Source organism: Streptomyces sp. NPDC048639 (genome assembly GCF_043199075.1).
Classification (GTDB): Bacteria; Actinomycetota; Actinomycetes; order Streptomycetales; family Streptomycetaceae; genus Streptomyces.
Window position 1 is genome coordinate 324,149 of sequence record NZ_JBICVP010000003.1, and the last position, 54,679, is coordinate 378,827.

General features: G+C 71.5%; 57 protein-coding genes (1 of these 57 only partly in view). 26 read left to right on the top strand and 31 right to left on the bottom strand.

Annotation, left to right across the window (positions count from 1 at the left end; all coding sequences use genetic code 11):
- Positions 1–130: 130 nt before the first annotated feature.
- The 4 genes from ACGFNH_RS09705 to ACGFNH_RS09720 form a co-directional block, all read right to left on the bottom strand.
- Complete coding sequence (locus tag ACGFNH_RS09705) at positions 131–1,438, bottom strand: hypothetical protein (RefSeq protein ID WP_393652505.1); 1,308 nt, start codon at positions 1,436–1,438, stop codon at positions 131–133.
- Positions 1,428–1,943 (bottom strand): DUF6114 domain-containing protein, encoded by a 516-nt coding sequence (locus ACGFNH_RS09710; RefSeq protein ID WP_393652506.1) that lies wholly within the window; start codon positions 1,941–1,943, stop codon positions 1,428–1,430. Before ACGFNH_RS09710 ends, ACGFNH_RS09705 begins: the two co-directional genes overlap by 11 nt.
- 91 nt (positions 1,944–2,034) lie before the next feature.
- On the bottom strand, positions 2,035–2,652 hold the full coding sequence (locus ACGFNH_RS09715; protein WP_393652507.1) for a DUF6230 family protein: 618 nt from the start codon (positions 2,650–2,652) through the stop codon (positions 2,035–2,037).
- A gap of 719 nt (positions 2,653–3,371) precedes the next feature.
- On the bottom strand, positions 3,372–4,346 hold the full coding sequence (locus tag ACGFNH_RS09720; RefSeq protein WP_393652508.1) for a tetratricopeptide repeat protein: 975 nt from the start codon (positions 4,344–4,346) through the stop codon (positions 3,372–3,374).
- 206 nt (positions 4,347–4,552) lie between these two features.
- Here ACGFNH_RS09720 and ACGFNH_RS09725 point away from each other — a divergent pair, with 206 nt between their 5' ends.
- The gene (locus ACGFNH_RS09725) at positions 4,553–5,203 is read left to right on the top strand and encodes a TetR/AcrR family transcriptional regulator (protein ID WP_393652509.1); all 651 of its coding nucleotides are present in this window, start codon (positions 4,553–4,555) and stop codon (positions 5,201–5,203) included.
- An 85-nt stretch (positions 5,204–5,288) separates the two neighbouring features.
- On the opposite strand, the gene ACGFNH_RS09730 is transcribed toward ACGFNH_RS09725, so the two are convergent.
- Positions 5,289–6,296, bottom strand: a complete 1,008-nt coding sequence (locus ACGFNH_RS09730) for an SDR family NAD(P)-dependent oxidoreductase (RefSeq protein WP_393652510.1) — start codon at positions 6,294–6,296, stop codon at positions 5,289–5,291.
- Complete coding sequence (locus ACGFNH_RS09735) at positions 6,293–7,498, bottom strand: glycosyltransferase (RefSeq protein ID WP_393652511.1); 1,206 nt, start codon at positions 7,496–7,498, stop codon at positions 6,293–6,295. Before ACGFNH_RS09735 ends, ACGFNH_RS09730 begins: the two co-directional genes overlap by 4 nt.
- Before the next feature lie 277 nt (positions 7,499–7,775).
- Between ACGFNH_RS09735 and ACGFNH_RS09740 the strand changes: the two genes are divergently transcribed.
- Positions 7,776–8,468 carry a response regulator transcription factor gene (locus tag ACGFNH_RS09740; RefSeq protein ID WP_393652915.1) on the top strand — a complete coding sequence of 231 codons (693 nt, stop codon included), beginning with the start codon at positions 7,776–7,778 and terminating at the stop codon, positions 8,466–8,468.
- Entirely contained in the window at positions 8,465–9,865 is a 1,401-nt protein-coding gene (locus ACGFNH_RS09745; RefSeq protein ID WP_393652512.1) for a sensor histidine kinase, read from the top strand. The genes ACGFNH_RS09740 and ACGFNH_RS09745 overlap by 4 nt, the downstream gene beginning before the upstream one ends.
- 135 nt (positions 9,866–10,000) lie before the next feature.
- Here ACGFNH_RS09745 and ACGFNH_RS09750 read toward each other — a convergent pair whose 3' ends face one another.
- The 3 genes from ACGFNH_RS09750 to ACGFNH_RS09760 form a co-directional block, all read right to left on the bottom strand.
- Entirely contained in the window at positions 10,001–11,701 is a 1,701-nt protein-coding gene (locus tag ACGFNH_RS09750; RefSeq protein WP_393652513.1) for a methylmalonyl-CoA mutase, read from the bottom strand.
- Between the two features lie 73 nt (positions 11,702–11,774).
- Positions 11,775–12,107: a DUF3817 domain-containing protein gene (locus ACGFNH_RS09755; RefSeq protein ID WP_393652514.1), complete on the bottom strand. Its 333-nt coding sequence runs from the start codon at positions 12,105–12,107 to the stop codon at positions 11,775–11,777.
- A gap of 112 nt (positions 12,108–12,219) precedes the next feature.
- The gene (locus ACGFNH_RS09760; RefSeq protein WP_393652515.1) at positions 12,220–12,729 is read right to left on the bottom strand and encodes a MarR family winged helix-turn-helix transcriptional regulator; all 510 of its coding nucleotides are present in this window, start codon (positions 12,727–12,729) and stop codon (positions 12,220–12,222) included.
- Between the two features lie 165 nt (positions 12,730–12,894).
- Between ACGFNH_RS09760 and ACGFNH_RS09765 the strand changes: the two genes are divergently transcribed.
- Entirely contained in the window at positions 12,895–13,935 is a 1,041-nt protein-coding gene (locus ACGFNH_RS09765; protein ID WP_393652516.1) for an ArsR/SmtB family transcription factor, read from the top strand.
- Between the two features lie 29 nt (positions 13,936–13,964).
- Here ACGFNH_RS09765 and ACGFNH_RS09770 read toward each other — a convergent pair whose 3' ends face one another.
- The gene (locus ACGFNH_RS09770) at positions 13,965–14,192 is read right to left on the bottom strand and encodes a hypothetical protein (protein WP_393652517.1); all 228 of its coding nucleotides are present in this window, start codon (positions 14,190–14,192) and stop codon (positions 13,965–13,967) included.
- A complete protein-coding gene (locus tag ACGFNH_RS09775; protein WP_393652518.1) occupies positions 14,189–14,626 on the bottom strand; it encodes a hypothetical protein in 438 nt (145 codons plus the stop codon). The genes ACGFNH_RS09770 and ACGFNH_RS09775 overlap by 4 nt, the downstream gene beginning before the upstream one ends.
- A 144-nt stretch (positions 14,627–14,770) precedes the next feature.
- Between ACGFNH_RS09775 and ACGFNH_RS09780 the strand changes: the two genes are divergently transcribed.
- The 3 genes from ACGFNH_RS09780 to ACGFNH_RS09790 are packed head-to-tail and all read left to right on the top strand — an operon-like array spanning position 14,771 to position 16,102.
- On the top strand, positions 14,771–15,487 hold the full coding sequence (locus ACGFNH_RS09780) for an XRE family transcriptional regulator (RefSeq protein WP_393652916.1): 717 nt from the start codon (positions 14,771–14,773) through the stop codon (positions 15,485–15,487).
- Positions 15,487–15,957, top strand: a complete 471-nt coding sequence (locus ACGFNH_RS09785; protein WP_393652519.1) for an NUDIX domain-containing protein — start codon at positions 15,487–15,489, stop codon at positions 15,955–15,957. Before ACGFNH_RS09780 ends, ACGFNH_RS09785 begins: the two co-directional genes overlap by 1 nt.
- 22 nt (positions 15,958–15,979) lie before the next feature.
- On the top strand, positions 15,980–16,102 hold the full coding sequence (locus ACGFNH_RS09790; protein WP_393652520.1) for a hypothetical protein: 123 nt from the start codon (positions 15,980–15,982) through the stop codon (positions 16,100–16,102).
- 73 nt (positions 16,103–16,175) lie between these two features.
- Here ACGFNH_RS09790 and ACGFNH_RS09795 read toward each other — a convergent pair whose 3' ends face one another.
- Together ACGFNH_RS09795 and ACGFNH_RS09800 are read right to left on the bottom strand one after the other, a co-directional pair.
- Positions 16,176–16,484, bottom strand: a complete 309-nt coding sequence (locus ACGFNH_RS09795; RefSeq protein WP_393652521.1) for an MTH1187 family thiamine-binding protein — start codon at positions 16,482–16,484, stop codon at positions 16,176–16,178.
- Positions 16,481–16,825: a DUF3817 domain-containing protein gene (locus ACGFNH_RS09800; RefSeq protein ID WP_393652522.1), complete on the bottom strand. Its 345-nt coding sequence runs from the start codon at positions 16,823–16,825 to the stop codon at positions 16,481–16,483. The genes ACGFNH_RS09795 and ACGFNH_RS09800 overlap by 4 nt, the downstream gene beginning before the upstream one ends.
- Before the next feature lie 93 nt (positions 16,826–16,918).
- Between ACGFNH_RS09800 and ACGFNH_RS09805 the strand changes: the two genes are divergently transcribed.
- From ACGFNH_RS09805 to ACGFNH_RS09820, 4 genes are all read left to right on the top strand, one after another.
- A complete protein-coding gene (locus ACGFNH_RS09805) occupies positions 16,919–17,557 on the top strand; it encodes an AIM24 family protein (RefSeq protein WP_393652523.1) in 639 nt (212 codons plus the stop codon).
- Positions 17,557–18,207 carry an AIM24 family protein gene (locus ACGFNH_RS09810; protein WP_393652524.1) on the top strand — a complete coding sequence of 217 codons (651 nt, stop codon included), beginning with the start codon at positions 17,557–17,559 and terminating at the stop codon, positions 18,205–18,207. Before ACGFNH_RS09805 ends, ACGFNH_RS09810 begins: the two co-directional genes overlap by 1 nt.
- Positions 18,204–18,977: an AIM24 family protein gene (locus ACGFNH_RS09815; protein ID WP_393652525.1), complete on the top strand. Its 774-nt coding sequence runs from the start codon at positions 18,204–18,206 to the stop codon at positions 18,975–18,977. Before ACGFNH_RS09810 ends, ACGFNH_RS09815 begins: the two co-directional genes overlap by 4 nt.
- Positions 18,978–19,098: 121 nt before the next feature.
- Positions 19,099–19,575, top strand: a complete 477-nt coding sequence (locus ACGFNH_RS09820) for a MarR family winged helix-turn-helix transcriptional regulator (RefSeq protein ID WP_393652526.1) — start codon at positions 19,099–19,101, stop codon at positions 19,573–19,575.
- Between the two features lie 132 nt (positions 19,576–19,707).
- Here ACGFNH_RS09820 and ACGFNH_RS09825 read toward each other — a convergent pair whose 3' ends face one another.
- Positions 19,708–21,339 carry a sensor histidine kinase gene (locus tag ACGFNH_RS09825; RefSeq protein ID WP_393652527.1) on the bottom strand — a complete coding sequence of 544 codons (1,632 nt, stop codon included), beginning with the start codon at positions 21,337–21,339 and terminating at the stop codon, positions 19,708–19,710.
- Positions 21,332–21,997, bottom strand: coding sequence for a response regulator transcription factor (locus ACGFNH_RS09830; protein ID WP_393652528.1), 666 nt, complete (start codon positions 21,995–21,997; stop codon positions 21,332–21,334). Before ACGFNH_RS09830 ends, ACGFNH_RS09825 begins: the two co-directional genes overlap by 8 nt.
- Positions 21,998–22,125: 128 nt before the next feature.
- Between ACGFNH_RS09830 and ACGFNH_RS09835 the strand changes: the two genes are divergently transcribed.
- The gene (locus tag ACGFNH_RS09835; protein ID WP_393652529.1) at positions 22,126–22,746 is read left to right on the top strand and encodes a PepSY domain-containing protein; all 621 of its coding nucleotides are present in this window, start codon (positions 22,126–22,128) and stop codon (positions 22,744–22,746) included.
- Positions 22,747–22,870: 124 nt separating this feature from the next.
- On the opposite strand, the gene meaB is transcribed toward ACGFNH_RS09835, so the two are convergent.
- Both meaB and ACGFNH_RS09845 read right to left on the bottom strand, forming a co-directional pair.
- Positions 22,871–23,830 (bottom strand): methylmalonyl Co-A mutase-associated GTPase MeaB, encoded by a 960-nt coding sequence (gene meaB / locus ACGFNH_RS09840; protein WP_393652530.1) that lies wholly within the window; start codon positions 23,828–23,830, stop codon positions 22,871–22,873.
- A gap of 53 nt (positions 23,831–23,883) precedes the next feature.
- Positions 23,884–25,095: an acetyl-CoA C-acetyltransferase gene (locus ACGFNH_RS09845; RefSeq protein WP_393652531.1), complete on the bottom strand. Its 1,212-nt coding sequence runs from the start codon at positions 25,093–25,095 to the stop codon at positions 23,884–23,886.
- Positions 25,096–25,234: 139 nt separating this feature from the next.
- Here ACGFNH_RS09845 and mce point away from each other — a divergent pair, with 139 nt between their 5' ends.
- The 8 genes from mce to ACGFNH_RS09885 all read left to right on the top strand — a co-directional run bounded on the left by mce (position 25,235) and on the right by ACGFNH_RS09885 (position 36,057).
- Complete coding sequence (gene mce / locus ACGFNH_RS09850; protein ID WP_393652532.1) at positions 25,235–25,675, top strand: methylmalonyl-CoA epimerase; 441 nt, start codon at positions 25,235–25,237, stop codon at positions 25,673–25,675.
- 216 nt (positions 25,676–25,891) lie between these two features.
- Positions 25,892–29,563 carry a polarized growth protein Scy gene (scy, locus tag ACGFNH_RS09855; RefSeq protein WP_393652917.1) on the top strand — a complete coding sequence of 1,224 codons (3,672 nt, stop codon included), beginning with the start codon at positions 25,892–25,894 and terminating at the stop codon, positions 29,561–29,563.
- 115 nt (positions 29,564–29,678) lie between these two features.
- The gene (locus ACGFNH_RS09860; RefSeq protein ID WP_393652533.1) at positions 29,679–30,614 is read left to right on the top strand and encodes a cellulose-binding protein; all 936 of its coding nucleotides are present in this window, start codon (positions 29,679–29,681) and stop codon (positions 30,612–30,614) included.
- Between the two features lie 176 nt (positions 30,615–30,790).
- Positions 30,791–31,837: an ABC transporter ATP-binding protein gene (locus ACGFNH_RS09865; RefSeq protein WP_393652534.1), complete on the top strand. Its 1,047-nt coding sequence runs from the start codon at positions 30,791–30,793 to the stop codon at positions 31,835–31,837.
- Between the two features lie 3 nt (positions 31,838–31,840).
- Positions 31,841–32,611: an ABC transporter permease gene (locus ACGFNH_RS09870; RefSeq protein WP_393652535.1), complete on the top strand. Its 771-nt coding sequence runs from the start codon at positions 31,841–31,843 to the stop codon at positions 32,609–32,611.
- A 132-nt stretch (positions 32,612–32,743) separates the two neighbouring features.
- Positions 32,744–33,616 carry a hypothetical protein gene (locus ACGFNH_RS09875; protein ID WP_393652536.1) on the top strand — a complete coding sequence of 291 codons (873 nt, stop codon included), beginning with the start codon at positions 32,744–32,746 and terminating at the stop codon, positions 33,614–33,616.
- Between the two features lie 111 nt (positions 33,617–33,727).
- On the top strand, positions 33,728–35,020 hold the full coding sequence (locus ACGFNH_RS09880) for an ABC transporter ATP-binding protein (protein ID WP_393652537.1): 1,293 nt from the start codon (positions 33,728–33,730) through the stop codon (positions 35,018–35,020).
- Entirely contained in the window at positions 35,017–36,057 is a 1,041-nt protein-coding gene (locus ACGFNH_RS09885; protein WP_393652538.1) for an ABC transporter permease, read from the top strand. The genes ACGFNH_RS09880 and ACGFNH_RS09885 overlap by 4 nt, the downstream gene beginning before the upstream one ends.
- Before the next feature lie 12 nt (positions 36,058–36,069).
- Here ACGFNH_RS09885 and ACGFNH_RS09890 read toward each other — a convergent pair whose 3' ends face one another.
- Positions 36,070–36,390 carry an ATP/GTP-binding protein gene (locus tag ACGFNH_RS09890; RefSeq protein WP_393652539.1) on the bottom strand — a complete coding sequence of 107 codons (321 nt, stop codon included), beginning with the start codon at positions 36,388–36,390 and terminating at the stop codon, positions 36,070–36,072.
- A gap of 283 nt (positions 36,391–36,673) precedes the next feature.
- Here ACGFNH_RS09890 and ACGFNH_RS09895 point away from each other — a divergent pair, with 283 nt between their 5' ends.
- Positions 36,674–37,702, top strand: a complete 1,029-nt coding sequence (locus ACGFNH_RS09895) for an LLM class flavin-dependent oxidoreductase (protein ID WP_393652540.1) — start codon at positions 36,674–36,676, stop codon at positions 37,700–37,702.
- A gap of 36 nt (positions 37,703–37,738) precedes the next feature.
- Here ACGFNH_RS09895 and ACGFNH_RS09900 read toward each other — a convergent pair whose 3' ends face one another.
- Positions 37,739–38,131, bottom strand: coding sequence for an SCO5389 family protein (locus ACGFNH_RS09900; protein WP_393652541.1), 393 nt, complete (start codon positions 38,129–38,131; stop codon positions 37,739–37,741).
- Between the two features lie 213 nt (positions 38,132–38,344).
- On the opposite strand from ACGFNH_RS09900, the gene nucS reads away from it, so the two are divergent.
- Complete coding sequence (gene nucS / locus ACGFNH_RS09905; protein ID WP_393652542.1) at positions 38,345–39,007, top strand: endonuclease NucS; 663 nt, start codon at positions 38,345–38,347, stop codon at positions 39,005–39,007.
- Positions 39,008–39,154: 147 nt separating this feature from the next.
- Here the strand turns inward: nucS and ACGFNH_RS09910 are convergent, their stop codons facing one another.
- The 3 genes from ACGFNH_RS09910 to ACGFNH_RS09920 form a co-directional block, all read right to left on the bottom strand.
- Positions 39,155–41,785, bottom strand: coding sequence for an ATP-binding protein (locus ACGFNH_RS09910; protein ID WP_393652543.1), 2,631 nt, complete (start codon positions 41,783–41,785; stop codon positions 39,155–39,157).
- A gap of 154 nt (positions 41,786–41,939) precedes the next feature.
- Positions 41,940–42,263, bottom strand: coding sequence for an STAS domain-containing protein (locus tag ACGFNH_RS09915; protein ID WP_365254982.1), 324 nt, complete (start codon positions 42,261–42,263; stop codon positions 41,940–41,942).
- Between the two features lie 139 nt (positions 42,264–42,402).
- Positions 42,403–43,251: a 3-hydroxyacyl-CoA dehydrogenase family protein gene (locus ACGFNH_RS09920; protein ID WP_393652544.1), complete on the bottom strand. Its 849-nt coding sequence runs from the start codon at positions 43,249–43,251 to the stop codon at positions 42,403–42,405.
- 468 nt (positions 43,252–43,719) lie between these two features.
- On the opposite strand from ACGFNH_RS09920, the gene ACGFNH_RS09925 reads away from it, so the two are divergent.
- Entirely contained in the window at positions 43,720–44,292 is a 573-nt protein-coding gene (locus ACGFNH_RS09925; RefSeq protein ID WP_393652545.1) for a cob(I)yrinic acid a,c-diamide adenosyltransferase, read from the top strand.
- A 96-nt stretch (positions 44,293–44,388) separates the two neighbouring features.
- Here ACGFNH_RS09925 and ACGFNH_RS09930 read toward each other — a convergent pair whose 3' ends face one another.
- Positions 44,389–44,967 (bottom strand): hypothetical protein, encoded by a 579-nt coding sequence (locus tag ACGFNH_RS09930; RefSeq protein ID WP_393652546.1) that lies wholly within the window; start codon positions 44,965–44,967, stop codon positions 44,389–44,391.
- 247 nt (positions 44,968–45,214) lie between these two features.
- Here ACGFNH_RS09930 and ACGFNH_RS09935 point away from each other — a divergent pair, with 247 nt between their 5' ends.
- The 3 genes from ACGFNH_RS09935 (at position 45,215) to ACGFNH_RS09945 (ending at position 47,795) form a co-directional block, all read left to right on the top strand.
- A complete protein-coding gene (locus tag ACGFNH_RS09935; protein WP_393652547.1) occupies positions 45,215–46,564 on the top strand; it encodes a sensor histidine kinase in 1,350 nt (449 codons plus the stop codon).
- A 5-nt stretch (positions 46,565–46,569) separates the two neighbouring features.
- Complete coding sequence (locus ACGFNH_RS09940) at positions 46,570–47,289, top strand: response regulator (protein ID WP_393652548.1); 720 nt, start codon at positions 46,570–46,572, stop codon at positions 47,287–47,289.
- Between the two features lie 158 nt (positions 47,290–47,447).
- Positions 47,448–47,795 carry a hypothetical protein gene (locus ACGFNH_RS09945; RefSeq protein WP_393652549.1) on the top strand — a complete coding sequence of 116 codons (348 nt, stop codon included), beginning with the start codon at positions 47,448–47,450 and terminating at the stop codon, positions 47,793–47,795.
- A gap of 237 nt (positions 47,796–48,032) precedes the next feature.
- Here ACGFNH_RS09945 and ACGFNH_RS09950 read toward each other — a convergent pair whose 3' ends face one another.
- The 8 genes from ACGFNH_RS09950 to ACGFNH_RS09985 all read right to left on the bottom strand — a co-directional run.
- On the bottom strand, positions 48,033–48,506 hold the full coding sequence (locus ACGFNH_RS09950; RefSeq protein ID WP_393652550.1) for a DUF2550 domain-containing protein: 474 nt from the start codon (positions 48,504–48,506) through the stop codon (positions 48,033–48,035).
- A 152-nt stretch (positions 48,507–48,658) separates the two neighbouring features.
- Positions 48,659–49,039, bottom strand: a complete 381-nt coding sequence (locus ACGFNH_RS09955) for a F0F1 ATP synthase subunit epsilon (protein WP_393652551.1) — start codon at positions 49,037–49,039, stop codon at positions 48,659–48,661.
- A 124-nt stretch (positions 49,040–49,163) separates the two neighbouring features.
- Positions 49,164–50,618, bottom strand: a complete 1,455-nt coding sequence (gene atpD / locus ACGFNH_RS09960; protein WP_393652552.1) for a F0F1 ATP synthase subunit beta — start codon at positions 50,616–50,618, stop codon at positions 49,164–49,166.
- A 5-nt stretch (positions 50,619–50,623) separates the two neighbouring features.
- Entirely contained in the window at positions 50,624–51,544 is a 921-nt protein-coding gene (locus ACGFNH_RS09965) for a F0F1 ATP synthase subunit gamma (RefSeq protein WP_393652553.1), read from the bottom strand.
- A gap of 2 nt (positions 51,545–51,546) precedes the next feature.
- A complete protein-coding gene (gene atpA / locus ACGFNH_RS09970; protein WP_393652554.1) occupies positions 51,547–53,118 on the bottom strand; it encodes a F0F1 ATP synthase subunit alpha in 1,572 nt (523 codons plus the stop codon).
- A 117-nt stretch (positions 53,119–53,235) separates the two neighbouring features.
- Positions 53,236–54,051, bottom strand: a complete 816-nt coding sequence (locus ACGFNH_RS09975; protein WP_393652555.1) for a F0F1 ATP synthase subunit delta — start codon at positions 54,049–54,051, stop codon at positions 53,236–53,238.
- Entirely contained in the window at positions 54,048–54,590 is a 543-nt protein-coding gene (locus ACGFNH_RS09980) for a F0F1 ATP synthase subunit B (RefSeq protein ID WP_393652556.1), read from the bottom strand. Before ACGFNH_RS09980 ends, ACGFNH_RS09975 begins: the two co-directional genes overlap by 4 nt.
- 42 nt (positions 54,591–54,632) lie before the next feature.
- Positions 54,633–54,679 carry the end of a F0F1 ATP synthase subunit C gene (locus tag ACGFNH_RS09985; RefSeq protein WP_393652557.1) on the bottom strand. 202 nt of this gene lie beyond the right edge of the window, so the window shows 47 of its 249 coding nt (coding positions 203–249); its start codon lies beyond the right edge, outside the window — the gene reads right to left on this strand; it ends in the stop codon at positions 54,633–54,635.

Below are 54,679 nucleotides of genomic sequence, written 5' to 3' on the forward strand. Positions count from 1 at the left end.
CCCGCCGCGGGGGGGGGGGGGGGGGGGCGCCCCCCCCCCCCCCCCCCCCCCCCCCCCCCCCCCCCCCCCGGGGGGCGCGCCCCCCCGCCCCCCCCCCCCCCCCCCCCCTTCTGTGTGCGTGTGTCCGGACCTACTCGGTGCTGAACTGCTGTATGCCCGGGACGGTGAGCGTGCCGCCGAACTGGCCGGCCTGGCGCACCTTGGCGTCGGTGAAGATCGCGAAGGGCACGTTGATCGGCGGCGGGCTGTCGGGGCTGAAGGTGACGGGGATCAGCCCGAACAGCTTGCCGCTCAGCTCCTCGGTGTACATGGTCACCGTGCCGCCGCGAAGCTCCGATGTGCTGCCTTCGGCGGCCTTCACATGGGCGGTGGTGCCCTGCGCGCCGGACACCGTCTGATGCAGGTCCTTGATGTCCGTTTCCTTGGCGGTGAACTTCAGGACCTTCTTGACGTTGCCGCTGTAGGTCTTGACCTCGACGATGCCCTTGAAGTCCAGGCCGCGCAGCGTGAGCTTGGAGGTCTCCAGGCGCCACGCCTCGTCCGGGAGCAGCGGGATGCCCTCCTCCAGGTCGGCGGCGGCCAGCGCCTTGGGGTCCTTCTCCGGGCAGGGGAACGGCTTCTTGCCGTCCTTGCCGGTCGCACCCTCGGTCGCGTCCTTGACGCCGTCGGAGGCCTTGTCCACGGACTTCTTGGCCTCGTCGCCGACCTCCTCGACCTTCGCACCGACCTTGTCCGCCGCATCCTTGATGGCGTCCTTGGTCTTGTCGACGGTCTCCGCGGGCTTGTCCGCGGTCTTGGAGGGCTTGGGTTCACTCGTCTCGGAACTCGGCGTCGCGGAGGGCGTGGAGCTGCTCTCGGCCGGAGCCGGCTCCTCTTCCTCTTCTTCCTCGTCGTCGCCGTCGAAGAGGTCCTTGAGCTTCTCACCGACACCCAGCGGGTCCAGTGGGTTCTTGGACTCCGTCGGGCTCGGCTCGGGCGAGGGGGTCTCCTCGGCCGGGGTGGACTCGGACGGCGTCGGCTCCGGCTTCTCCGACTTACCGGCGTCGTCCGCCTTGTCCCCGGAGGGACTCGGCTTCGCCGAGGACTTCTCGCTCGGCTCGGCCGACTTCGAGGCATCCGGCGACTCGGACGGAGAGGGCGACTTCTCGGCCTTCTCCTTCTCCTTCTCCGACGGCTCGTCGGAGCGCGTGACGCAGGGCCCGGGGGCGAAGGGATTCCCGGGAACCTCGTCCGCCTGGGCGAGCTTCGGGGTCAGGCCCATGCCCACGAACACCGCTGTGGGCATTGCGGCCAGGGCTATCGCCTTGCCTGCCGGAATCTGCAACTTGGTGAGCAGCGACTTCCGGGGTGCCGCGTGACGCGGCCCCGTTCTGACGGGGCGAGCCACGGGGGAGTCGCCGCTTCCGGCCGCGACCGGCCGGGCCTCGTCAGCCTGCACGGTGCCTCCCGCCATTCACTTCGACAACCCTTCCGGCTTCGTACGAGTCCCCGGCGTCCGTGGGCGCCGTGTCCGGCTGATCACCGGTCCGCACGGCCGGCCTGCCGCCGGCGCCGGCCGGCGCCCAGGCGATGGACAGAGCACCACCGGTCAGCGCGAACAGGAAGCCGACCAGAAAACCGCCGAGGTTGGACACGGGGATGGAGACCAGGGCCAGCAAAATCGTCGCAACACCCGCGAACACCCGGACGATGGGGTGGAACCACATGGTCAGGCCGAGTGTCACCAGCAGTACGCCGATGATCAGCGAGCCCGCGCCCGCCGTCGTCGCCATGCGGATGGTGAGCTGACCGACCTTGAGGTTGGCGTACGGCAGGTACGCGATCGGCGCGCCGCCGAGAATCGTCAGCAGGCCCGCCCAGAACGGCCGCCCGCCGCGCCATCCGCGGAAGCGAAGCCGCCAGTATCGAATTCGGTCACGCAGCCCTGGTGACTCGGCGCTCATGGAAAACAGCTCCTGGGGACGGCGTTGTTACAACAGAGTTCAGGGGTTGGGCGGGCGGGAAACCGGGGCTTCCCACCCGCCCGGCGAGTGCTTAGTAGCACTCCTTGACGCCCTTGTGGAGCTTCATGCTGAGCCCGCTCAGCTTGAAGGTTCCGGCGCTGGTGGCCCATGCGGTCTGCTTGACGTCGGTCAGGGTGGCGCTGTCGGCCTCCTGAGCGAAGCCGGCAGGGCTCGCGTGGTCACCCTTGTTGATGCCGGGGCCCTTGGTGCTGGAACCGGCGGCGACACCGATGTTGATGTTCTTGAACGTGGCGTTGGCGTCGAGCTGCGCCACGTCGATGTACAGGTTCTCGGCCTCGACCGGGGCCTCGCCACCTGCGTTGAGCTGCAGTGTCACAGTGCCGACAAGCGGGATGTCCGGCGTGACGACGGACTGGCACATTTTGTTGATCTTCGCGCTCTTGAACGCGGAGACCGCGACGGGGACGTTCTTCCCGCCGACCTGTGTGTCGTAGGCCCCGTACTGGACGAAACCCTTACCCTCGAGCCGCTCCGCGCTGACCTTGAACTGCTGGCCGGACACGCTGAACGATGCCGCGAGCGCACCCTGCGAGAGGGCGACGCCGATCGCGGCGGTCGCCGCGACGCTGGGCACCATGACAACGGCGAACCGCTTCCATCTGGTCCCGCCACGTGCCAGGGACTCCATGACTTTCCTCCTTCTCGGACGTACATCTCCGGCGGGGCCGGTGGGCCGGCCCTACCTGGGATGGGAGAAGTGCTACGTCCTCGGGAAGGAGAGCGCCGTCGTACTCGGAGGCGCGAACCGCACCCGAATCACCGGCGATCACCCCCGAGCGACAACCACTGGCCACGCTGTCGCGCAACCTCTCTGGACAGGCCCTGCCGAGGGTTCGGCAGAGACCCCCCTGTCCAAGGCCGGCGCCACTGCCGCCGGCCTGCTCGGTGGGGACCCAGGACGCCCGCAGCACCGAACGGATTCCGGGCTGCGGGTTTGGACCGAGCGTGGCCGATCGTGGTGCATCAACCGGGTCCGGCACAAGGCCCGCGTTACTGGGGAGTAACGGACGGATAACCGATCCGTGGCCGACGTATCTCGGCCGGGTACGCAGGGTCGCCGGTTCAATGCCCGATTGTGGAGGAGTAATTGGCACATACGCGGACAAGGGCCCGCGGTTCATTTACTGCCAGTAACAGCGGCCGCGATTACCAAGTTTTGGTAAAGCGCGGCCGCCGTGGTCACTTCAGGCCCCGGATGACGGTATGTCAGGCGTCCCCGGGGTGGGTAAAGGTGGCGGCTCGGCGGCCGTCACCCTGTACAACGCGGACAGAAGGCCCGTCCGTCGGTCACGGCAGGAGATTCTTCCCCCACCCCGCCGCCCTCCACTCCTGACCGGGGCGAAACGGTCAGAAGAGAACGCGTGCCAGCGCGTTGCGCGCGGCGGTCACCCGGGGGTCGTCACTGCCGATCACCTCGAACAGCTCCAACAGCCGGACGCGGGCGGCCTCCCGGTCGTCCCCCGCCGTGCGCTTGACGGCGTCGATGAGCCGTCCGAAGGCGTCCTCGACATGACCGCCGACCAGATCCAGGTCCGCGGCCGCGAGCTGTGCGGCCGCATCGCCCGGCCGGTCCGCGGCGGCCTTGCGCACCGCCTGCGCGTCGGCCCCCTCCACACGCCGGAGCAACTCGGCCTGGGCCAGGCCGAGCTTCGCCTCCGCGTTGCCCGGGTCGTCGGCGAGCACATTGCTGTACGCCTGGATCGCCCCGCCGAGATCACCGGCGTCCAGCGCCTGGTGTGCGGCGCCGAGCGCGCTGTCGTACGGGCCGGCGGGCACGCTCGGGGCCTCGTCGGCCTCCTCGGCACCTTCCTCGCCCGGCTCGACCGGGGCGCCCACGATCCCGAAGCGCTGCTCCGCCGCCTCGATCAACTGGTCCAGCACCTGGCGGATCTGCCCCTCCGGGGCGGCCCCCTGGAACAGCGGCAGCGCCTGACCCGCGATCACGGCGAAGACCGCGGGAATGCCCTGCACGCCGAACTGCTGGAAGAGCATCTGGTTGCTGTCGACGTCGATCTTGGCGAGCACGAAGCGGCCCGCGTACTCGGTCGCGAGGTTCTCCAGCACCGGGCTGAGCTGCTTGCAGGGCTCGCACCACTCGGCCCAGAAGTCGATGACGACGGGAACCTCGGCGGAGCGCTGGAGGACGTCGCGCTCGAAGCCCGCCTCGTCGACATCGAAGACGAGACGATCGGGGGTCGTCCGCGGCCCGCCGCCGCGGGCCGCCTCGGCCCGGGCCTGCTCCGCCTTCTGCTTGGCTTCCCCGGCGGCCTTCACCGCGCCGAGGTCGACGACTCCGCTCATGGACATGTTCCGTGGCTGCATGAGTACATCCTCCCCCTTCCGCGCAGAGATCGGAAAAGCGCCTGTTTCCGTCAAGGACACGGCGTCCTGATCGGCGCCGGGTCCCCACCCTCGCGCCTGTGGTTGTCGCATGTTCACCGTGTTTCGCTACGGGCCGTAGCGTATCTGATGGAACCCCGGGCGGAGCAACCCCGCCCCCCGGCATACCGCGCGGTAGGGTCGCCCGCATGTGCAGCATCTCCGGCCGTACGAGCCGCTCCGGCCGTACGGGACGTCCGCGCAGCGCCGAGGCTGACCAGGCCATCCTTGACGCCACCCGCGCCGCGCTCGTCGAACTCGGCTGGGGAAAGCTGACGATGGGCGATGTCGCCGCGCGGGCCGGAGTGGCGAAGACCACGCTCTACCGCCGCTGGGCGAACAAGAGCGAGCTCGTGGTCGACGCGGTCGCGATCCTCTTCGACGAGCTCGAACTCCCCGACCGGGGCGGCCTCCAGGGCGACATCAAGAGTGTGGTGCTGCAGTTCGCGGCGCTGCTGCAGCGGCCGGAGACCAAGACCGCGCTGATGGCGGTCGTCGCCGAGTCGACCCGCGACGAGGTGCTGCGGGCCCGTATCCGGTCGGCGATCGTGGACCGACAGAAGCGGCTGGTGCTGCTCGGCCGCGAACGTGCGCAGGCCCGGGGCGAGCTGCCGCCCGACGCACCGGGCGCGGAGGGTGCGACGGCCGCGGCACGCGCCGTGGACCTGATCTTCGACATGACGGCGGGCGCGGTGGTGCACCGCTCGCTGGTGAGCGGCGAGCGCGTGGACGAGGCCTGGGTCCGGGACTTCACGGCCGTCCTGCTCGGCGGGCTGGGGGCGGTGGGCCGGCCGGACTGACCCGGCCGGCGGAGCCGCCCCTCCGCGCCCCCTGCCGGCCGGCCTGCCGCGGCACGGCCCCCGGCAGCGCTCGTGGCGCGTGGGCCTACACGTCGTAGCGGTCGGCCGTGAAGCGGTGCAGGTGGTCCGCGACCCACCGGGAGGTACGGCGCAGGCCCTCTTCCAAGGTGACCTCCGGCTGCCAGCCCGCCCACTCCCGGGCGCGGGAGTTGTCGGACAGCAGCCGCTCCACCTCACTGCCCGCCGGGCGCAGCCGCGCCGGATCCACCACGACGCGCGCGGCCGAGCCCGTCGCGGCGATCAGCGCCTCCGCGAGCTCGCCGATGGCGATCTCCCGGCCGCTGCCGAGGTTGACCACATCGCCCAGCGCGCGGTCGCACTCCGCCAGCGCGAGGAAACCGGCGGCCGTGTCCGTGACAAAGGTGAAGTCGCGGGTGGGCGCGAGCGACCCGAGCCGTATCTCGCGGGCGCCGGCGTGGAGTTGGGCCAGGATCGTGGGGATCACCGCGCGTCCGGACTGACGCGGACCGTAGGTGTTGAACGGCCGCACGACCGTGACCGGCAGGTCGAAGGCGTGCGCGTACGACAGGGCCATCATGTCCGCACCGATCTTCGAGGCGGAGTACGGCGACTGGGGCTGCAGCGGGTGGTCCTCGGCGATGGGGGCGGTGCGCGCGGTGCCGTAGACCTCGCTCGTGGAGGTGTGGACCAGCCTGCGCACGCCGTACCGGTGACAGGCCGCGGCGATGTTCTGCGTGCCGGTGACATTGGTCTGCACGTAGGACTCGGGAGACTCGTAGCTGTACGGGATCCCGATGAGCGCGGCGAGGTGGAAGACGGTGTCGCAGCCCGCCACCGCGTCCATCACGCGCCCCGCGTCCCGTACGTCCCCGGCGAGCAACTCCACGGGGCTCTCCGGACCGAGGTAGCGGGCGAGGTGCCCAGCGGCGGCGTACGGCTTGTAGTGGACGAGCGCGCGGACCCGCGCGCCGCGCTCGACGAGCAGATCGACGAGGGTGGAGCCGATGAAGCCCTCGGCTCCGGTCACGAGGACGGTGCGGTCGGCCCAGGACGGCGAGGTCGGATCGGTCATGACGCGTACTGCTCCTTCGTACGGGGGTGGGGGTCGGTCGGCGCGGAACGCCCGGCGAGCCGCAGCACCTTGGCGGCCAGGAGGTCGGCGGCCCGTGCGTGGGTCCCCGGGTCGGCGGCGCCGCTCATGGCGGCGAGCCGCGCCGGGTCGTTCAACAGCGGTTCGGTGAGCTCCGCCAGCCTTTCCGCAGTCGTCTCGCCGTCCTGCAGCAGCAGGGCGGCACCGGCCTCGGAGAGCACGCGGGCGTTGTGCGTCTGGTGGTCGCCCGGGGCGTGCGGATAGGGCACGAGCACGGCCGGGAGGCCGGTGGCCGCCAGTTCGGCGACCGTCGCCGAGCCGGCACGGCACACGACGAGGTCCGCCGCCGCGTAGGCGAGGTCCATGCGGTCGAGGTAGGCCACGGCCTGCGCGACTCGCTCGCCGCCCTCGGCGGCGAGCCGGGTCCGTACACCTGCGAGGGCGTCCGGGCCGGTCTTCACCAGCAGCCGTACGTCCGTCCTGGCCCGCCAGCGCCTGGCGAGGCCCACGGCCGCTTCGTTGAGGCGCGCCGCACCGAGGCTGCCGCCGTTCACCACCAGCAGCCGCACCCCGTCGGGCACGCCGAACGCGCGGCGGGCGTCGGCGCGCATCCCGTGCCGGTCCAGGGTGGCGACGGGACCGACCAGCGGCATGCCGACGGTGTCGGCGTCCGCGCCGGACGGCAGGTGCGCGCGGGTGCGGTCGAAGGCGAGCGCGATGTGCGGGGTGAGGCGGGCGGCGAAGCGGTTGGCCCTCCCCGGCACGGCGTTGGACTCGTGGATGAGGCTCGGCAGCCCGGCGAGCCGCGCGCCGACGATGACGGGAGCACTGGGATACCCGCCCATGCCGACCGCGACCTGCGCGCCCCGGCGCCGCAGGATGCTCCGGACCTGGGCTCCGGAGCGCATCAGCGCGGCGGGCAGCAGATAGCGGCGGGCACCGAGCGCGGGATCGAACGGGATCATGTCGACGGTGTGCAGCGGGAAGCCCGCCGCGGGGATGAGCCGGGTCTCCAGGCCCCGCTCCGTCCCCACGAAGCTGATGTCCGCGTACGGGTCCGCACGGCGCAGGGCCTCGGCGAGCGCGAGGCCGGGATAGATGTGGCCCCCGGTTCCACCGGCCCCGATGACCACGGACAGCGGCCGTGTCGGGGCGCCCGGCGGGGGCTGGTTCGGTTTCGGCATGGACGTCAGGCTGCGGGGCGGGCCTAAGACGGATCTAAGAGCAGGGTTTGGCAGCCTTGGGTGCTATGAACACCGCACCGCCGACCGGTCACCGAGGCCTCCCGCCCCCGCCCACCGCCCCGGGCCGCGCGCCCCGCCACACTCTGCGGGACGCGGCCGGGTCCGGCGCCGGGCGGACGGCCGCGGCACCGCGCAGGCAGCCGGACGGGCCCGCGACGCCGGGCGGACCGCACCGCGGAGCACCGGCCGCGGCCGTCCGGGAGCGGAGGTGAGCGGGGTGGCCGACGGGGCGAGGATCCTCGTCGTCGACGACGACCCCGAGGTACTAGCCGCCGTCGAGGACGGGCTCACGATCGAGGGGTTCACCGTCCGCGGCGCCGCCGACGGCCTGGACGCGCTCAGTGCCGTGGCCGCGTGGCAGCCCGATGCCGTCGTCCTCGATGTGCTCATGCCCGTGCTCGACGGGCTCGCGGTGTGCCGCCGGCTGCGCGGGCTCGGTGACCGTATGCCCGTACTCGTCCTGACCGCGCTCGACGCCGTGAGCGAGCGCGTCGACGGCCTCGACGCCGGAGCCGACGACTATCTGGTCAAGCCCTTCGCGCTCGACGAACTGACCGCGCGCGTACGGGCGCTGCTGCGGCGCGCAGCCCCGGACGCCGCCGGGGACTCCCCTCCCAGCTCCTTCGCCGACCTCGTCGTGGACCCCGCGACCCGCACCGGCGTACGCGGCGGGCGGCGGCTGGAGTTCAGCCGGACCGAGTTCGCGCTGCTGGAGCTGCTGCTCGCGCACCCCGGGCAGGTGCTGCCGCGGGAACTGATCCTCGAACGGGTGTGGGGCGCGACGTTCGGCCCGGACACCAACTCCCTGGCGGTGTACGTGGGTTACCTCCGACGGAAGCTGGAGGCGGGCGGCGAGCCGCGGCTTGTCCACACCGTGCACGGCGTCGGCTACCGGCTGGACCTCGTATGAGCGCCCGCCGTTCGCTGGGCGCCCGCTGGCGCCGCCGCCGTCCGCTGCGCACCCGGCTCGCGCTGGTCGCGTCGGCGGCGGTGGCCGTGGTCGTGGTGGGGGTGTGCACGGCGGCGTTCGTCGTCCTGCGCTACGAACTCAACCGTCAGCTCGACCTCAGCCTGAGCCAGGCGGTGCGGGGCGTCGGCGGGGACGTGCAGGACGAGGGCCCGCAGGTGGTCTCCGGCGAGTGCCGGCTGCTCGGCTCCCCCGCCTGCACCCAGATCGTCCCGGCCGACCCCGCGGACGATCCGGACCGCCCGTACCTGCTGCCCGTCACCCGGGGCACCCGGGACGTGGCCGCGGGCCGCCGCCCCGCCGCTTACAAGGACATCTCCTTCCAGGGGCACCGGATGCGACTGCTCACCGAAAGCGTGAGGGAGGGCCAGGCCGTGCAGGCCGCGCTGCGCGCCGACACCGTGGACGACGGCGTACGGCAGGCCGGCCAGTTGCTGGGTGTGGTGGGCGCCGCGGGGGTGCTGGTCGCCGCGGGCCTGGGCTACTGGGTCTCGCGCACCGGCCTCGCCCCGGTCGCCCGGCTGACCGCGACCGCCGAGCGGATCGCGGCGACGCGGGACGCCCGGCACCGCATCGAACTGCCGCCGGGGCCGCCGGGGCGCGAGGACGAGGTGACCCGGCTGGCGAGCAGTTTCAACACCATGCTGGGCGAACTCGAGCAGTCGGTCGCCGCGCAGCGGCAGCTCGTCGCCGACGCCTCGCACGAGCTGCGAACGCCGCTCACCGCCCTGCGCACCAACGCCGAACTGCTCGCCCGCGGCGACCGGTTGACCGCGGCGCAGCGCGAGCGCGCGGCGGGCGCGCTGGGACGGCAGATCCGCGAGGTGGGGCAGCTGGTCGGCGACCTCATCGAACTGGCGCGGGACGAGGAGCCGCAGCCGCTGCTGGAGGACGTGATGCTCGCGGGCCTGCTGGAGTACGGGGTGGCGGCGGCGCGGGAGCACTGGCCGGCGGTCGCATTCACGGTCGAGGTCTCCCCCGAGGCATCGCGCCTGACGGTGCCGGGCGTCCCGTCCCGGCTGAGCCGGATGCTGGGCAACCTCCTGGACAACGCGGCGAAGTTCAGCCCGCAGGGCGGCCCGGTCGAGACGGCGCTGACGGTGGAGGGCGGCGCGCCGCACCTGGTCGTACGGGATCACGGTCCCGGTATCGCGGCGGCGGATCTCCCGTACGTCTTCGACCGCTTCTACCGCGCGGACGCGGCCCGGGCCCTGCCGGGCTCGGGGCTCGGGCTCGCGATGGTCCGCCGTATCGCGCAGGCCCACGGCGCGGAGCCGGAGGCGGGGCGGGCGCCGGGCGGCGGCGCGGTCTTCACGATCCGTTTCCCGCGCCCGGGTTGAGCCGCTCACGCGCAAACTGCCGAGTGGCCTTCCGCGGCCCTCCCGGCCCGCCGGACCCGGGCGCACAGCCGGCCCCGGCGGCCGGAAGGGCCGCCGGGGCCGGCTTGTGCACCGAGACGGGTAAGAGGGGAGGCGTCAGAAGCCGGCCGGCTCCGTGTACGTGCCCCACTCGTCGCGCAGCACGCCGCAGATCTCGCCGAGGGTGGCCTCGGCCCGTACGGCGTCCAGCATCGGTTCGATCATGTTGCCGCCGTCGCGTGCCGCCGCGACCATCGCGTCCAGGGCGGTGCGTACGCGCTCCTCCTCGCGTGCGGCCTTGCGGCCGGAGAGGGCACGCACCTGCTCGCGCTCGACCTCGTGGCTGACGCGCAGGATCTCCAGGTCGCCGGTGACCGAGCCGGTGTGGCAGTTGACGCCCACGACCCGCTTGTCGCCCTTCTCCAGGGACTGCTGGTACTGGAAGGCCGACTCGGCGATCTCGCCGGTGAACCAGCCGTCCTCGATGCCGCGCAGGATGCCCGAGGTGATCGGCCCGATCGGGTGCTTGCCGTCCGGGTGGGCCCGCAGGCCCCGCTCCTTGATGCGGTCGAAGATCTTCTCCGCGTCGGCCTCGATGCGGTCGGTCAGCGCCTCGATGTACCAGGAACCGCCCAGGGGGTCCGCGACGTTGGCGACGCCGGTCTCCTCCATCAGCACCTGCTGCGTGCGCAGCGCGATCTCCGCGGCCTGCTCGCTCGGCAGGGCGAGGGTCTCGTCGAGGGCGTTGGTGTGCAGGGAGTTGGTGCCGCCGAGCACGGCGGCCAGCGCCTCGACCGCGGTCCGTACGACGTTGTTGTACGGCTGCTGGGCGGTCAGCGAGACACCCGCGGTCTGGGTGTGGAAGCGCAGCCACTGCGCCTTCTCCGACGTCGCGCCGTAGACCTCGCGCATCCAGCGCGCCCAGATGCGGCGCGCCGCGCGGAACTTGGCGATCTCCTCGAAGAAGTCGAGGTGCGCGTCGAAGAAGAAGGAGAGGCCGGGCGCGAAGGTGTTCACGTCCAGGCCGCGGGAGAGGCCCAGCTCGACATAGCCGAAGCCGTCGGCGAGCGTGTACGCCAGCTCCTGCGCGGCCGTCGAGCCCGCCTCCCGGATGTGGTAGCCGGAGACCGACAGAGGCTTGTACGCGGGGATGGAGCGCGTGCAGTGCTCCATCAGGTCGCCGATCAGACGCAGATGGGGCTCGGGCTGGAACAGCCACTCCTTCTGCGCGATGTACTCCTTGAAGATGTCGGTCTGCAGGGTGCCGTTGAGGATGCCCGGGTCGATGCCCTGGCGCTCGGCGGCCACCAGGTACATGCAGAAGACCGGCACGGCGGGCCCGCTGATGGTCATCGACGTCGTGACGTCGCCGAGCGGGATGTCCTTGAAGAGGACCTCCATGTCGGCGGCCGAGTCGATGGCGACACCGCAGTGACCGACCTCGCCCAGCGAGCGCGGGTCGTCGGAGTCGCGGCCCATGAGCGTCGGCATGTCGAAGGCCACGCTGAGCCCGCCGCCGCCGTTGGCGAGGATCATCTTGTAGCGCTCGTTCGTCTGCTCGGCGTTTCCGAAGCCGGCGAACTGGCGGATGGTCCAGGTACGGCCGCGGTACCCGGTGGCGTGCAGGCCCCGGGTGTACGGGTACTCCCCGGGCCAGCCGATCCGCTCGAAGCCGGGCACGGTGCTCCCCGGCGGCGGGCCGTAGACGGGCTCCACGGGGTCTCCGGAGAGCGTGGTGAAGTCCGCGTCCCGCTTGCGGGAGGCGTCGTACCGGGCCTGCCAGCGGCGGCGGCCCTCTTCGATGGCGTCGGCTTCCATACCCTCGAATTTACTAGGACGTCCTAGTAATTGTCGACGGGAACCCGCCCCGCAGCACGTACGAGGCGGCGGCCTACGCCTTGGCCGGCCGCGCCTGCACGTCGCTGACCAGCGGCTTCACCCGAGCGACGACCTTGGGCTCGACGAAGAAGGCGGCGAAAGGAATCGTCCCGGACAGCAGCACCCAGAGCAGCTTGTCGAAGCCCCACTTCGCCTTGGAGCCCAGGTCGAAGGTCACGACCAGGTAGACGATGTAGAGCAGGCCGTGGATCTGCGAGACGACGAAGGTGACGTCCTCGCCGGTCTTGAAGCCGTACTTGAAGACCATGCAGGTGCACAGCACCAGCAGCATGACGGCGGTGACGTAGGCCATCACCCGGTATCGGGTCAGCACGCTCTTCTTCATGGCACACGAGCGTAACCGCAGGTGCCGGGCGGCCTTCCGGCGGGCCCCGCGCCCGCGCCCGGCCGCGGGGGCCTGCCGCGCCTCCGGCCGCCGCCGCGCCGGCGGCCGTGCGTCACTGGCCCTCGAAGTCCTCGGCCGCGATCCGCAGGGGCCGCAGCAGCGCGAAGATCTCCGCGCACTCCTCGGAGTCGTACGTCCCGAGGCCGAAGTCCATGGCCATCAGGTCGCGCGTCGCCTCGTCCACGACCCTGCGGCCCTTCCCGGTGATGGCGGCCAGCGTCCCGCGTCCGTCGTTGGGGTTGGGCCGCTTGCCGACCAGGCCCGACTTCACCAGGCGGTCCACGGTGTTGGTCACCGAGGTCGGATGCACCATGAGCCGCTCGCCGATCTTCGACATGGGCAGTTCGCCGGCCTTGCTGAAGGTGAGCAGCACCAGCGCCTCGTACCGGGCGAAGGTCAGACCGTACGGTTTGACGACCGCGTCGACCTTCGCGAGCAGGATCTGGTGGGCGCGCATGATCGAGGTGATCGCCGCCATCGACGGCACGGACCCCCATCGCTGCTTCCACAGTTCATCGGCACGGGCGATGGGGTCGAACGGCAGACTGAGCGGCTTCGGCACGCCTCGACCTTAGCGGCCGGTCACAGCGCGGTCAGCCCTGTCTCACGCTCCGGATTCACGTGAGCAGCAAAGGAGACATGCCCGGCATGTCCGCTGGGTAGATGCGCGGCGACGCAACGTTCTCGGCCCAGGCCGGAAGGCCGGCCCGGAGGGAGGTGCCGTCGGGTGCCGATCCATATCCGCTTCGCGGACGGGGACCCGCTGCGCTGCCGGTTCGCCGTCTCGCCCCTCTGGGAGGTGCGGGAGGCCGTCCGCATGCTCGGGCGCCCGCTGCGCCACGGCAGCCGTCTGCCGTGGCTGCGGCGCATGGGGACCGCCGCGGCGGGGCTGGACCTGCGGGCGCTGCGGCTGCTGATGCCGGAGCGGGGTCCCGTCCCGGCTTTCCTGTGCCCGCCGCCCGGCGGGCCGTTCTCCGTCATCGACGACGAGCTGGCCCAGGTGCGGGCCACGGATCCGGAGCGGGCGTACGCGGATCTTGCCCGCTCGCTGTCCGCGACTCCGGGTGCCGCCGCCGGACCCCTGGGCCGGACCCTGCTGGAGGACCCCGGGCGTACGGTGCGCGAGCTGGCGGATCTGCTGGAGCTGGCCTGGCGTGCCCTGGTCTCCCCGGACTGGCCGTCGCTGCGGAGCCTGCTGGAGGCGGACATCGCGTTCCACTCCCTGCGCCTCGCGGACGGCGGTCCCGAGCGGCTCATCGGCGAGCTGCATCCGAGGGTCTCCTGGTCCCGGGGGACGCTCACGGTCCGGGACGGCCGGGACGGCACGGAGGGCACGGAGGGCCGCTCGTACGGCGAGGAGCCACGGATCACGGGCGGGGAGGGGCTGGTCCTGGTGCCCAGTGTCTTCGTCGGGCCGGACGGGGTGCGCGGATTCGCCCCGGAGCGCGAGCCCGGCTCCACGCGCCCGGAGGCGGCGACCGTGGTGTACGCGGCGCGCGGGACCGGCGGCCTGTGGACCGAGCCGGGAGGCGGACCGCCCCAGGCGCTGGCCGCACTGCTCGGACGCGGGCGGGCCACCGTACTGGCCGCGCTCGCCGAGCCCGCGACGACGACCGCCCTCGCCCAGCGCCTCGGGCTCGCCCCGTCCTCGGTGTCGGCCCATCTCTCCACGCTGCGTGGTGCGGGCCTGCTGACCTCGTACCGCTTCGGCCACCAGGTCCTCTACGAGCGCACGCCGCTGGGCATCGCGCTGGCGGAGGCGGCCTGACCGCGAGGGCATCGCCCAGCGGGCCGGAGCTACTCCGCGCGGGTCACGCGTGCGTGGTCCGTGATCACGCGCCGGAAGAGGTCGTGTCCGGTGCGGCCGGTATGGCGTAGGCACCAGTCCTGGGCTGAGCCCTGCTCGTCCTGCGGGCCGGACGTCGCGTCGCAGCCGTGGCTCACACACAAAGCCTCGAAGGTGACCCCGCCTTCTGGAGCATGCCGGATCGTGTGGTTCACGAAGCGGAAGATCGCGCGGGTCATGGGGCCCCTCCCGAGGGGGCGACTACGTCGCCCTCAGTGGCGCTGTCGTCCCCGGTCTCACGCAGTCCCGCCAGGCGTAGACCGCGAGACTCGGCGACCCGGAGAACATCCGCCAGACACTCGATGAGCCGGATTCCGGCGTACTCCACTGCGGCACGCGTGGACAGGCGGTCGCCCAAGACCTTGCGAGTGTCCTCCAGGACATCGGCAGCCATGGCGAGCTGGGCCGCTTCCATGTCGTCGGCAAGACGAGACACGAACCCCGCTGGGTTGTCACTGCTCAACAGGCACGGTTTGCCGCTGTCGGTGGTCCAGGGCAGCAACCGGGGCACCCGACCCGCGTGGTCGACGGCGAGGCCCGACTCTGCCGTCTGGTCGGCGTAGGCGGCGGAACCGCCTTCTCTCGCGTTCGTCTTGGCCGTTGACAATGCCATCGACTCTCCTCGCTGCCTTCCCACTTGAGGCTTCAGGATCCGGTCGGGCGCTGGGACGTGGGAACCTCGCACATTTCCCACTTCGGGACGTCCCAAGAGGGGTAGAACGTCCCTATGGCTGCGAATGAACGACTACGGGCAACGATGGCCGCCGGAGGGTGGACGCACGCGACCCTGGCGGAACAAGTCGGCGTAGACCCGAAGTCAGTTGAGCGGTGGGTGAATCTCGCCCGAGTGCCCCATCGGGCAACCGCAGTGAAGGCCGCCCTGACCCTCCAAGCGGACGTACACGCGCTCTGGCCGGCCCTGCGCCAGGTGCGCACAGCGCGGGCCGTCAGCGCGGAACTGGTGGCCCTCTACGAGCAACGGGCAGACCTGCCGGTGTCCGTGTTCATCGACCTGTTGGCGTCAGCGCGGGAGCGCATCGACGTCCTGGTGTACGCGGCCGTCTTCTTGCATGAGGCGTACCCGAAGTTGAACGACCTTCTACGGGAGAAGGCGGAGGCAAGTTGCGCGGTGCGAATCGCCCTGGGGGACGCCGACTCGGCGAACGTGGCGGCCCGCGGCCGCGAGGAGAAGTACGGGCACGGCATTGAGTCACGCTGTCGCCTAGCCCTCCTCCACTACCGGTCGCTGATCGGTGTCCCGGGCATCGAGCTACGGACGCATGGGACGACGCTCTACAACTCGCTGTTCCGCGTGGACGATCAGATGTTGGTCAACGCTCACGTCTGGGGAGTGAACGCGTATGCCGCGCCTGTCTGGCATCTGCGCCGTGCCGAAGGTGGCCGCATGTTCGACGGGTACGCGGAGAGCTTTGACGCCGTCTGGCAGGCGGCCTGCCCTGTGGAGGCTTCCTAGTGGCACGCACTGAGTTCTTCGGCGACCCCAACGCCCCGGAGCCCAACAGTCTGGTTGTGGCTGCCTCCGCCGTGGTGGCCGACGGCCAGGGCCGCATCCTGCTTCAGCGACGGGCCGACTCGGGAAAATGGGCGCTGCCGGGCGGTGGCATGGAGATGTTCGACAGCCTGCCCGGGACGGCCGTCCGGGAGGTCAAGGAAGAGACCGGACTGGACATCGAAGTGACGGGCCTTGTCGGCACGTACACAGACCCCCGTCACGTCATCGCATACAGCGACGGGGAGGTGCGCCGACAGTTCAACGTGTGTTTTCGAGCTCGGGTCGTCGGCGGGGCGCTGGCAATCTCGGATGAGTCCCTGGAACTCCGCTGGTTCGACCCGAGCGCCCTGGACGACCTGCCCATGCACCACACCCAGCGGCTACGCATCAGCCACTACCTGGAGCACCGCTCAACTCCCTATCTGGGGTAACCGCCGGGAGGAGCAGGCGCCCATGGCGAAGGGTTCCGACCACTGCCGGACAGGGGCAGATCAGCCCACGCGGCCTGTGGCAGAGGCGGCGCTGCTCCTCTACGAGCGCACGCCGCTGGGCATCGCGCCGGCGGAGGCGGCCTGACGGGAGCGGTGCCGCGCGCGGCGGGAGGCATGCCGGGCCGGCCCCGCGGCGGGAGGCGTACGGCGGAGCCGCGTCAGTGGGCGGGGCGCTCCCCGAGGTGGCGCTCCACCGTCTCGACCTTGGAGGTCAGGCCGTCGGTGACACCGGGCCTGATGTCGGCCTTGAGGACGAGCGAGACCCGGCCTCCGGCGCTCGCCTCGACCGCCGCGACGGCCCGCTTGACGACGTCCATGACCTCGTCCCACTCACCCTCGACCGAGGTGAACATCGCGTCCGTACGGTTCGGCAGCCCCGACTCACGGACCACGCGCACGGCGTCGGCGACGTAGGCGCCCACGTCCTCGCCGACGCCGAGCGGGGTGACCGAGAAGGCGACGATCATGCGTTGACGGTGCCTTCCTTGCGGGCACGGGCGGCGATCACACCCGCCTCGGCCTCACGGCGCAGCCTCCGCTCGGCGAAGAAACCACCGGCGGGCAGGACGGAGAGGACGAAGTAGAGGGCCGCGGTGCCGAAGCTCCACTTGGTGCGGTTCCAGGCGTCTGCCCAGAAGAGCACGTACAGGACGAACAGCAGCCCGTGGACCGCGCCCATGACGGGCACCGCGTTGAACTCGGTGGTCCGCTTGAGCACCGAGCAGACGAGCAGGAGCAGAAAGGAAACCGCCTCCGGGGCGGAGACCAGGCGCAGGCGGCGGAGGGCGGAGGCCGTCTTCATGTCCACGGGAATTCCTCTTCGAGTTTGTGAACGGACGCACAAGCGAATCCATTGTGACAGCCCCTCCGCCGACTGCGTCCGCCCGGGTACCGTCAGCGCGTGGCTCAGTTTCGACTCCAAGGCAGCAAAGTGCTCGCCATCGACATGACCGGCGACGCCGTGAAGGCCAAGAACGGCTCGATGATCGCGTACGACGGCGACATGGCGTTCAAGAAGTTGTCCGGGGGCGGCGACGGCCTCCGTGGCATGGTGACCCGCCGGCTCACCGGCGAACAGCTCACAGTGATGGAGGTGAAGGGCCACGGCACCTGCTTCTTCGCGGACCGCGCGAGCGAGATCAACCTGGTGACTCTGAGCGGCGAGACGCTGTACGTCGAGGCCAGCAATCTGCTGTGCGCCGACGGCGGGCTGCGCACCGGCACGAGCTTCACCGGACTGCGCGGCGCCTCGCAGGGCAACGGCCTCTTCACCACGACCGTCGAGGGCACCGGCCAGGCGGCGATCATGTCGGACGGCCCGGCCGTCGTCCTCCGGGTGACCTCGCAGTACCCGCTCCAGGTGGACCCGGGGGCCTACATCGCGCACACCGGCAATCTGCGCCAGCACTTCCAGTCCGGCGTGAACTTCCGCACCTTCATAGGGGAAGGCTCGGGCGAGGCGTTCCAGATCCGCTTCGAGGGCGAGGGGCTCGTCTACGTCCAGCCCAGCGAGCGCAACACGGTCGGGGGCGAGGTCTGATGCCGTTCCGGGAGATCAACTCCAAGATGGTCGAGGCGCGGATCGTGCCCGGCCAGCGGATGTTCAGCCAGCGCGGGGCCATGCTCGCGTACAAGGGCGAGGTGACCTTCACCCCCAACATGCAGGGCGGGCAGGGCGGTCTGACCTCCATGATCGGCCGGCGGGTCGCGGGTGAGGCGACACCGCTGATGACCGTGGAGGGCAGCGGCACCGTGATGTTCGGCCACGGCGGCCACCACATCCAGGTGATCAACCTCTCCGGCGACACCCTCTGCGTGGAGGCCGACCGGCTCCTGGCCTTCGACGGCACCCTGGAGCAGGGCACGATGTTCATGGGCTCGCAGGGGGGCGTGATGGGCATGGTGCGCGGACAGGTCACCGGCCAGGGGCTGTTCACGACCACACTCAAGGGCCACGGCGCGGTCGCGGTGATGGCCCACGGCGGGGTGATCGAGCTGCCGGTCACCCCGCAGCGGCCGGTCCACGTCGACCCGCAGGCGTACGTCGCGCACCACGGCGACGTACGCAACAAGCTCTCCACCGCGCTCGGCTGGCGCGACATGGTGGGGCGCGGCTCCGGCGAGGCCTTCCAGCTCGAACTGTCCGGAAACGGCGCCGTGTTCGTCCAGGCCTCGGAGGAGAAGCTGTGACCGGTCCCGTGGTGTACGACCCGCACACGCTGCCGGTCGACGACAACGTCAACCCCTACACGTTCTGCGTCGACCTCAAGGGTCAGTGGTTCCTGCAGAAGGGGAAGATGATCGCCTACTACGGGCGGATCGACTTCCAGGGCATCGGCCACGGCGCCTTCGACGGCCTGATCGCGGCCAACTTCCACTCCCCGCTGCACGCGCAGGACTGGGTGGTGGCCGAGGGCCAGGGCAAGATGCTGCTCGCCGACCGGGCCTTCGACGTCAACTCCTTCGACCTGGAGGACGGCAACCTCACCATCCGCTCCGGCAATCTGCTGGCCTTCCAGCCGGGTCTGTCGCTGAAGCAGTCGATCATCCCGGGGTTCCTCACGCTCATCGGCACCGGCAAGTTCGTGGCCGCCTCCAACGGGCCGGTCGAGTTCGTCGAGCCGCCGGTCCGCGTCGACCCGCAGGCCCTGGTGGGCTGGGCCGACTGCCCCTCCCCGTGCCACCACTACGACCACCAGTACATGCGGGGCGTGCTGGGCAGCCTGCGGGCACTGACGGGGGTGGGCGGGGCCTCGGGCGAGGAGCACCAGTTCGAGTTCGTGGGTGCCGGGCAGGTCCTGCTGCAGTCCACGGAGGTGTTGATGGCCGAGCAGCCCACCGCGGCCGTACCGCACCAGGCGGGTGTGCCGGGCGGCGGTCACGGCGGTCAGCCCGGAGCGCCGCAGCTCCCTCAGCTCCCGGGATCCCTGGGGGGCCTCCAGCGCCGCTTCGGGCTGTGAGCGGTAGTCTGCGGAGTGTAACGTCGAACGCGTGCACCCACGCGTACGTCTCGGGGGGACGGACGGCGTTGCCTGACCAGCCAATAGTCCGTATTTCAACTTTTGTAGGTAGAATCAGTCTATGGAGACCGAGACGGATGTCCGCTGGCTCACCGACCAGGAGCAGCGGGCCTGGCGTACCCACCTTGATGTCAACAAGCTACTCATGCACCAGCTCGAGAAGGATCTTCAGCCGTTCGGTCTGACGAACAACGACTACGAGATCCTGGTGAACCTGTCCGAGTCCGATGAGCAGCGGATGCGGATGAGCGACCTCGCCGCCGCCACGCTCCAGTCCAAGAGCCGCCTCTCCCATCAGATCACACGGATGGAGAACGCGGGTCTGGTGCGCCGTGAGCACTGCGAATCGGATCGCCGCGGCCTGTACGCAGTCCTCACCGACCTGGGCTCCGAGACCATGCAGAAGGTCGCACCGCACCATGTCGAGTCGGTCCGCCGGCACTTCATCGACCTGCTGCCGGCCGATGAACTCGAGGCGCTGCGCACCTCGTTGACCCCGGTGGCCGACCATCTGCGCACCCAGCGCGGACGCAGCTAGAGCCTGTCGTCACCAGCGCGCCGCGAACAGGACGCTCTGCTGACGACAGGTCCTGGCCCCTGCTGCGCGAAGGGCCCGACGCAGCCGGGCTCGACACCGTACGCGGGCCCACGAGTCCGGCCGGCTCCGCCCCTACGAGCCCGGCCGGCTGCCGGCCCGCACCTCCTCCGCCGTATCTGCCACCGCGGCCGTCCCCGCCGAAGCCGTCGCCGTCGTCCCCGCCGCAGAGCTCGCCGAACGCGTCGCCGGGAGACGCAGGACGAACGCCGCTCCGCCCGACCGCGCCTCGCCCACCGTCAGTGTCCCGCCGTGCCGTTCGGCCACGTCACGGGCGATGGCGAGGCCCAGACCGGCACCTCCGTCGTCCCGGCTGCGGGCGTCGTCCAGGCGCACGAACCGCTCGAAGATCCGCTCCCGTTCCTCCCGTGGCACCCCCGCCCCGTCGTCGGCCACCTCCAGGACCGCGGTGCCGCCCTCGGACCGCAGCGTGACGCGTACCTCCCCGGCCGCGTGCCGCTGCGCGTTGTCCACGAGATTGCCCAGCACCCGCGCCAACTGGCCGCGCGAGCCCGCCACTTCCAGCGGTTGCGCGCCCAGGTCCGCGGCGACCGGGAAGCGGTCGCAGTGCCGCTGCGCCAGCTCCTTCCGCACCATCGCGGCCAGTTCGAGCCTGCTGCCCTCCTTGGGCCCCTCCCCCGCGTCCAGCCGGGCGAGCAGCAGCAGGTCGGCGGCGAGCTGCTGCAGCCGTACGGTGTCCGCGACCGCGCCGCCCACATCCAGCAACTCCGGGTGGGCGTCCCCCACTTCGAGCTGGGTGCGCAGGCTCGCGATGGGGCTGCGCAGTTCGTGCGAGGCGTCGGCGACGAAGCGCCGCTGCCGCTCCACGGCGGCCTCCAGTGCGGCCAGCGTCTCGTTCGTCGTACGGGCCAGGCGCGCGATCTCGTCCCGCGCGTCCGGCTCCGGCACCCGCCGGGACAGATCGGTGGAGGCCGTGATCGCCGCCATCTCGTTGCGGATGCCCTCGACGGGGCGCAGCGCCCGCCGCGTGACCAGCCAGGTCACGCCCGCGACGACCACCAGCAGCAGGGGCAGACCGACGAGCATCGCGTTGCGTACGACGCCGACGGTCTCCTGCTCGGGGGCCAGCGGGGCACCGGCGCGGACGGTCACCGTCGTGCGGTCGGGCGCCGTCGCCTCGACGGAGGCGAAACGGTAGTCGGCGGTCTTCCCCTCCACCGTCGCGGTGCCGCTGCTGACGTGCGCGTCGTCGGAGATCGTGCGGGGCTCGGGGTCGCTGTCCTGGGCGTCCTCGCGATCCTCGGCGGCGTCGCCGGGGTCGTCGCCCCCATCGCGCTCGTCCGCCTCCCGGTCCTCCCGGTCCTCCCGGTCCTCCGGGTCCTGCGCCCGGGTCTTCCCCTGCTTCTCCCCCGCGGCCGGTGCCCCGCCGGTGGACGCGGGGTCGGCCTTCTCGCCGTTCACGGCTCCGAGGCCCTCGCTCGCCGCCAGGACTCTCCCGCGCTCGTCGAGGATCTGGACCGCGTCGTCGTCGGCGTCCGGCAGGTCGAGCTTGTCGTACGTGACGCCCGAGGCGAGCTTCCCCGCGACCTCCCGGGCCTGCACCTCGGCCCGCAGGCTGACCTGCCCGTCCAGACTGCTCTGCAGCAGCATCAGCACCGAGATGCCCGCGGCGACCAGCGCCAGCGCCACGACGGCGGTGGCGCCGAGTGCCGCGCGGGAGCGTACGGAGCCGAAGACCCTACGCACGGTCGGCCACCAGCCGGTATCCGGCGCCGCGCACCGTGCCGATGGTCTGTGCGCCCAGTTTGCGCCGCAGCGCGCTGATGTAGACCTCGACGATGTTGGGGTCCCCGTCGTAGGCGAAGTCCCAGACGTGCTCGAGGATCTCGGACTTGGAGACCACTTCGCCCGCGCGCAGCGCCAGGTGCTCCAGCACGGAGAACTCCTTCGCCGTCAGGGTGACTTCGGTGTCCTCGAGGGTCACGCGCCGGGTCGCCGTGTCCACGCTCAGCTCCCCGACCGACAGCACCGGCGAGGCTGTACGGGCGCGGCGGCGCAGCAGGGCGCGCACCCGGGCGAGCAGCACGACGTAGCTGAAGGGCTTGGTCAGGTAGTCGTCGGCGCCGGTGTCCAGCCCCTCGGCCTCGTCGTACTCACCGTCCTTTGCCGTGAGCATCAGGACCGGCACATCACTGCCGGCGGCCCGCAGAGCCCCGCACACCCGGTAGCCGTTCATCCCCGGCAGCATGATGTCGAGGACGATCAGGTCGTACGAGCCCTCGCTCGCGCGATGCAGCCCCTCCGTCCCGTCGTGCACCACATCGACGGCGAAGCCCTCCGCCGTGAGCCCCCGGGCCAGCGACAGGGCGAGCCGCTTCTCGTCCTCGACTATCAGCAAACGCATGACGCCCAGAGTCGCAGACCGTTCCTGAAGAAACCTTCAGACGTCTTCAGCCTGGCTTCAGCCTCGCCCCGGCACGGTGGTTCCCATCGCAAGCAACCGCGATTCACCACACAGGGGAGGAAACCCTCATGAAGCGCAACATCGTGATCGCCACCGTCACCGCGGCGGCCCTCGTCACGGGTGGTACGGCCAGCGCCTTTGCCATCTCGGGCGACGGCGGCGCGACGGCAGCGCAGCAGTCCGGCGCGAGCCTGCGGGTCGCCGACGACGACCGGGACGACCGCGGCGACGACCGGGACGACCGGGACCGCGACGACCGGCGGGACGACGCGGACGACGCCAGGGACGACCGTGACGACGCCGGCCAGGACGACCGCGGACGCGACGACGCCCGTGAGATCCAGGCCGCGAAGGGCGCGCGGACGGACGCCGGCGAGGCCATCGCCGCCGCGCTGAAGGCCGTCCCGGGCACCGTCACCTCGGTCGACCTGGAGGACGACGGCCCGGCCTACGCCTGGGACCTCGAAGTCCAGGGCCAGGACGGCAAGGAGCACGACGTGCGGGTGGACCTGAAGACCGGCAAGGCCACGCAGGCGCCGGCGCAGGCGGACGACCGGGACGACCGGGACGGTGACGACGACCGCGCCGGCGAAGACCGGGACGACCGGGACGACGACCGGCACGGTGACGACCGGGACGACCGCAACGACCGGGACGACCGGGACGACGACCGCGGCGCGGACGACTGACCGGAGGAGCGCATCCCCCGCGCACCCGCACGAAGTACGGGCCCGGAGCCGCAATGGAGCGGCCCCGGGCCCGTCCTTCGTGTATGCGCCCCACGCCGGGGCGGGGCGGTGTCCGGGCGGCCGGTCAGCCGCCGTTCGTCACACCCTCGATCAACTCGTCCGCCGCGGCGTACGGATCGAGCTCGCCCGCCACGATCCGCTCGGCGAGCACGCCCAGGCGCCGGTCCCCGTGCAGGTCACCGATCCGCTCCCGCAGCGCGGTCATGGCGATGGCCTCGACCTCGCCCGCGGCCCGCCGGGCCCGGCGCTCGGTGAGTGCCCCCCGCTCCTCCATCCAGGCGCGGTGCTTCTCCAGCGCCTCGACGACCTCGTCGATGCCCTCGCCCCGCGAGGCGACGGTCTTGACGATCGGGGGACGCCAGTCGCCCGGGGATCGCGCCTCCCCGAGACCCAGCATGTGGTTGAGCTCCCGGGCGGTCGCGTCCGCCCCGTCCCGGTCGGCCTTGTTCACCACGTACACATCGCCGATCTCCAGGATCCCGGCCTTGGCCGCCTGGATCCCGTCCCCCATCCCGGGGGCCAGCAGCACCACGCTGGTGTCCGCCTGGGAGGCGATCTCGACCTCGGACTGGCCGACCCCGACCGTCTCGACGAGCACCACATCGCACCCCGCCGCGTCCAGGACGCGGATCGCCTGGGGCGCGGCCCAGGCCAGACCGCCGAGGTGCCCGCGGGTGGCCATCGAGCGGATGTAGACACCGGGATCGGAGGAGTGGTCGCTCATCCGCACCCGGTCGCCGAGCAGCGCGCCGCCGGAGAACGGCGAGGACGGGTCGACGGCGAGCACGCCGACCCGTTTGCCGATCTTCCGGTACGCGGTCACCAGCGCCGAGGTCGACGTCGACTTGCCGACACCCGGCGAACCGGTGAGCCCGACGACGTACGCACCGCCGGAGAGCGGTGCCAGGGCGGCCATCACCTCGCGGAGTTGCGGTGAGGCCCCCTCCACCAGTGAGATCAGCCGGGCCACGGCACGCGGCCGCCCCTGCCTCGCCTGCTCCACCAGGGTGGGGACATCAGCCATGAACGCTCCGCTCCTCGCTGCTCTTCACCGGTCGCCGACTGCTTCGGCCCGGCTCACTTCCCGCCGTTCCGCGGCACCCGGACGATCAGGGCGTCGCCCTGGCCGCCGCCACCGCACAGCGCGGCCGCGCCGACGCCGCCGCCGCGCCGCTTCAGCTCCAGCGCCAGATGCAGCACGATCCGGGCACCGGACATGCCGATCGGGTGGCCGAGGGCGATCGCGCCGCCGTTGACGTTCACCTTCTCGGGGGAAACCCCCAGGTCCTTCATTGACTGGACGGCGACGGCCGCGAACGCCTCGTTGATCTCGATCAGATCGAGGTCCTCCACGCCCAGGCCGTCCTTGCCCAGGGCCTGCCGGATGGCGTTGGAGGGCTGGGACTGCAGGGAGTTGTCCGGGCCCGCCACATTGCCGTGCGCGCCGATCTCGGCGATCCACTCCAGGCCCAGCTCCTCGGCCTTGGCCTTGCTCATCACCACGACGGCAGCGGCGCCGTCGGAGATCTGCGAGGCGGAGCCGGCGGTGATGGTGCCGTCCTTGGCGAAGGCCGGGCGCAGCTTGGCCAGTGACTCGACGGTGGTCTCGGCGCGGATGCCCTCGTCCTTGGCGAAGATCACCGGGTCGCCCTTGCGCTGCGGGATCTCGACCGGGGTGATCTCGGCCTCGAAGAGCCCGTTCTTCTGGGCGGCCGCGGCGCGCTGGTGGGAGTGCGCGGCGATCTCGTCCTGCGGCTCGCGGGCGATGCCGAGGCGGGTGTTGTGCTTCTCGGTGGACTCGCCCATCGCGACGTTCTCGAAGGAGTCGGTCAGGCCGTCGTGCGCCATGGCGTCGAGCATCTCCACCGCGCCGTACTTGAAGCCCTCGCGGGACTTCGTCAGCAGGTGGGGGGCGTTGGTCATGGACTCCTGGCCGCCGGCGACGACCACATCGAACTCACCCGCGCGGATGAGCTGGTCGGCCAGCGCGATGGCGTCGAGACCGGAGAGGCACACCTTGTTGATCGTGAGCGCCGGCACGTTCATGGGGATGCCGGCCTTCACGGCCGCCTGGCGGGCGGGGATCTGCCCGGCACCCGCCTGGAGCACCTGGCCCATGATCACGTACTGCACCTGGTCGCCGCCGATGCCGGCCCGGTCCAGCGCGGCCTTGATGGCGACACCGCCGAGGTCGGCCCCGGAGAAGGTCTTCAGGGATCCGAGCAGGCGCCCCATGGGCGTTCGGGCTCCTGCAACGATCACGGAGGTGGTGCCGGTCGAACCAGTCATGGAGCGGCCCCTTCGGGGAGAAGGATGTGAACGAGGGTTTACTTTCAATGTACTGAGCAGTACAGGCCCGGGTCATCGGCCGGACGGTGTGATGGCGCGCACGTTGCGTAACGAGCGGTGGGAAGGGTGCACTGGAGTCATGCTGACGCGTATCGATCACATCGGGATCGCCTGCTTCGACCTCGACAGGACCGTTGAGTTCTACCGTGCCACGTACGGGTTCGAGGTGTTCCACACCGAGGTCAACGAGGAGCAGGGCGTCCGGGAGGCCATGCTCAAGATCAACGAGACCTCGGACGGCGGAGCCTCCTACCTCCAGCTCCTGGAGCCCACCCGCGAGGACTCCGCGGTCGGCAAGTGGCTGGCCAAGAACGGCGAGGGCGTGCACCACATCGCCTTCGGCACCGCCGACGTCGACGGCGACGCCGCCGACATCCGCGGCAAGGGCGTGCGTGTGCTCTATGACGAACCGCGTCGGGGATCCATGGGTTCGCGCATCACTTTTCTGCATCCCAAGGACTGCCACGGCGTGCTCACCGAACTGGTCACGGCCGACCCCGCAGCAGGTGACGAGCACTGACCTCATCGAGCCCCGGCCGGTAGAGTGGCCGCTCGGCCGGGTACGGGTTGGGGGCTGTGACCCATGCCTCGCCGATGATCTGACACCATTCTCCGATAGGCACGTATCCAGACACGTACCGGAGAAGGGCAACAGTGCAGATCGGAGACCGGGCCGGCGCCTGGACGGGCAGGGATGGCGCCGGTGACGCGACCAGGGGACGGATGGGACCGCGCAGTGCGGGGCTACGACCGCTACGAGGCTGACGACCACCTCTCGAAGTTCGAAGCCGAGATGGAGCGGCTGCGGACCGAGCGCGAGAAGGCGGTCCAGCACGCCGACGACCTCGGCTACCAGGTCGAGGTGTTGCGCGCCAAGCTGCACGAGGCGCGCCGTAATCTCGCGTCCCGCCCCGCCTACGACGCCTCCGGACTCGGCTACCAGGCCGAGCAGCTCCTGCGGAACGCCCAGATCCAGGCCGACCAGCTCCGCACCGACGCCGAGCGCGAGCTGCGCGAGGCCCGTGCCCAGACCCAGCGCGTACTCCAGGAGCAGGCCGAGCGGCAGGCCCGTCTCGAAGCCGATCTGCACGCCGAGGCCGTCACCCGCCGCCAGCGTCTGGACGACGAACTCGCCGAGCGCAGGGCCACCGTCGAGTCGCACGTCAACGAGAACGTCGCCTGGGCCGAGCAGCTCCGCGCCCGCACCGAGGCGCAGGCCCGGCGGCTCATGGAGGAGACCCGGGGCGAGACCGAGCAGTCCCTCACCGCTGCCCGCGCCGAGGCGCAGCGCCTGGCCGAACAGGCCCGCGAGCGCCTCCACTCCGAGACCGAGACCGCCCGCGCCGAAGCCGAAGCGATCCTGCGCCGTGCCCGTACGGACGCCGAGCGGCTGCTGAACGCCGCCTCCACGCAGGCGCAGGAGGCCACGGACCACGCCGAGCAGGTCCGTACCTCCACGGTCACCGAGTCCGACAGCGCCCGCCGCCAGGCCGGCGAGCTGACCCGCGGCGCCGAGCAGCGCATGAAAGAGGCCGAGGAGGCGCTGCGCGAGGCGCGGGCCGAGGCCGACCGGCTGCGCGAGGAGGCCGAGGCGGCCGCTTCGAAGCGGCTGAGCAACGCCGAATCCGAGAACGAGCAGCGGACCCGGACCGCCAAGGGCGAGATCGCCCGGATGGTCGCCGAGGCCGTCAAGGAGGCCGAGGCCACCAAGGCGGAGGCCGAGCAGCTCCGTGCCGACGCCCGCGCCGAAGCCGAGCGCATGGTCTCCGAGGCCTCGGAGTCCGCCCACTCGCGCGCCGCCGAGGACTCCGCGGCCGCCCTCGCCAAGGCCGCCCGCAGCGCCGAGGACGTCCTCGACAAGGCGTCGAAGGACGCCAAGGCGACCACGGGTGCGGCACGCGAGGAGGCCGACCGGATCCGCCGCGAGGCGGAGGCCGAGGCCGAACGGCTGCGCAACGAGGCGCAGGACTCGGCCGAGCAGCTCAAGGGCGCCGCCAAGGACGACACCAAGGAGTACCGCGCCAAGACCGTCGAGCTGCAGGACGAGGCGCGGCGGCTGCGCGGCGAGGCCGAGTCGCTGCGCGCCGAGGCGGTCGCCGAGGGCGAGCGGCTGCGCGGCGAGGCCCGCCGGGAGGCGGTCCAGCAGATCGAGGAGGCAGCCAGCACCGCCGAGGAACTGCTGTCCAAGTCCAAGGCGGACGCCGAGGAGATGCGGTCCGCCGCATCGACGGAGAGCGAGCGCGTCCGCACCGAGGCGATCGAGCGCGCCTCCACCCTGCGCCGCCAGGCCGACGAGGCGCTGGAGCGGGCCCGCAAGGAGGCCGAGGAGCTGCGCGCCGAGGCCACCGAGCAGACGCGCCAGCTCTCGCAGGCGGCGGCCGACGAGGCCCAGCAGCTCCGCGAGGAAGCCGAACAGGCCGCCCGCGACCGGCGTGCGGAGGCCGCGGACGAACTGTCCCGGCTGCACTCCGAGGCCGAGACCCGGGTCACGGCCGCCGAGGAGGCGCTGCGCGAGGCCCGTACGGAGGCCGAACGGCTGCGACGGGAGGCGGCCGAGGAGACCGAGCGACTGCGCAGCGAGGCCGCCGAGCGGCTGCGCTCGCTGCAGCAGCAGGCCGAGGAGGAGTCCGAGCGGCTGCGTACCGAGGCCGCGGGCGACGCCTCGAACACCCGGGCCGAGGCCGAGTCCGCCGCCGTACGGCTGCGCGGCGAGGCGGCCGCTGAGGCCGAGGAACTGCGGGCGCAGGCCCAGGAGACCGCCGATCGCGTACGGGCGGAGGCCGCCGCCGCCGCCGAGCGCACCGGCACCGAGGCCGCCGAGGCACTGGCCGGCGCCCAGGAGGAGGCGTCCCGGCGCCGCCGGGAGGCCGAGACGCTCCTCGGCGACGCCCGCGAGGAGGCGCACCAGGAGCGTTCCCGGGCGCGCGAGCAGAGCGACGAGTTGCTGGCCACGGCCCGCCAGCGGGTCGAGGAGGCGCAGACCGAGGCCCTGCGTCTGGTCGAGGAGGCGGAGCGCCGGTCGGCCGAACTGGTCTCCGCCGCCGAGCAGACGGCGCAGCAGGTGCGGGACTCGGTGGCCGGACTGCACGAGCAGGCCGAGGAGGAGATCGTCGGTCTGCGGTCGGCCGCGGAGCACGCGGCGCAGCGCACCCGTTCCGAGGCGCAGGAGGAGGCCGACCGGGTCCGCGCCGACGCGTACGCCGAGCGAGAGCGGGCCTCGGAGGACGCCACCCGGCTCCGGCGCGAGGCGCAGGACGAGACCGAGGCCGCCAAGTCGCTTGCCGAGCGCACCGTTTCGGAGGCGATCGACGAGGCGGACCGGCTGGTCGCCGCCGCCCGCGATGACGCGGCGCGCAAGCGCGGCGAGGCCGCGGAGCAGGCGGACCGGCTCATGTCCGAGGCCACTTCGGAGTCGCAGCGGATGCGGACCGAGGCCGCCGACGCGCTCGGCACGGCCGAGCGGGAGGCCGGGCACATCCGCGAGGAGGCCCGCACCGAGGCCAACCAGCGCCGCTCCAGCGCCGCCGACCAGTCCGACCGCCTCGTGGCAGAGGCCCGGGCCGAGTCCGAGCGGCTGCACAACGAGGCGACGGCGAAGGCCGACGAGGCGCGCGAGGCGGCGGCCAAGCGTCTGAGCTCGGCGGCCGAGCAGGCCGACCAACTCGTCGCCAAGGCCCAGGAGGAGGCGGTACGCGCCGCAACCGCCGCCGAGGAGCAGGCCGACATGATGGTGGGCGCGGCCCGCAAGGAGGCCGACCGCATCGTCAGCAGGGCGACGAACGAGGGCAACGGGCTGGTGGAGCAGGCGCGTACGGACGCCGACACGCTGCTCGGCGAGGCGCGCCGGGACGCCACCGCGATCCGTGAGCGCGCCGAGGAACTGCGCACCCGTGTCGACACCGAGGTCGAGGAACTCCACGAGCGCGCACGCCGCGAGACCTCCGAGACGATGAAGTCCGCGGGTGAGCGGGTGGACAAGCTCGTGAAGGCGGCGAGCGAGCAGCTCGCGGAGGCCGAGGAGAAGTCCAAGTCGCTGGTCTCGGAGGCCAACAGCGAGGCCAGCAAGGTGCGGATCGCCGCAGTGCGCAAGGCCGAGGGCCTGCTCAAGGAGGCCGAGCAGAAGAAGGCCGAGGCGCAGCGGGAGGCGGAGCGCCTCCGGACCGAGGCGGCCGAGGAGGCCGAGCGGACGGTCGACGAGGGCAAGCGCGAGCTGGAGGTGCTGGTGCGTCGCCGCGAGGACATCAACGCCGAAATCTCCCGTGTCCAGGACGTCCTGGAGGCGTTGGAGTCCTTCGAGACGCCAGGTGCCGGAAAGTCGGGCGCCAACGGCAGCTCGACCGCGAGCGGTGTGAAGGCGGCAGCAGGAGCAGGTGCAACCCGAACGAGTGGCAAGCAATCAGAGGGCTGAGCCACCCGAAAGAGGGGTCATTCTCCGGACCAAACCCGCATTGACTCGATGACACGCCGCTCCCGCCCCTAGGATTCCCTCTATCACCTCACCGGTCTCTTTCGACAGGAACCTCATGAGCGACACTTCCTCCCCCTTCGGCTTCGAGCTCGTGCGGCGCGGCTACGACCGCGGGCAGGTGGACGACCGCATCACCAAGCTCGTCGCCGATCGTGACAGTGCACTGGCTCGCATCACCTCCCTGGAGAAGCGCATCGAGGAGCTCCACCTCGAAACGCAGAACGCGCAGGCCCAGGTCAACGATGCCGAGCCCTCTTACGCCGGGCTCGGTGCCCGCGTCGAGAAGATCCTCCGGCTCGCCGAGGAGGAGGCGAAGGATCTGCGCGAGGAGGCCCGCCGGGCCGCCGAGCAGCACCGCGAACTGGCCGAGGGCGCAGCGCAGCAGGTCCGCAACGACGCGGAGTCGTACGCCACCGAGCGCAAGGCGAAGGCCGAGGACGAGGGCTCCCGGATCGTCGAGAAGGCGAAGGGCGACGCCGCGTCCCTGCGTGCGGATGCGCAGAAGGACGCCCAGTCCAAGCGCGAGGAGGCGGACACCCTCTTCGAGGAGACGCGCGCCAAGGCCGCGCAGGCCGCCGCCGACTTCGAGACGAACCTCGCCAAGCGCCGTGAGCAGTCCGAGCGCGATCTGGCATCCCGTCAGGCCAAGGCCGAGAAGCGCCTCGCGGAGATCGAGCACCGCGCCGAGCAGCTCCGCCTGGAGGCCGAGAAGCTGCGTACGGACGCCGAGCGCCGTGCCCGCCAGACGGTCGAGACCGCCCAGCGTCAGTCGGAGGACATCGTCGCCGACGCCAACGCCAAGGCCGACCGGATCCGCAGTGAGTCCGAGCGTGAGCTGGCCGCGCTGACCAACCGCCGCGACAGCATCAACGCGCAGCTCACCAACGTCCGCGAGATGCTCGCCACGCTGACCGGTGCGGCGGTCGCCGCTGCCGGCACCACTGACGAGGAGCAGGCCACCCGCGGCGTGCCCGCCCAGCAGACGCGCTGAACCCTCCGCCCCGGAGGGCAAGCCCGCAGTCGACCGCGTGCCCCGCGCCACCTCGCCGTGGCGCGGGGCCGCGGCTTTTCCGTTGCAAAGCCACCTACGGGCAGGCGCATACGCCGTCTGGCCCGGTCGGCTGCCCTCGCATGGCACGCCGCCGCGAACCATGCTTAGCGTGAGGGATGATCGAGCTCGAGGGGCTGACGAAGCGTTACGGCGACAAGCTCGCCGTCGACCGGCTGACGTTCACGGTCCGGCCGGGCATCGTCACCGGCTTCCTGGGACCGAACGGCGCGGGCAAGTCCACGACCATGCGCATGGTGCTCGGCCTCGACCACCCCACCACCGGTGACGTCCGTATCGAGGGCCGGCACTATGCCGACCTCCGCGATCCGCTCACCTCCATCGGCGCGCTGCTGGAGGCCAAGGCGGTGCACGGCGGGCGCAGCGCGTACAACCATCTGCTGTGTCTGGCGCAGAGCAACGGCATCCCCCGCAGCCGGGTGCCCGAGGTGCTGGACGTCGTCGGGCTGACCTCGGTCGCGAGGAAGCGCGCGAAGGGCTTCTCCATGGGCATGGGGCAGCGGCTCGGCATCGCGGCTGCCCTGCTCGGCGACCCGCGGATCCTGATGTTCGACGAACCGGTCAACGGCCTGGACCCCGAGGGCATCCACTGGATCCGCAATGTGATGAAGCGCCTGGCGGCCGAGGGCCGCACCGTCTTCGTCTCCAGCCATCTGATGAGCGAGATGGCGCTGACCGCCGACCATCTGGTGGTCATCGGTCAGGGCAGGCTGCTGGCTGACACCTCGATGCGGGAGTTCATCAGGCAGAACTCCCGGTCGTACGTGCGGGTGCGCGCCCCCGAGCAGGAGAAGCTGCGCGATGTGCTGGACAGCGCCGGGATCGCCTCGGTCACCCCGGCGCAGGACGGCTCCATCGAGGTGGAGGACGGGGACGCGGCGCGGATCGGCGAACTGGCGGCGGAGCACCGGCTGGTGCTGCACGAGCTGAGTCCGCAGCAGGCATCGCTGGAGGAGGCGTTCATGCGGCTGACGGCGGGGGCCGTGGAGTACCACGCGCACAACGACACCCAGGACGCACGCGCCGTCCTGTCGAAGGAACCGGCGGCGGGACACGGTTCGCCGGAGCCTCAGGAACCCGCGGCTCCCGCGTGGGGCGCCGACTGGCGCGCGCGGCCGGGCGGCAAGCACGGAAAGGGGCGCTGACCCATGGCGGCGGCGAATGTCCTCCGGTCGGAGTGGACGAAGGTCAGGTCGGTTTCGTCGACGATCTGGACGCTGAGCCTGGCGTTCGTCGTCTCGCTCGCGCTCGGCGCGCTCATCAGCATCGTCACCCGCAACACCTTCGACGACATGCCGACGCGGGACCAGTTCGCCTTCGACGCCACGTTCACCAGCTTCGCGGGGATGGGCCTCGGCCAGCTCGCGATGATCGTCTTCGGTGTTCTGGTGGTCTCCAGCGAGTACAGCAGCGGCATGATCCGCACCTCGCTCGCGGCCGTACCGCAGCGCGCCACGTTCCTCTTCAGCAAGGTCGCCGTGGCGGCGGCGCTGTCCTTCCTCATCGGCCTCGTGACGAGCTTCGGCGCGTTCTTCCTGGGCCAGGCGCTGCTGGGCGACCACAGCGTCTCCATCGACGAGCCGGGCGTGCTGCGCGCGGTTTTCGGCGCCGGGATCTACATGGGCCTGATCGCGATGTTCTCGATGGGGGTCGCGGCGATGCTGCGCAGTCCGCTGCTGTCGCTCGGCATCCTGATGCCCTTCTTCTTCATCATCTCCAACGTCCTGGGCAATGTGGACGCCACGCGCAAAGTCGGCCAGTACCTCCCGGACCAGGCGGGCAGCCGCGTCATGCAGGTGGTCACGCCTCCGGACGACACCGCACCGTACGGGCCGTGGGGCGGGCTGGGCATCATGATCCTCTGGGTGGCCGCGGCGCTGCTGGGCGGCTATGCGGTCCTCCGGCGCCGGGACGCCTGAGGCCGGCGCGGCCCCTCGCCCGGTGCGCCCGTGGCCATGCGGCGGGTCCCGTACGCGATTGGTGCCGCTCCCCCGTTCCGGGTAGACCTGGTGGGGAACGCCGTTCCGCCCAGCCGCCCGGGAGGCGCAGCCGTGACGGACCGAAGCCTGGAGGCGCTGGGCCTCGCCGACGTACCGGCCCGGCAGCCCCTCACCTATCCCGGCCGCCCCGCACCCGGGCCCGGCCTTCTCACCGGCGGGGCCCTGCTGCCGCTGCGCGTCCGGCCGCGCCGCCTGGGCGCCTGGCCCGTGGAAGGACGCTCCGCCCTCGATGAGGTGCTGGCCGGCCTGGGCCAGGTGGCCACCGGCCGGCGGCACCCGGTGATCGCGGCGGGCTCCAACGCCTCGCCCGGCCAGGTCCGGTACAAGCTCACACGGCTCGGGCTGCCCGTCGCGGTGCCGATGGTGCCGGTGCGGGTGCGCGGCGTCGGCATCGGCTGCTCGGCGCACATCAGCCGGCCCGGTTTCGTCGCCGCGACACCGTACGCCGCACCGGAGGCCGAGCTGACGCTCGTGGTGAGCTGGCTGGACCCGGCCCAGTTGGCGGCTCTGGACAGCACCGAGATCCTCAACTACCGGCGGGCGCTGCTGCCGGGCGACCGGTTCCCGATGACGATGCCGTCCGGTGAGCGGCTGGGCGGCGCGTACCTCTACGTCAGCGAGCGCGGCCTGCTCGCGGGACCGGACGGATCGCCGCGTCCGGGCGGAGGCGACCAGCACGACCTGCTGTCGGCACTGCTCGCCGCGTCTCCCCGGCTGCGCGATGTCCTCGGCCCCGGCCCGGAGTCGTGGGTCGCGCGCGCGGGATCCGATGCGGGGGTACGCCAACTCGGCGCACGGATCTTCGCCGAGGAAGGCTGGGTGCTGCCGCCGACGGGGCTCCCGCCGTACGCCGACGACCAGGCGGAACCACGGCTCTACGACGAGCTGCCGCCGCTCGGGGACTCACTGACCGCCCGCCCCTGAGGCGGTGCCCGCGATTCCCCCGACTTGAAATGAACCGTCAACCCCGCGATATCGTCCTAACCCTTACCGGGGGCCCGAGCTGTGCCCCGACGAACCTGTCGAGGGGCAAGAATGATCGAGGCAGTCGGTCTGACGAAGCGCTACGGCGCCAAGACGGCCGTGTACAACCTGTCGTTCCAGGTGCAGGCCGGCACCGTCACCGGCTTCCTGGGCCCGAACGGCTCCGGCAAGTCCACCACCATGCGCATGATCCTCGGGCTGGACCAGCCCTCGAGCGGGCACGTGACCATCGGCGGTCACCCGTACCGCAAGGTGCCCAACGCACCGCGCCAGGTGGGCGCCCTGCTCGACGCGAAGGCCGTGCACGGCGGCCGCAGCGCACGCAACCACCTGCTGTGCCTGGCCCAACTCTCCGGCATCCCCGCCAAGCGGGTCGACGAGGTCCTGGGCGTCGTCGGTCTGCAGGACGTGGCGAAGAAGCGGTCCAAGGGCTTCTCGCTCGGCATGGGCCAGCGCCTGGGCATCGCGTCGGCGCTCCTGGGCGACCCGCAGGTGCTGCTCTTCGACGAGCCCGTCAACGGCCTCGACCCCGAGGGCATCCTCTGGGTCCGCAACCTCATGAAGCGCCTGGCGTCCGAGGGCCGCACGGTCTTCGTCTCCAGCCACCTGATGAGCGAAATGGCCCTCACCGCCGAGCACTTGATCGTCATCGGGCGCGGCCAGCTCCTCGCCGACATGACCGTCAAGGACTTCATCTCCGCCAACTCCGCCGACTTCGCGCGGGTCCGCACCCCCGAAGGCGACCCGACGCAGAACGAGAAGCTGCAGGGGGCGCTCAAGGAGGCGGGCGGCCAGGTGCAGCCGGAGCCGGACGGCGCGCTGCGCGTCATCGGACTGCCGCTGCCGCGCATCAGCGACGTCGCGCACGGCGCGGACGTACGGCTGTGGGAGCTCTCCCCGCACCAGGCGTCGCTGGAGGAGGCGTACATGCAGCTGACGCAGGGCGCCGTGGACTACCGCTCGACCGACGACCACCGGGCCGGACTGCAGGGCCCGCCCGCGGGCGGCTTCGCACCGCAGGGCGCGCCCGGGTTCGGCCCCGGCGGCCAGGTTCCGCCCGGCGGCTTCGCACCGCAGCAGGGCGGCTGGGGCCAGGGCGCCCCCGGCGGCCAGGGCTGGGGCGCACCCGCTCCGGGCCAGGCTCCCGGTGCCGCCGGTCCGCAGCCCGGTGCCGCCAACCCGTACGCACAGCCCCCGGCCGGCCCGCCCGCCGGCACGCCGAACCCGTACGGCGCGCCGCAGGCCGCGTGGCAGCCGCCGCAGCCGCACGGCGGAGCCGGTGCCGCTCCGCAGGCCCCCGCCGTCCCCGACCCGACGACGCGCAACAGCGAGGACGCCCGATGACGACCCCGTACCAGCAGCACGGCGCGGCTCCTCTGCCGCCGCAGGCGCCCCCGCAGGGCGGCCCGCCGCCGGCCGCGCCGCCGCACGCGCAGGACCCGCAGCAGGCACCGGGCGGGTACGCACACGGCGAGCACCGGAGCGGACACGCGCAGGGCGGGCAGCAGCACGGGCACCAGCCCGGGCCCGGCGGGCACGGCATGGGCTACCACTCGCCGATGCCGGTGCGCCGTACCCACATCGGCCACGCGCTCGCCTCCGAGTGGACCAAGATCCGTACGGTCCGCTCCACGATGTGGACGCTGGGCATCATGTTCGCCCTGGTCGTCGGTATCGGCCTGCTCACGGCCGTCGGCCTCAGTGGCTCGGACGAGACCCAGACGCCGCTGCTGTCCGGCGGCTTCTTCGGGCTGATGCTCGGTCAGATCTGCATCATCACGCTCGGCGTGCTGGTGGTCACCTCCGAGTACGGCACGGGCATGATCCGTACGACGCTGACCGCCTGCCCCTCGCGCGGCCGGGTGTTCGCCGCGAAGGCGATCATCTTCTTCCTGCTGTCGTTCGTCATGACGACCGTGGCCACCGGGCTGACGGCGCTCATCAACTCCTCGATGCTGGGCGGACGGCCCCCCAGCGAGTTCGCCGCCATCCCCAAGGAGTCCATCGAGGCCGGCAAGGTCATCGCCACCAGCAGCGAGTGGCTCGGCGCGACGGTCGGCGCAGGACTGTACGTGGCGCTCCTCGGCCTGCTGTCCCTGGCCGTGGGCGGGATCCTGCGCCACTCCGCGGGTGCGATCACCGCGATGCTCGGCGTCGTCCTGCTGCCGCTGCTGCTGGCACTGTTCATGTCGAGCGAGAGCCTGGAGGACGTCCGCGAGGCCCTGGTCGAGTACTCGCCGCTGAACGGCCTGGCCTCGCTCTACCGCATTCCGATGGACGGCGGCAACGGCACCGGCTGGGACCTGCTGTGGATCCTCGCGGGTGCGACCGCCGCAGCCCTGGCCGCCGCCTTCGCCCTGCTGGAGAAGCGCGACGTGTGACGACCGGCCCGGTCAGTACCGCGGAGCGTTACGGGACCGCTGCACCCGCGTGGTGCGGCGGTCCCTCGCGTTCCAGCACGCCCGGTGCCAGTGGCGCCGGTCGTCGACCGCGCCGTCCTGCGCCCAGGCGACGACGTGCGGGAGGCCGGGCGGGATCTCCTGGTCGCAGCCGGGGCAGCGGTAGTGCTTCGTCGCGGCACTGCCGCTGACCTGCCGCACCACCCAGGGCTCGCCCTGCCAGCTCTCCGACCTCTCCAGCCCGTAGCGGTCGCCGGTGACACGCGGAGGCGGCATCTGCCCTGCGCCGGGCGGGCGGTTACGACGCGGAGACACGGGCACCTCGCGATCATCGGGGAATGGGCCGGCCGTCCCAGCCTACGCGGCGGAACCCGGGCCCCTCGGACGACGCCGTCCAGGCGCCGGCACCCGCGCAGCGTCCTTCACACACCGGCGGAATACCCGCCTCCATCACCGGAACGCCCGCCTCCACGGTCGAGGGCGGCCTATCGCGCTGATTATCGGCAAAAACTCTTGCGAGGCCGTGCCTTTGGCACGTGTCAGGCGTTAATGCCAGTAAGGGGGAAAGCCGCGTCGGCCCGCGAGGAGGCAGAAGGCGATGCGCGTAGGAATTTTTGTACTGGCCGCCCAATTCCCGGGCCAGGGACAGGGGGAGGCGCTGCACCGCGCGGTGCGGTCCGCCGATGTCGCGGAGGCGTCGGGGCTCGACGCGGTCTGGCTCGCCGAGCACCACTTCGTACCGTACGGCGTCTGCCCGTCCGCCGTGACGCTCGCGGCGCTGCTCCTGGGCCGGACGCGGCGGATCGGCGTGGGCACCGCGGTCAGCGTGCTGCCGAACGTCCATCCCGTCGCCCTCGGCGAGCAGACGGCGTTGCTGCACCTCACCTCGGGTGGCCGGTTCACCCTCGGGGTGGGACGCGGCGGCCCGTGGGTGGACCTCGAGGTCTTCGGCTCGGGGCTGGAGGCGTACGAATCGGGCTTCCCGGAATCCCTCGATCTGCTGATGCGCTGGCTGCGCGACCCCCACGTGGGGGCGGACGGCGAGCGCTTCGCCTTCCGGGACGTCCCGGTCGTGCCGCGGCCTGACGAATCACTGGACGGACCCGGGAGTCCGCCCGTCGTCGTCGCCTGCACCTCCCCCGCGAGCGTGCGCCTGGCGGCCGAGCGCGGGCTGCCGATGCTGCTCGGCATGCACTGCGGTGACGAGGAGAAGGCGGAGGCGGTGGCGCTCTGGCGGAAGTCGGCGCTGGCGGCGGGCCGTTCACCGGACGAGGTCGCCTCGGCCGCTCATGTCTCCGCGGGCGTGGTGCAGATCGCCGACGCGCGGCGGGACGCGGCCGAGGCGCTCACCAAGGCCATGCCCGGCTGGCTGCGCCAGGGTCTGGGCGCGCATGTCACGGTCGACGGCAGGGCGCGGCGCATGCGCGATCCGCACGAGTACACCGAACTCCTCTGCGGGCTGCACCCGGTGGGGCCGCCCGCGCTGTGCGCCGACCGGCTCGCGGCCACGGCGGAGCGCACCGGCATCACGCGGTTCGCCCTTCTCGCCGAGGGGTCGGGCGACCTCGCCGCGACCGAGGAGAACGTACGACGCCTGGGCAGCGAGGTGCTGCCGCTCCTGCCCTGATGCACCTCCCCCCGCGGCAGAGCGGCAGCCAAGCCCTCAGCAGTCCCTGAACTCCGGCGACTGGTTGAGCAACTGCCCCCGCACGGACGTGAAACGGGCCAGACGGTCGTCGACCGACGAGTCCAACGGGAAGACCGCCACACGGTGGCAGTTCTGGAACGCCAGCCGCACCCCGAAGTGCCGTTGCAGCGCACCACGTATCGCGTCGCTCGCCAGCGCACGAAGCAACTGGCCGCGCGCCTGCTCGTCCGGCGGCGGCACCTGGTTGTCGGCGAACTCTCCGCCGTCGACCTTGAGCTGAGCCACCAGAGAGCTGATCATCTCCCACGCATAAGGCAGGGAGGTCCGGACGCAGTCGACGAATTCGGCTTCGTCGACCTCGCCTCGCTCGGCCTTCGCAAGCAGGGCCGGTGAGACGTCGAGCGACATGGGTTCTCCTCTCGCGACCCCGGGATCGGGGTCTTACGGGCAGGGAAGGGAAGTTGTCGCGCACGCAGCGTGCTCGTTCGACAACTTCCCGCATCAATCTAAGCCGGTCATCGCAGCCGCACCAGGAGAATGGGCACACAACCGGCCACTCCCGAACAGGTCCATCCAGGGCGAATCGCGTGGACGGCGGGGTGTCCAGTAGCGTGGCCGACCATGCGTCTCGTCATTGCCCGCTGCTCCGTGGACTACGCGGGCCGGCTCACGGCCCACCTCCCCTCCGCCCCCCGTCTGATCCTCGTGAAGGCGGACGGAAGCGTGTCGGTGCACGCCGACGACCGGGCCTACAAACCCCTCAACTGGATGTCCCCGCCCTGCACACTGAAGGAGGGGGACGACAGTGTGTGGACCGTGGTGAACAAGGCGGGCGAGAAGCTCATCATCACCATGGAGGAAGTCCTGCACGACTCCTCCCACGAACTCGGCGTGGACCCGGGCCTGATCAAGGACGGCGTCGAGGCACACCTGCAGGAACTGCTCGCAGACCGTATCGAAACCCTCGGTGAGGGCTATTCTCTGATTCGGCGTGAATTCCCCACCGCTATCGGTCCGGTCGACATCCTCTGCCGCGACGCGGACGGCGGGACGGTCGCGGTCGAGATCAAGCGCCGAGGCGAGATCGACGGCGTGGAGCAGCTCACTCGCTACCTCGAACTCCTCAACCGCGACCCTCATCTGGCGCCCGTGAAGGGCGTCTTCGCGGCCCAGGAGATCAAGCCACAGGCGCGCGTTCTGGCCACCGACCGCGGCATCGGCTGTGTCGTGCTCGACTACAACGCGATGCGCGGCCTGGAGGACGACAAGCTCCGCCTCTTCTGACCGCGGCGCCCCTCCGGCCCGCCGCACTCCTCCCCGTACACCAGAAACCCCGTGTGTCCCGGCCCTGTTGACGAAGGGCCGGGACACACGGGGTTGTGAAGCAAGGAGATGCTTCCGGGCGGCAGCGGTACGGGGATGCGCCCGGGATCAGGGCGTGGCCGTCCCCGTGCCCGTGGTGGGGGCGCTCGTCGTCGGCGTGGGCGTGGGCGTACTGCCGGTCTCCGTCGGCGAGGCCGGGCCGCTGTCGGACGGCGTGCCCGGCGCGGACTGGCTCGCGGAACCCGAGCCGCTGCCCGACGGCGAACCCGGCGAGGTCGGTGACGTCGGCGTCTGGCTCGGCGTCGGCGGACGGGTCGAGGACGGAGGACGCGTCGTCGGCCGGCTCGTCGTGGAGGACGGCGGCTTCGGCGTCTGCGGCGGGTCGTCCGTCTCCTCGGGCTTCGACGAACTCGGCTTGCCGGAGTCCGACGGCTCCTGCGACGTCTCCCCGCCACCGCTCGGGCTCGCTTCGTCCGGCGACCCGGACGAGGTGCTTCCGCTCGGCTTGCGCGGGCTGCTCGTGCCGTCGCTCGTGGACGGGTCCTGCGGCAGCAGACCGTTGTTGCCGTCGTCCTGGTTCGCGCTCTGTTCGGAGGTGACCCGGTCGGCCGGTCCGTCGTCGCCCGCGGTCATGCCGATCGTGACGTACGTACCGAGCACGGCGGCCAGCAGCGCGCCCGCGCCCGCCGCGACGACATTGCGCCGGGTCCCGCCCACGACAGTGCGGCGCAGACCGGACCGATGCCCGGAGCCCGCACCACCGCCGGCGGGTGCCGCCTGATGCGTCACGACCGTCGCCGTCTCGTCCGAGCCGGGCTTGAACAGTGCCGTACGCGCCGGGGAGGACGGGCCCGCGTCCGACCGCGAATCCGCGGTCTCCTCGCCGACTCCCGTACGCCCGACGCCCGGTACGAATCCGCCCGTCTTGTCGGTGACGAGCGCCAGCGCCCTGCGCCCCGCGACCGCTCCGCGCCGGTCCGAGAGCGCACCCCGCAGAGCTATCGCAGCCTCGAGTTCGGCGCGCGCCCGGTCCAGATTCCCGGTGCAGAGCGCCAGGATGCCCAACTCGTGGTGAAAGTACGCCTCTTCCGCGACCTCGCCGGCCACACGCGCGGCCTCCTGGCCGTGCCGCAGCGCCCGCTCCCAGGCACCCCAGGCTCCGGCCGCGGCGAACGCGGGCGCCGCCGTACGGGCCAGCAGCACGGCCGCGCTCGGCTGGCCCGCCTCGCCCTGTGCCACCAGCGCGGACAGTGCCGCGAGGATCGAGTCGGCCTCGGCGGCGACGCGCTCGGGCGTCACGGACGGGTGGCCCGCCCACCATGCGTAGTGCTGTGCGGCGCTGAGGACGCGTGCTCCCGCGCCTTCGTCGTAGCCCGCGGCGTCGAGCTGGACAGCGGTGCCCGGGGCGAGGCGGTAGTGCGTACCGACGATGGTGAGCAGGCCGCAGCCGAGCAGCTCACCGACGGCCGCGTCGGCGTGGGTGTCCCCCGCGAGCGCGGGCAGATGCGCCTGGTGCGGGCACTCGCCGCCGAGGGCGAGGGCGAACCGCATCGTCTCCCGCGCGGCCTCGCTGAGCCGCGAACCGAGCAGGGCGGCCGGGGCCGCGGCCTGGCCGACCGAGGGAAGCGCGAGGCTTGCGATGTCCTGGGCCAGGGGCGTGCCCATCGGGGGCGTGCCGTCGATGATGGGGATGCCCAGGGCAGGGGTCTCGTCGGGGAGGGGCAGGGCGGTCGCCGGTGCCGCCGGCCGGCCGGTCGCCGCGTCCGCGGGCTCACCGGTGCCGGTTCCGCCGTTCTCCGTCCCGCCCGCGGCACGGGACTCCGCTTCCGCCGCTTCCGCGCGCAGGGCGTCGCGCTGCCGCAGCAGCGCCCCGGCCTGGACGAAGCGCAGCGGCAGCCCCTCGGACTCGAACCACAGGTCTCCCGCCCACGACCTCTCGTCCTCGGCGAGCGGCCGCTGGACGGCCCGCTGCAGAAGGTCCACGCATGCGGAGCGGCTGAGCCCGCCGAGGAAGACCTCTTCCAGGTGCGAGTCGGGCGACGGAGCGGCCACGTCGGGGGTGGCGGCGATGAGGAAGGCACACTCGGGGGTTGCCGTGAGCAGCTCGTCGAGGGCGCCGCCGCCGAACTCGATGTCGTCGAGGACGACGACCGCCCCGATCTCCTGGACGGCGGCCAGCAGCGCCGCCCGTCCGGGACGGTGCGCCGAGGCGTCGTGGACGGTGGCGTACAGCTCGTACAGCAGGTCGGTGGGGGTGCGGCGGTAGCCGGAGAGCCGCACGAGGCCGTCGGGGGCCAGCGCCGCGCAGTCGGCGGCCACGGCGTCGAGCAGTGCCGTACGACCGGAACCGGCGGGGCCCGTCACCCGTACGGAACGGCCGCGGGACAGCAGCCGTACGAGCCGCTCCCGCTCTTCGTCGCGCTCCAGCACCGGCCGGCGCTCCGGCGCCGCGGGACCGACCGACGCGGGCGGCCGGGCGGCCCTGCTGCGGGCGGCGCGGCCCTCGGCGCTGCGGCGCGGCGGCAGACCGGTGGAGGACCCGGGCGGGCAGGGCTCGATCTCGCTGCCGTCGACGGGGTTGACCGTGAGCAGGTACTCGGCCGCCACGAGCGCGACGGTCCGCGCGAACGCCTGCCGCTGCGGGACCGTCGGGGCATCGCCAGGGGCGCCGCGGCGCTCTCCGTCGCGGCGCTCGGCCTCGTGGTCGAACCCTTCGGGTCCCGGGTTGTTCGGGTTCATGTCACAGCCCCCCAGATCCGGGTCTCATGCCGTTTTCCTCCCGGCCTGTCGGCACGCCGAACCCTAAACCCTGAGGAAGCGTCTCGGCACGAGCGGAGTGGCCCGCCGTGCGGAAGGTCACAGCACCGGATGGGCCGGACGCCCTGCCGCGGCGTCAGACGCGGGGCAGCGACTCCGCCTCGATGCCGCCCTCGATGGCGAGGATGCGGTGGAGCCGGGTGGCGACGAGCAGGCGCTGCATCTGGGGCGGTACGCCGCGCAGCACGAGGCGGCGGTTGGCCCGGCCGGCCCGGCGGTGCGCACCCATGATCACTCCGAGTCCCGTGGCGTCCCAGGAGTCGAGTTCTGTCAGGTCGAGCACAAGGTCACCGCGGCCGGAGTCGACGGCGGTATGCAGGACCGTACGGGCGTCCGCCGCGCTGCGGACGTCGAGGCGGCCCCCGACTACCAGCTCGGTGTGGTCGCCCCTGATGTGCATATGCGCTCCCCTGAACGTGATGCGTTACCTGGTCAACATCTACAGAACTGACTGCCTCTCACGCGGCAAAGTTGCCGCCCGTAAGCGAACCGATACCGAATTCACCCTTTGGGGGGACCCCCCCGAGGTTGACGGGCGGTCAGTGCTTGTAGAACCCCTGCCCGCTCTTTCGGCCGATGTCACCCGCGTCCACCATCCGGCGCATCAGCTCCGGCGGGGCGAACTTCTCATCCTGCGTCTCCGCGTAGATGTTGCTCGTCGCGTGCAGCAGGATGTCGATCCCGGTCATGTCGATCGTGGCGAGCGGGCCCATGGCATGACCGAAGCCCAACTGGCAGGCCACGTCGATGTCCTCGGCCGAGGCCACCCCCGACTCGTACAGCTTCGCCGCCTCGACGGCCAGGGCCGAGATGAGGCGCGTGGTGACGAACCCGGCGACGTCGCGGTTGACGACGATGCAGGTCTTGCCGATGCCCTCCGCGAACTCGCGGGCGGTGGCGAGGGTTTCGTCGCTGGTCTTGTAGCCCCGTACGAGTTCGCAGAGCTGCATCATCGGGACCGGTGAGAAGAAGTGCGTCCCGACGACCTGTTCGGGACGGCTGGTCACCGCCGCGATCTTGGTGATCGGGATGGCGGAGGTGTTGGAGGCGAGAACGGCGTTCTCCCTCACCACCTTGTCGAGGCTGCGGAAGATCTCCTGCTTGATCTCGATCTTCTCGAAGACCGCCTCGACGACGATGCCGGCATCCGCGACGGCGTCGAGGTCGGTGGTCGTGGTGATCCGCGCCAGGGATGCCTCCGCCTGGGCCGCGTCGAGCTTCCCCTTGGAGACGAACTTCTCGTACGAGGCCTCGATGCCGCTCGCGCCACGGGCCAGCGCCGCGTCGGTGACGTCGTGCAGCACGACGTCCCAGCCCGCCTGGGCGGAGACCTGAGCGATACCGGACCCCATGAGTCCGGCACCGATGACGGCGAGCTTCCTGGCCACTGCTGCTCCTCTGGTTCTTCGTCGCGGTCGCGCGCGGGCGCCCCGAGGCTCTCCGGAGGGCGTCGTACGGATCGGCTCTTCGGCGGACCATAGCGCTCGTGAGGGCCGGTGGGGCGCGGAAGAGATGCGCGTCACGTCTCATCAGACGGACATCACACCGAGATGGCCATGCCGTTGACCGGAGTGCGCAGTTGGGCCCGTTTTCGCGTGACAGGTCGGGCCTTCCGGATCGGTGGCGCCACGGCGGGGCGGGGACGCGATCCTCCGGCACGTGCCCGTACGCGCGGGAGTACGGCCCGGCGTTCCGCCCTCATGCGCCGGACATCGACCGGGAGCCGCGGACCGGAACGCGCCGCTCCGCACAGTCCGTCATCGGCACCGGCCGCATGGCGGCGGCAGCCCGCCCGCCCGGCGGCCGTGACCATCGGCACAGGGTCCGTGACAGAGCCGGGAGCTAGGCTCGGACTCATGGTCAATCTGACGCGCATCTACACCCGGACCGGGGACACCGGCACGACCGCCCTCGGTGACATGTCCCGCACGGTGAAGACCGACTCGCGGATCGGGGCGTACGCCGACGCGAACGAGGCGAACGCGGCCATCGGCGTCGCCATCGCGCTCGGCCAACTGCCCAAGGACATCGTCGAAGTGCTGGTCCGGGTGCAGAACGACCTGTTCGACGTGGGGGCCGATCTGGCCACCCCGGTCGTCGAGGAGCCGGAGTACCCGCCACTGCGGGTCGAGCAGACGTACATCGACCGGCTGGAGGGGGACTGCGACCGCTTCCTCGAAGGGGTGGAGAAGCTGCGCAGCTTCATCCTCCCCGGCGGCACGCCCGGCGCGGCGCTGCTGCACCAGGCCTGCACGGTGGTCCGGCGGGCCGAGCGGTCCACCTGGGCGGCGCTGGAGAAGCACGCCGACATCATGAACCCGCTGACGGCCACCTATCTCAACCGCCTCTCCGACCTGCTGTTCATCCTCGCCAGGACGGCGAACAAGGAGGTCGGGGACGTGCTCTGGGTGCCGGGCGAGAACCGCTAGGACGTCGTACGGCCGTGCGGGCCCGGGAGCGCGGCACCGGGCCCGGTGAGTCCGGCCCGCCGGGTCCCGGCTCCCGTACGCGTCTTGCATCTCCGCTTACGACTTGGTGAGCGGGCGGGACTCCTGCTCCCCCGCGGGCCCGGCAGGGTCCTTTTTCGGCCAGACCGTGTAGCTCGTTGCGATCACCAGGTTGATGCCGATCACGAACAGCATGCGCACCTGCCAGCTCCGCAGGGAATCGGTCTGGTCCGGGTCGCCCACGTACCAGGCCGCGCCCTGGAGCAGGGCGATGGCGATCACCGAGGCGAGGACCCAGCGGGCGGCCGTCTTCCACTCGTGGACGGCGCGCGCCGTCCCGTACTTGGGCGGCTTGACCGGCGGCGGGCCGCCCGCGAAGCGATGGGCGAAACGTGCGTCGGCCCATGTGATCAGCGAATGCCCCATGGCCAGGGTGAAGCCGATGTAGACCGCGGCCAGTCCGTGCTTCCAGTCAGGTTCGGCGCCGTTCTTCAGGTCGATGGCGGTCGCGATGAGCAGGACGAGCTCCAGCAGGGGCTCCATCAGCAGCACGGCGGCCCCGGCCCGCTTCATCCCGGCGAGGTAGCGCAGGCTCAGACCACCGGCCAGCAGGACCCAGAAGCCGACCTCACAGGCGATGATCAGCGTGACGATCACGGGAACTCCTCTTGACGGCGGTTCACGGACTTCTGCCGGCGCGGCCGGTATCTCCGGCTTCTCCGGCGCGGCCGGTGTCCCCGGCGCTTCCGGCCCGACCGGCTGTTCCGGCCCTTCCAGCCTCTGTGCCGCCGCGGCCTGCCGCGTCGTCGTCACCGACGATCCTCGACTGCATCCTTCGATGTAGCGGAACGCGTCCCGTTCCGGACCCGGGAGGGGAGGCGGAGCTTCCGCCCGGCCGTGTTGGATGGGGGATGTGACCGCCCGCTTCCTCGCCGTACCCGGCCACCCGCACCGGCACGACGTGCTGATCGCCGTCGTGGGGCTGGCAGGCGGGCTGATCCTGTGGGCACTCGGACTGGACGCGCAGGGGAGCGCCGCGGTCGGCGCCCGGTGGGCCGCGCTGATTCCGCTGACCGTGATGGCGGCGATGGAGCTGCTGCGCAGGACCAGGCCTCAGACGGCACTGGTCGTGGCCACGCTCGCGCTCGTCGCGGATCAGGTGACGGTCGGCAACCTGGGCACGATCCTGATGTTCACGGACGTCATCTACGCCGCCGTGGTCTACGGAACTCCCGCCGCCGCACGGCGGATTCCGGTGACCAGCGGACTGATCACGGTGGCCGTGGCCATCGGGTTCCTCGCCTGGTTCCAGAAACCCGAAGCACTGCTCATCGGCGTCGTCACGGGCCTGGTCTCCTTCGCGCCCGCGACCACCGGGGCGATGATCCGCAACCACCGCGAGGCCGCCGAGGCGGCCCGGCTGCGCGCGGAACAGACCGCGCTGCTGGCGGAGATTGACCGCACGCAGGCGGTGACGGCCGAACGGGCGCGGATGGCCCGGGAGTTGCACGATGTGGTGGCCAACCACCTGTCCGCCATCGCCATCCACGCCACCGCGGCGCAGTCGATCGGCGACCCCGAAGCCACCGGTGAGGCGCTCGCCGTCATCCGCGAGAACAGCGTGCAGGGGCTGGCCGAAATGCGCCGCCTCATCGGGCTGTTGCGAGACGCCGGTGCCGCGGACGAGCCATCGGCCGCACCACGCCTCGACGGTCTCGAGGCGCTCCTGACGCAGGTCCGCCGCGCGGGCGCGGCCGCCCGCGGCGCCTCAGCCCCCGTCCCGCCGGACGGCAGCGCTCCGGACAGCAGCTCTCCGGACAGCACCGCCCCGGGCGGCCTCCGCTTCGTGCTGCGCGACGAGCGCCCCGCGGACGCTCCCGCTCCCCCGGTCCCCGTCGAGCTCGCGGCGTACCGGATCATCCAGGAAGCCCTCACCAACGCGCTCAAGCACGCGACTGCCGGCGAGGTCCTCGTACGGCTCGGCTTTGACGCGCGGCCCCCGGGCACCGCCCCCGACGCCCGGGGCCCGCTGACGGTCCAGGTCATCAGCCCGTACGGCGACGCCTCCGGCCCTCGCGCTCCGGGTTCGGGTGCCGGGCTCATCGGGATGCGGGAGCGGGTGGCGCTGCTCGGCGGGGAGTTCGACGCGGGCCCGGTCGCCGCCCCCGCGCACGGGCAGGCGGGCGTGACCGCCCGCGCACAGGTCTGGCAGGTACGGGCGGTGCTGCCCGTCGGCGAAGAGAGGACACGATGACGGACATGCCGTCCACACCGCCCACACCCGGAGCAGCCCCCCGCCCCGCACCCGCCGGGGAGTCCGCGGTCCCGGCGCGTACGGTCCGCGTCCTGGTGGCCGAGGACCAGTCAGCCGTACGGGCCGGACTCGTGCTGATCCTGCGCTCGGCACCGGGCATCGAGGTCGCCGGGGAGGCCGCCGACGGCGAGGAGGCGATCCGGCTCGCCCGTGAACTGCGCCCCGATCTGGTCCTGATGGACGTTCAGATGCCCCGCCTCGACGGGGTGTCGGCCACCCGGCAGATCGTGGCCGAAGAACTGGCGGACGTGCTGGTGCTCACCACGTTCGACCTCGACGAGTACGTCTTCGGGGCGCTGCGCGCCGGTGCGGCCGGCTTCCTGCTCAAGGACAGCGACGCGGCCGGACTGGTGGAGGCGGTACGGACGGTGGCGCGCGGAGAGGGTCTGATCGCACCGGCCGTCACCCGCCGGCTGATCGCCGAGTTCGCCGCGCCCGGGCCCGTGGCGTCGCAGGGCACCGACCCCGCGGTGCTGGACGTGCTCACCCGGAGGGAACGGGAGGTGCTGGGCTGTGTGGGCGAGGGCCTGTCGAACGCCGAGATCGCGGTCCGGCTCTCCATGGCGGAGGCGACGGTGAAGACCCATGTGAGCCGTCTGCTGAACAAGCTGGGGCTGCGTAGCCGGGTCCAAGCGGCAGTCCTGGCCCAGGAGTTGGGCGTCTGACCGCTCGCAGGGCCATCACCCTGTGGTCCGGAACCAGTGATCGCCGATCCGGACCTCCTGACGCTCCCCCACTGCGGTGAGCGAGCCGTGCCCTCCGGGCGACAAGGTCGACGCCGCCGACTTGCGCGGATCCGCTCTGCACGTCGACGGCACAACCCATGACGTACGACGTCTTCGGCGCCCGGATCGCCGACGGGCCCACCATCGACGTCGCCGTCCGCAAACCCAGGGCCCAGGGGAAGCCCGGGCGGCAAACCGCACCTCGGGATCGGCTTCCGCGGGCGCGGCTGGACGGGGTCACGCAGAAGGAGCCCGCCGACGCGGCGAACGGCCCCGCTCCCGGCGCGTACGAGCAGGGCATCGAGTACGACAAGGCGGTGAAGGAAGATGCGCGGCGAACGGCGGTCCGGCGGTCACCGTGGTGGGCACCGCGTACGCCCAGTGCGGCAGCCAGTGGTGGAGCCACGACACCCTGTCGACGATCGGCGGGAAGACGGCGTACGTGAAGGACCAGGACCTGGGCGGCGCGTTCTTCAGGGAATGCAGCGGTGGCGGGGTCGACACCGAAGGCGCGACCGCGATCGGCAGCGGTCCGAAGCAGAGGGCCGGAGGGAGAAACTCCGGGGAGGAGGTGTCGCCCCGGCCTTCCGGTCTCTCGTCGACCGGGACCCCAGGACCACACCAGGACAGCCGGAACCCGGCGGCCGTCGGGACATTCGCCCCGAGCCGGTCCCGTGCGTCCTCTACGCGACGTTCACCCGCTGACCGGGCGGTGCCGCCTCGAGCCACGCCAGGAAGCCCGTCAGCGCGTCCTCGCTCATCGCCAGCTCCAGATGCGTACCGCGGTGCACACAGCCGAGGATGATCGCGTCGGAGAGCAGTGCCAGTTCCTCCTCGCCCTGCGGGGTACGGCGGGACAGCACCTCGATCGCGGAGCGCTCCAGGACGCGGCGGGGGCGGGGGTCGTACGAGAACACGCGGAACCACTCGACCCGGTCACCGCTGTAGCGCGCGACACCGTAGATCCAGCCCTTGCCCCTCGGGCCGTGGGCCTCCGGCCCGGCGTCCGGGTCCTCCGAGACGGGCACATTCCAGCACAGGCTGCAGTCGAACGTGCCGCCGGACCGCTGGATCAGCCTGCGCCGCAGACCGAAGACGAACAGTCCCAGCAGCACCAGTGCGATGACCACGCAGCTGACCAGCAGTGCGAGGAGCATCCTTCACCGACCTCCTCGCTTCGGGGGCACCGCCCAGCGGTAGCTGGGGGGGTACCGGACCGAGTATGACCTCTCGATCCGCCACAGCCGCGGACCGCTCTGGTGAGTCCCAGGGCAGTCCGCGGCTGAGTGACAATGGTTCGCCGGGCGGCTCAGCGGTTGCCTGCCGCCGTCGCGGCCAGCCGGATCTCGGCGCGCCGCTCGGCGGACGCGTCGGCATCCGACTTCGCCCGCTCCAGCGCGCGCTCGGCGCGGGCGATGTCGATCTCGTCCGCCAGCTCCGCGATCTCGGCGAGCACCGAGAGCTTGTTGTCGGCGAAGGAGATGAAGCCTCCGTGCACCGCAGCGACGACGGTACCGCCGTCGGTCGTACGGATGGTCACCGGGCCGGACTCCAGCACACCGAGCAGAGGCTGGTGGCCGGGCATGACGCCGATGTCACCCGATGTGGTGCGCGCAACGACCAGGGTGGCCTCGCCGGACCAGACACTGCGGTCCGCGGCGACCAGCTCGACGTGCAGCTCAGCAGCCAAAACGTGGCTCCTCGGGTCTCCACCTGCCGGAGCAGGTGCCCAGTTCGGTTACTGGGGTGTCAAGAATAACGGGCGTACGGGTCAGGGGCGGAGGCGGCCCACCCCTGACCCGCTCGAACCGGGCTCAGGAGACGCCCAGCTCCTTGGCCTTGGCCTTCAGGTCGTCCAGGCCACCGCACATGAAGAACGCCTGCTCGGGGAAGTGGTCGTACTCACCGTCGGCGATCGAGTTGAACGCGGCGATCGACTCGTCGAGCGAGACATCCGATCCGTCGAGACCGGTGAACTGCTTCGCCGCGTGGGTGTTCTGCGACAGGAAGCGCTCGATACGGCGGGCGCGGTGGACGACGAGCTTGTCCTCTTCGCCGAGCTCGTCGATACCGAGGATCGCGATGATGTCCTGGAGGTCCTTGTACTTCTGCAGGATCCCCTTGACGCGCGAGGCGCAGTCGTAGTGCTCCTGCGTGATGTAGCGCGGGTCCAGGATGCGGGACACCGAGTCCAGCGGGTCCACCGCCGGGTAGATGCCCTTCTCCGAGATCGGCCGGGAGAGCACCGTCGTCGCGTCGAGGTGCGCGAAGGTGGTCGCCGGAGCCGGGTCGGTCAGGTCGTCCGCCGGCACGTAGATCGCCTGCATCGAGGTGATCGAGTGGCCGCGGGTCGAGGTGATGCGCTCCTGCAGGAGGCCCATCTCGTCCGCGAGGTTCGGCTGGTAGCCCACCGCGGACGGCATGCGGCCGAGCAGGGTGGACACCTCGGAACCGGCCTGGGTGAAGCGGAAGATGTTGTCGATGAAGAACAGCACGTCCTGCTTCTGCACATCGCGGAAGTACTCCGCCATGGTCAGACCGGCCAGGGCGACGCGCAGACGGGTGCCCGGGGGCTCGTCCATCTGACCGAAGACCAGCGCGGTCTTGTCGAGGACGCCGGACTCCTCCATCTCCTGGATGAGGTCGTTGCCCTCACGCGTACGCTCACCGACACCGGCGAACACGGAAACGCCCTCGTGCAGCTTCGCCACACGCATGATCATTTCCTGGATGAGAACGGTCTTGCCGACGCCGGCGCCGCCGAACAGACCGATCTTGCCGCCCTTGACGTACGGGGTCAGCAGGTCGACGACCTTCAGGCCGGTCTCGAACATCTCGGTCTTGGACTCGAGCTGGTCGAAGGCCGGAGCCGTGCGGTGGATCGGCCAGCGGTCGGACTCGTTGCCGTTCTCCTCCGGGAGGTTCAGCACCTCACCAAGGGTGTTGAACACCTTGCCCTTGGTGAAGTCGCCGACCGGGACGGTGATGCCGTTGCCGGTGTCGGTCACCGCGGCCTGGCGGACCAGACCGTCGGTCGGCTGCATCGAGATGGCACGGACCACGCCCTCGCCCAGGTGCTGGGCGACCTCGAGGGTCAGGGTCTTGGTCTTGCCCTCCTCGGTCGGGTCCATGACCTCGACGGTGAGGGCGTTGTAGATCTCCGGCATCGCGTCGACGGGGAACTCCACGTCGACGACCGGGCCGATGATCCGCGCGACGCGACCCGCGGCCACGCCGGCGGAAGCGGTCGGCTCAACAGTGGTGGTCATAGTTGTCAGTCACTCCCCGCGGTCGCGTCGGCCAGGGCACTCGCGCCACCGACGATCTCGCTGATTTCCTGGGTGATGTCGGCCTGGCGGGCCGCATTGGCAAGCCGCGTGAGCGACTTGATGAGATCCTCGGCGTTGTCGGTCGCCGACTTCATCGCACGGCGGCGGGCGGCGTGCTCGGAAGCGGCCGACTGCAGCAGCGCGTTGTAGATCCGGCTCTCGACGTACCGGGGAAGCAGAGCGTCGAGGACGTCCTCGGAGGACGGCTCGAAGTCGTAGAGAGGAAGGATCTCGCCCTTCTTCTCGTTCTCCTCGGTCTGCTGGTCCGCCTCGAGGCTGAGAGGCAGCAGCCGGCGGTCGATCGGCGTCTGCGTCATCATCGACACGAACTCCGTGAAGACGATGTGCAGCTCGTCGACGCCGCCCTCGGCCGTTTCCTTGGTGACGGCCTCGATGAGCGGGGCCGCGACCGCCTTGGCATCCGCGTACGACGGGTTGTCGGTGAAGCCGGTCCACGACTCGTCGACCTTGCGGCCGCGGAAGCCGTAGTAGGCGACACCCTTGCGCCCGACGACGTAGGTGACGACCTCCTTGCCCTCGGCGGTGAGCCGCTCGGTGAGCCGCTCACCCGCCTTGATGGCGTTGGAGGAGTAGCCGCCCGCCAGACCACGGTCGCTCGTGACGAGCAGGACCGCGGCCCGGGTCGCGTTCTCCACCTCGGTGGTCAGCGGGTGCTTGGTGACGGAGCCGGTGGCCACCGCGGTCACCGCGCGGGTCAGCTCACTCGCGTACGGCGACGAGGCGGCGACCTTGCGCTGCGCCTTGACGATCCGCGACGCGGCGATCATCTCCATCGCCTTGGTGATCTTCTTGGTGGCGGTGACGGACTTGATGCGGCGCTTGTAGACCCGAAGCTGGGCGCCCATGCTCAGTCCTCACCCAGCAGCTTGCCGTCCGAGGTCTCGAACTGCTGCTTGAAGGAGGCGACGGCGTCGGCCAGGGCCTGCAGGGTGTCGTCGGACATCTTGCCGCCCTCGCGGATGGAGGTCAGCAGGCCCTTGTGCTCACGGTGCAGGTAGTCCAGCAGCTCGCGCTCGAACCGGCGGATGTCCTGGACCGGCACATCGTCCATCTTGCCGGTGGTGCCGGCCCAGATGGAGACGACCTGGTCCTCCGTCGAGTACGGGGCGTACTGGCCCTGCTTGAGCAGCTCGACCATGCGCTTGCCGCGCTCCAGCGAAGCCTTGGAGGCCGCGTCCAGGTCGGAGCCGAAGGCGGCGAAGGCCTCGAGCTCGCGGTACTGGGCGAGGTCCACACGGAGGCGGCCGGAGACCTGGCGGACGGCCTTGTGCTGGGCGGAACCACCCACACGGGAGACCGAGATACCGACATTCAGCGCCGGGCGCTGGCCCGCGTTGAACAGGTCGGACTCCAGGAAGCACTGGCCGTCGGTGATGGAGATGACGTTGGTCGGAATGAACGCCGAGACGTCATTCGCCTTGGTCTCGACGATCGGCAGACCGGTCATCGAGCCCTTGCCCATCTCGTCGGAGAGCTTGGCGCAGCGCTCCAGGAGACGGGAGTGCAGGTAGAAGACGTCACCGGGGTAGGCCTCACGGCCCGGCGGGCGGCGCAGCAGCAGGGAGACGGCGCGGTAGGCGTCGGCCTGCTTCGACAGGTCGTCGAAGACGATCAGTACGTGCTTGCCGTCGTACATCCAGTGCTGGCCGATGGCCGAGCCGGTGTACGGGGCGAGGTACTTGAAGCCGGCCGGGTCGGACGCCGGAGCCGCGACGATCGTCGTGTACTCCAGGGCACCGGCCTCCTCCAGCGCGCCGCGCACGGACGCGATGGTGGAGCCCTTCTGGCCGACGGCGACGTAGATGCAGCGGACCTGCTTGTTCGGGTCGCCGGAACGCCAGTTGTCGCGCTGGTTGATGATCGTGTCAACAGCCAGGGCGGTCTTGCCGGTCTGGCGGTCACCGATGATCAGCTGACGCTGGCCGCGGCCGATCGGGGTCATGGCGTCGACGGCCTTGAGGCCCGTCTCCATCGGCTCGTGCACCGACTTACGGGCCATGACGCCCGGGGCCTGCAGCTCGAGGGCGCGGCGGCTTTCGGTCTCGATCTCGCCGAGACCGTCGATCGGGTTGCCCAGGGGGTCGACGACCCGGCCCAGGTACCCCTCGCCGACGGCGACGGACAGGACCTCACCGGTGCGGCGCACCGGCTGACCCTCCTCGATGCCGCTGAACTCGCCGAGAACGATCGCACCGATCTCGCGCTCCTCGAGGTTGAGGGCGAGGCCGAGGGTGCCGTCCTCGAACTTCAGCAGCTCGTTCGCCATGGCCGAGGGGAGACCCTCGACCTTCGCGATGCCGTCTCCGGCAACGCTGACCGTCCCGACCTCCTCGCGCGAGGCCGCGTCCGGCTTGTACGACTGGACAAAGTTCTCCAGCGCGTCCCGGATCTCCTCCGGCCGGATCGTGAGCTCCGCCATCTGGGTTCCCTGCTCTCCTTGTTGGGCCCGAAGTCTTTTGGGGATCTGGGGGCGACCCCCAGAGGACTCTGCACGGCCCAACTCGGGCCGCTGTGAATCGTGTTGAGTTGGTGGTGGTCAGCCGGCCATCCGCCGGGCCACCTCGTGGAGGCGGTCGGCGATGGTCCCGTCGATGACCTCGTCGCCGACCTGCACCGAGATCCCGCCGAGGACGCCGGGGTCCACGTCGAGATTCAGATGCATCGGCCGGCCGTACATCGTGGCCAGGGCCGCGCCGAGGCGCTGCCGCTGCTGGTCACTGAGCGGCACCGCGGAGGTGACGACCGCGACCATCCGGTTCCGGCGCTCGGCGGCCAGCTTGGAGAGGCCCTCGAGCCCTGCCTCCAGGCTACGGCCCCGCGGCCGGGTCACAAGGGTGACCACCAGCCGGACGGTGACCGGATTGGCCCGGCCGCCCAGCAGGCTGCGCACCAGCTCCGCCTTGGCGGAGGCCGTTGCGGCACGGTCGGTGAGCGCGGAACGCAGGTCCGGCGTGGACGAGACGATCCGGCCGAACCGGAACAGCTCGTCCTCGACGTCGTCGAGAGCGCCCGTCCGCTGCACCGTCACGAATTCGGCGCTCGCGGCCAGCTCCTCGATGGCGTCGACCAGGTCGCGCGACCGGGACCAGCGGGAACGGACCATGCCGGACACCAGGTCAACGGCCTCGCCGCCGACCTGGCCACCCAGCAGGCGCCCCGCCAGCTCGGCCTTGGCCTCACCGGCCTGCGCCGGGTCGGTGAGGACCCGACGCAGCGACACCTCGCGGTCGAGCAGCCCCGTGACGGCGACCAGGTCCTCGGCGAGCTTCTCCACGTCGACGGACGTGTTGTCCGTCAGCGCGTCGAACCGCTCGCGCGCGGAGGCCTGTGCCTCGCGGCTCGCTCCATTCATCGGGCTGCCTCGGCCTTCTCCTCGAGGTCGTCGAGGAAGCGGTCGATCACACGGCTCTGCCGGACCTGGTCCTCGAGGGACTCACCGACGAGCTTGCCGGCCAGATCGGTGGCGAGGGCGCCGACGTCCTGGCGCAGCGCCGCGGCGGCCTGCTTGCGCTCTGCCTCGATCTGGGTGTGACCGGTGGCGACGATCTCCTCGCGCTGCCGCTGGCCTTCCGCACGCATCTCGGCGATGAGCGCGGCGCCCTGCTCCTGCGCCTCCTGGCGCAGACGCGCGGCCTCGTGCCGGGCCTCGGCAAGCTGAGCCTTGTACTGCTCGAGCGTGTCCTGGGCCTCGGCCTGAGCTGCCTCGGCCTTCTCGATCCCGCCCTCGATCTGCGTGCGGCGCTCGTCCAGAACCTTGTTGATGTTCGGGAGGAGCTTCTTTGCGAGGAAGCCGAAGACGATGGCGAAGGCGATCAGGCCGATGACGACTTCTGGAAGCGCGGGGAGAAGTGGATTCTGCTCCTCCGCCGCAACCTGTACCAGGGCGTTCACATCAGTGCCTTTCGTCGAATCGGGCAGGTAGGTATGCCGCGATTACTTCGGCACCGGGTAGACGAACGGCATGACCAGACCGATCAGGG

Excerpts from the sequence above, each read along its gene's own strand:
- ACGFNH_RS09710 (WP_393652506.1), bottom strand. The coding sequence starts at position 1,943 with ATGAGCGCCGAGTCACCAGGGCTGCGTGACCGAATTCGATACTGGCGG.
- ACGFNH_RS09715 (WP_393652507.1), bottom strand. The coding sequence starts at position 2,652 with ATGGAGTCCCTGGCACGTGGCGGGACCAGATGGAAGCGGTTCGCCGTT.
- ACGFNH_RS09720 (WP_393652508.1), bottom strand. The coding sequence starts at position 4,346 with ATGCAGCCACGGAACATGTCCATGAGCGGAGTCGTCGACCTCGGCGCG.
- ACGFNH_RS09725 (WP_393652509.1), top strand. The coding sequence starts at position 4,553 with ATGTGCAGCATCTCCGGCCGTACGAGCCGCTCCGGCCGTACGGGACGT.
- ACGFNH_RS09730 (WP_393652510.1), bottom strand. The coding sequence starts at position 6,296 with ATGACCGATCCGACCTCGCCGTCCTGGGCCGACCGCACCGTCCTCGTG.
- ACGFNH_RS09735 (WP_393652511.1), bottom strand. The coding sequence starts at position 7,498 with ATGCCGAAACCGAACCAGCCCCCGCCGGGCGCCCCGACACGGCCGCTG.
- ACGFNH_RS09745 (WP_393652512.1), top strand. The coding sequence starts at position 8,465 with ATGAGCGCCCGCCGTTCGCTGGGCGCCCGCTGGCGCCGCCGCCGTCCG.
- ACGFNH_RS09750 (WP_393652513.1), bottom strand. The coding sequence starts at position 11,701 with ATGGAAGCCGACGCCATCGAAGAGGGCCGCCGCCGCTGGCAGGCCCGG.
- ACGFNH_RS09755 (WP_393652514.1), bottom strand. The coding sequence starts at position 12,107 with ATGAAGAAGAGCGTGCTGACCCGATACCGGGTGATGGCCTACGTCACC.
- ACGFNH_RS09770 (WP_393652517.1), bottom strand. The coding sequence starts at position 14,192 with ATGACCCGCGCGATCTTCCGCTTCGTGAACCACACGATCCGGCATGCT.
- ACGFNH_RS09775 (WP_393652518.1), bottom strand. The coding sequence starts at position 14,626 with ATGGCATTGTCAACGGCCAAGACGAACGCGAGAGAAGGCGGTTCCGCC.
- ACGFNH_RS09780 (WP_393652916.1), top strand. The coding sequence starts at position 14,771 with ATGGCCGCCGGAGGGTGGACGCACGCGACCCTGGCGGAACAAGTCGGC.
- ACGFNH_RS09790 (WP_393652520.1), top strand. The coding sequence starts at position 15,980 with ATGGCGAAGGGTTCCGACCACTGCCGGACAGGGGCAGATCAGCCCACG.
- ACGFNH_RS09795 (WP_393652521.1), bottom strand. The coding sequence starts at position 16,484 with ATGATCGTCGCCTTCTCGGTCACCCCGCTCGGCGTCGGCGAGGACGTG.
- ACGFNH_RS09810 (WP_393652524.1), top strand. The coding sequence starts at position 17,557 with ATGCCGTTCCGGGAGATCAACTCCAAGATGGTCGAGGCGCGGATCGTG.
- ACGFNH_RS09820 (WP_393652526.1), top strand. The coding sequence starts at position 19,099 with ATGGAGACCGAGACGGATGTCCGCTGGCTCACCGACCAGGAGCAGCGG.
- ACGFNH_RS09830 (WP_393652528.1), bottom strand. The coding sequence starts at position 21,997 with ATGCGTTTGCTGATAGTCGAGGACGAGAAGCGGCTCGCCCTGTCGCTG.
- ACGFNH_RS09835 (WP_393652529.1), top strand. The coding sequence starts at position 22,126 with ATGAAGCGCAACATCGTGATCGCCACCGTCACCGCGGCGGCCCTCGTC.
- meaB (WP_393652530.1), bottom strand. The coding sequence starts at position 23,830 with ATGGCTGATGTCCCCACCCTGGTGGAGCAGGCGAGGCAGGGGCGGCCG.
- ACGFNH_RS09845 (WP_393652531.1), bottom strand. The coding sequence starts at position 25,095 with ATGACTGGTTCGACCGGCACCACCTCCGTGATCGTTGCAGGAGCCCGA.
- mce (WP_393652532.1), top strand. The coding sequence starts at position 25,235 with ATGCTGACGCGTATCGATCACATCGGGATCGCCTGCTTCGACCTCGAC.
- ACGFNH_RS09860 (WP_393652533.1), top strand. The coding sequence starts at position 29,679 with ATGAGCGACACTTCCTCCCCCTTCGGCTTCGAGCTCGTGCGGCGCGGC.
- ACGFNH_RS09865 (WP_393652534.1), top strand. The coding sequence starts at position 30,791 with ATGATCGAGCTCGAGGGGCTGACGAAGCGTTACGGCGACAAGCTCGCC.
- ACGFNH_RS09870 (WP_393652535.1), top strand. The coding sequence starts at position 31,841 with ATGGCGGCGGCGAATGTCCTCCGGTCGGAGTGGACGAAGGTCAGGTCG.
- ACGFNH_RS09880 (WP_393652537.1), top strand. The coding sequence starts at position 33,728 with ATGATCGAGGCAGTCGGTCTGACGAAGCGCTACGGCGCCAAGACGGCC.
- ACGFNH_RS09885 (WP_393652538.1), top strand. The coding sequence starts at position 35,017 with ATGACGACCCCGTACCAGCAGCACGGCGCGGCTCCTCTGCCGCCGCAG.
- ACGFNH_RS09895 (WP_393652540.1), top strand. The coding sequence starts at position 36,674 with ATGCGCGTAGGAATTTTTGTACTGGCCGCCCAATTCCCGGGCCAGGGA.
- ACGFNH_RS09900 (WP_393652541.1), bottom strand. The coding sequence starts at position 38,131 with ATGTCGCTCGACGTCTCACCGGCCCTGCTTGCGAAGGCCGAGCGAGGC.
- nucS (WP_393652542.1), top strand. The coding sequence starts at position 38,345 with ATGCGTCTCGTCATTGCCCGCTGCTCCGTGGACTACGCGGGCCGGCTC.
- ACGFNH_RS09910 (WP_393652543.1), bottom strand. The coding sequence starts at position 41,785 with ATGAACCCGAACAACCCGGGACCCGAAGGGTTCGACCACGAGGCCGAG.
- ACGFNH_RS09915 (WP_365254982.1), bottom strand. The coding sequence starts at position 42,263 with ATGCACATCAGGGGCGACCACACCGAGCTGGTAGTCGGGGGCCGCCTC.
- ACGFNH_RS09925 (WP_393652545.1), top strand. The coding sequence starts at position 43,720 with ATGGTCAATCTGACGCGCATCTACACCCGGACCGGGGACACCGGCACG.
- ACGFNH_RS09935 (WP_393652547.1), top strand. The coding sequence starts at position 45,215 with ATGGGGGATGTGACCGCCCGCTTCCTCGCCGTACCCGGCCACCCGCAC.
- ACGFNH_RS09940 (WP_393652548.1), top strand. The coding sequence starts at position 46,570 with ATGCCGTCCACACCGCCCACACCCGGAGCAGCCCCCCGCCCCGCACCC.
- ACGFNH_RS09945 (WP_393652549.1), top strand. The coding sequence starts at position 47,448 with ATGACGTACGACGTCTTCGGCGCCCGGATCGCCGACGGGCCCACCATC.
- ACGFNH_RS09950 (WP_393652550.1), bottom strand. The coding sequence starts at position 48,506 with ATGCTCCTCGCACTGCTGGTCAGCTGCGTGGTCATCGCACTGGTGCTG.
- atpD (WP_393652552.1), bottom strand. The coding sequence starts at position 50,618 with ATGACCACCACTGTTGAGCCGACCGCTTCCGCCGGCGTGGCCGCGGGT.
- ACGFNH_RS09965 (WP_393652553.1), bottom strand. The coding sequence starts at position 51,544 with ATGGGCGCCCAGCTTCGGGTCTACAAGCGCCGCATCAAGTCCGTCACC.
- atpA (WP_393652554.1), bottom strand. The coding sequence starts at position 53,118 with ATGGCGGAGCTCACGATCCGGCCGGAGGAGATCCGGGACGCGCTGGAG.
- ACGFNH_RS09975 (WP_393652555.1), bottom strand. The coding sequence starts at position 54,051 with ATGAATGGAGCGAGCCGCGAGGCACAGGCCTCCGCGCGCGAGCGGTTC.